The sequence below is a fragment of the Neobacillus drentensis NBRC 102427 genome (assembly GCF_001591445.1).
In the GTDB taxonomy this organism is placed as follows: domain Bacteria; phylum Bacillota; class Bacilli; order Bacillales; family Cytobacillaceae; genus Neobacillus; species Neobacillus drentensis.
The window spans coordinates 1-54,880 of record NZ_BCUX01000033.1 but is presented as its reverse complement, the minus strand read 5'-3'; the positions used below and the strand labels follow the sequence as shown (position 1 = coordinate 54,880).

Annotated in this window: 33 protein-coding genes; 26 read left to right on the top strand and 7 right to left on the bottom strand. The window is 36.3% G+C overall.

Features of this window, described 5'->3' with window-relative positions; all coding sequences use genetic code 11:
* Window positions 1-67: 67 nt before the first annotated feature.
* On the bottom strand, window positions 68-1,741 hold the full coding sequence (locus tag BDR01S_RS16445) for a vWA domain-containing protein (RefSeq protein WP_235846592.1): 1,674 nt from the start codon (window positions 1,739-1,741) through the stop codon (window positions 68-70).
* Window positions 1,742-2,258: 517 nt separating this feature from the next.
* On the opposite strand from BDR01S_RS16445, the gene BDR01S_RS16440 reads away from it, so the two are divergent.
* Window positions 2,259-3,185 carry a CPBP family intramembrane glutamic endopeptidase gene (locus tag BDR01S_RS16440; protein ID WP_066258954.1) on the top strand — a complete coding sequence of 309 codons (927 nt, stop codon included), beginning with the start codon at window positions 2,259-2,261 and terminating at the stop codon, window positions 3,183-3,185.
* 53 nt (window positions 3,186-3,238) lie between these two features.
* On the opposite strand, the gene BDR01S_RS16435 is transcribed toward BDR01S_RS16440, so the two are convergent.
* Entirely contained in the window at window positions 3,239-3,421 is a 183-nt protein-coding gene (locus BDR01S_RS16435; RefSeq protein WP_066258952.1) for a hypothetical protein, read from the bottom strand.
* 293 nt (window positions 3,422-3,714) lie between these two features.
* Here BDR01S_RS16435 and BDR01S_RS16430 point away from each other — a divergent pair, with 293 nt between their 5' ends.
* Complete coding sequence (locus BDR01S_RS16430; protein ID WP_066258950.1) at window positions 3,715-5,106, top strand: L,D-transpeptidase family protein; 1,392 nt, start codon at window positions 3,715-3,717, stop codon at window positions 5,104-5,106.
* Window positions 5,107-5,241: 135 nt separating this feature from the next.
* Here the strand turns inward: BDR01S_RS16430 and BDR01S_RS16425 are convergent, their stop codons facing one another.
* The gene (locus BDR01S_RS16425) at window positions 5,242-5,817 is read right to left on the bottom strand and encodes a 3D domain-containing protein (protein WP_066258948.1); all 576 of its coding nucleotides are present in this window, start codon (window positions 5,815-5,817) and stop codon (window positions 5,242-5,244) included.
* A 330-nt stretch (window positions 5,818-6,147) separates the two neighbouring features.
* Here BDR01S_RS16425 and BDR01S_RS16420 point away from each other — a divergent pair, with 330 nt between their 5' ends.
* Entirely contained in the window at window positions 6,148-9,168 is a 3,021-nt protein-coding gene (locus BDR01S_RS16420) for a S8 family serine peptidase (protein ID WP_066258946.1), read from the top strand.
* A 48-nt stretch (window positions 9,169-9,216) separates the two neighbouring features.
* Here the strand turns inward: BDR01S_RS16420 and tagU are convergent, their stop codons facing one another.
* Window positions 9,217-10,146, bottom strand: coding sequence for a polyisoprenyl-teichoic acid--peptidoglycan teichoic acid transferase TagU (tagU, locus tag BDR01S_RS16415; RefSeq protein ID WP_066258944.1), 930 nt, complete (start codon window positions 10,144-10,146; stop codon window positions 9,217-9,219).
* Between the two features lie 309 nt (window positions 10,147-10,455).
* Between tagU and BDR01S_RS16410 the strand changes: the two genes are divergently transcribed.
* The 3 genes from BDR01S_RS16410 to BDR01S_RS26295 all read left to right on the top strand — a co-directional run bounded on the left by BDR01S_RS16410 (window position 10,456) and on the right by BDR01S_RS26295 (window position 18,394).
* Window positions 10,456-15,636 (top strand): bifunctional 2',3'-cyclic-nucleotide 2'-phosphodiesterase/3'-nucleotidase, encoded by a 5,181-nt coding sequence (locus BDR01S_RS16410; protein ID WP_082797464.1) that lies wholly within the window; start codon window positions 10,456-10,458, stop codon window positions 15,634-15,636.
* Between the two features lie 164 nt (window positions 15,637-15,800).
* Entirely contained in the window at window positions 15,801-17,117 is a 1,317-nt protein-coding gene (locus BDR01S_RS16405) for a serine hydrolase (RefSeq protein ID WP_218007877.1), read from the top strand.
* A 104-nt stretch (window positions 17,118-17,221) separates the two neighbouring features.
* Complete coding sequence (locus tag BDR01S_RS26295) at window positions 17,222-18,394, top strand: C39 family peptidase (protein ID WP_235846591.1); 1,173 nt, start codon at window positions 17,222-17,224, stop codon at window positions 18,392-18,394.
* Window positions 18,395-18,474: 80 nt separating this feature from the next.
* On the opposite strand, the gene BDR01S_RS16395 is transcribed toward BDR01S_RS26295, so the two are convergent.
* Complete coding sequence (locus tag BDR01S_RS16395; protein WP_066258938.1) at window positions 18,475-19,590, bottom strand: acyltransferase family protein; 1,116 nt, start codon at window positions 19,588-19,590, stop codon at window positions 18,475-18,477.
* A 137-nt stretch (window positions 19,591-19,727) separates the two neighbouring features.
* On the opposite strand from BDR01S_RS16395, the gene BDR01S_RS16390 reads away from it, so the two are divergent.
* The 17 genes from BDR01S_RS16390 (at window position 19,728) to BDR01S_RS16310 (ending at window position 49,397) form a co-directional block, all read left to right on the top strand.
* Complete coding sequence (locus BDR01S_RS16390; RefSeq protein ID WP_066258936.1) at window positions 19,728-20,444, top strand: polysaccharide deacetylase family protein; 717 nt, start codon at window positions 19,728-19,730, stop codon at window positions 20,442-20,444.
* A gap of 225 nt (window positions 20,445-20,669) precedes the next feature.
* A complete protein-coding gene (locus BDR01S_RS16385) occupies window positions 20,670-21,704 on the top strand; it encodes an acyltransferase (protein WP_066258934.1) in 1,035 nt (344 codons plus the stop codon).
* A 34-nt stretch (window positions 21,705-21,738) separates the two neighbouring features.
* On the top strand, window positions 21,739-25,077 hold the full coding sequence (locus BDR01S_RS16380) for a CDP-glycerol glycerophosphotransferase family protein (protein WP_066258932.1): 3,339 nt from the start codon (window positions 21,739-21,741) through the stop codon (window positions 25,075-25,077).
* Between the two features lie 274 nt (window positions 25,078-25,351).
* Window positions 25,352-28,510, top strand: a complete 3,159-nt coding sequence (locus tag BDR01S_RS16375) for a CDP-glycerol glycerophosphotransferase family protein (protein WP_157413022.1) — start codon at window positions 25,352-25,354, stop codon at window positions 28,508-28,510.
* Window positions 28,511-28,539: 29 nt separating this feature from the next.
* Window positions 28,540-29,715, top strand: coding sequence for a glycosyltransferase family 4 protein (locus tag BDR01S_RS16370; RefSeq protein ID WP_066258928.1), 1,176 nt, complete (start codon window positions 28,540-28,542; stop codon window positions 29,713-29,715).
* A gap of 198 nt (window positions 29,716-29,913) precedes the next feature.
* The gene (locus tag BDR01S_RS16365) at window positions 29,914-33,510 is read left to right on the top strand and encodes a CDP-glycerol glycerophosphotransferase family protein (RefSeq protein WP_066258927.1); all 3,597 of its coding nucleotides are present in this window, start codon (window positions 29,914-29,916) and stop codon (window positions 33,508-33,510) included.
* 161 nt (window positions 33,511-33,671) lie between these two features.
* Window positions 33,672-36,791 (top strand): CDP-glycerol glycerophosphotransferase family protein, encoded by a 3,120-nt coding sequence (locus BDR01S_RS16360; protein WP_066258926.1) that lies wholly within the window; start codon window positions 33,672-33,674, stop codon window positions 36,789-36,791.
* Window positions 36,792-36,845: 54 nt separating this feature from the next.
* Window positions 36,846-37,730 carry a UTP--glucose-1-phosphate uridylyltransferase GalU gene (galU, locus tag BDR01S_RS16355; RefSeq protein WP_157406194.1) on the top strand — a complete coding sequence of 295 codons (885 nt, stop codon included), beginning with the start codon at window positions 36,846-36,848 and terminating at the stop codon, window positions 37,728-37,730.
* A gap of 24 nt (window positions 37,731-37,754) precedes the next feature.
* Window positions 37,755-38,942 carry a CDP-glycerol glycerophosphotransferase family protein gene (locus BDR01S_RS16350; protein WP_066258921.1) on the top strand — a complete coding sequence of 396 codons (1,188 nt, stop codon included), beginning with the start codon at window positions 37,755-37,757 and terminating at the stop codon, window positions 38,940-38,942.
* 289 nt (window positions 38,943-39,231) lie between these two features.
* A complete protein-coding gene (locus tag BDR01S_RS16345; protein ID WP_066363253.1) occupies window positions 39,232-41,625 on the top strand; it encodes an SH3 domain-containing protein in 2,394 nt (797 codons plus the stop codon).
* A 166-nt stretch (window positions 41,626-41,791) separates the two neighbouring features.
* Entirely contained in the window at window positions 41,792-43,777 is a 1,986-nt protein-coding gene (locus BDR01S_RS16340; protein ID WP_066258919.1) for an SH3 domain-containing protein, read from the top strand.
* Between the two features lie 249 nt (window positions 43,778-44,026).
* Entirely contained in the window at window positions 44,027-44,425 is a 399-nt protein-coding gene (gene tagD, locus BDR01S_RS16335) for a glycerol-3-phosphate cytidylyltransferase (RefSeq protein WP_066258917.1), read from the top strand.
* Window positions 44,406-45,614 (top strand): CDP-glycerol glycerophosphotransferase family protein, encoded by a 1,209-nt coding sequence (locus tag BDR01S_RS16330; protein WP_235846590.1) that lies wholly within the window; start codon window positions 44,406-44,408, stop codon window positions 45,612-45,614. The genes tagD and BDR01S_RS16330 overlap by 20 nt, the downstream gene beginning before the upstream one ends.
* 117 nt (window positions 45,615-45,731) lie before the next feature.
* Window positions 45,732-46,562, top strand: coding sequence for an ABC transporter permease (locus BDR01S_RS16325; RefSeq protein WP_066258915.1), 831 nt, complete (start codon window positions 45,732-45,734; stop codon window positions 46,560-46,562).
* Window positions 46,563-46,579: 17 nt separating this feature from the next.
* Window positions 46,580-47,386: a teichoic acids export ABC transporter ATP-binding subunit TagH gene (gene tagH, locus BDR01S_RS16320; RefSeq protein WP_066258913.1), complete on the top strand. Its 807-nt coding sequence runs from the start codon at window positions 46,580-46,582 to the stop codon at window positions 47,384-47,386.
* A 2-nt stretch (window positions 47,387-47,388) separates the two neighbouring features.
* Window positions 47,389-48,120, top strand: coding sequence for a WecB/TagA/CpsF family glycosyltransferase (locus BDR01S_RS16315; protein WP_066258911.1), 732 nt, complete (start codon window positions 47,389-47,391; stop codon window positions 48,118-48,120).
* Between the two features lie 227 nt (window positions 48,121-48,347).
* Complete coding sequence (locus BDR01S_RS16310; RefSeq protein WP_066258909.1) at window positions 48,348-49,397, top strand: glycosyltransferase family 4 protein; 1,050 nt, start codon at window positions 48,348-48,350, stop codon at window positions 49,395-49,397.
* 124 nt (window positions 49,398-49,521) lie between these two features.
* Here the strand turns inward: BDR01S_RS16310 and BDR01S_RS16305 are convergent, their stop codons facing one another.
* Together BDR01S_RS16305 and BDR01S_RS16300 are read right to left on the bottom strand one after the other, a co-directional pair.
* A complete protein-coding gene (locus tag BDR01S_RS16305) occupies window positions 49,522-50,502 on the bottom strand; it encodes an LCP family protein (RefSeq protein ID WP_066258907.1) in 981 nt (326 codons plus the stop codon).
* A 149-nt stretch (window positions 50,503-50,651) separates the two neighbouring features.
* On the bottom strand, window positions 50,652-51,284 hold the full coding sequence (locus tag BDR01S_RS16300) for a YigZ family protein (protein ID WP_066258900.1): 633 nt from the start codon (window positions 51,282-51,284) through the stop codon (window positions 50,652-50,654).
* A gap of 328 nt (window positions 51,285-51,612) precedes the next feature.
* Here BDR01S_RS16300 and BDR01S_RS16295 point away from each other — a divergent pair, with 328 nt between their 5' ends.
* The 3 genes from BDR01S_RS16295 (at window position 51,613) to BDR01S_RS16285 (ending at window position 54,474) form a co-directional block, all read left to right on the top strand.
* The gene (locus tag BDR01S_RS16295) at window positions 51,613-52,755 is read left to right on the top strand and encodes a sensor histidine kinase (RefSeq protein ID WP_066258899.1); all 1,143 of its coding nucleotides are present in this window, start codon (window positions 51,613-51,615) and stop codon (window positions 52,753-52,755) included.
* Between the two features lie 64 nt (window positions 52,756-52,819).
* Window positions 52,820-53,506 carry a response regulator gene (locus BDR01S_RS16290; protein ID WP_066258898.1) on the top strand — a complete coding sequence of 229 codons (687 nt, stop codon included), beginning with the start codon at window positions 52,820-52,822 and terminating at the stop codon, window positions 53,504-53,506.
* 119 nt (window positions 53,507-53,625) lie between these two features.
* Window positions 53,626-54,474, top strand: a complete 849-nt coding sequence (locus BDR01S_RS16285; RefSeq protein ID WP_066258896.1) for a DegV family protein — start codon at window positions 53,626-53,628, stop codon at window positions 54,472-54,474.
* Window positions 54,475-54,880 lie beyond the last annotated feature (406 nt).

Sequence of the window (54,880 nt, the reverse complement as noted above, 5' to 3'; positions counted from 1 at the left end):
TTGCCAGGCACGAAAAGGAACAGCGACTAAGCGCTGTTCTTTTTTGTGTCTATAACTGGTATTCTTCCTAACTAACATTTTTAATATAAATGCATTTATTTAACTCGTTTAACCTGATGCGCAGTTTATCGTTACGCCTTAGTCGATGTCCTGTCTCAGCATCAATCGCTTCTTCGCCCAATTCAATCGGATAGTTTGATTTATTTAAAACCAGTAATGTATTCTCAGTAATGGGAACAAACGTGATTTGGTCGGTTTCTTTGAACTCCGATTCAAGCGTAAACAATTGGTTGAGACAGAATTCTCCTTTAAATGCCTTCAATTTCTTAATTTGAGAGTCCATTTTAGCATGTGTATCCGCATCTTCAATTTCAATCACAATTTGACCGCTAAAGCCCCGGCTTTCCTTCCTTCTTTTTGCCATGAAAGTGATGATAGGTGTTAACAAAAGAATCGCACCTACCACAGTAATCACAATATAAAGCCATGGATACAGCTGCGATTGTTTAGAGGATGGCACATTCACATCTTCGGCACTAGGTACAGTAGTATTTCTCAGGATGGTGATTTTCTGCGGCTGTGTTTCACTAAGGAAACTGTTGCCTTCTGCTTTAACCATCACCTCATAGTTCGCTCCATCTCCTATTTTATACTCGCCTGTAAACCCATTATCTTGGGCATCTAATGGAACTTTCTCGGACTCTCCCGTGTCTAGATCCTTTACAAAAAGAGCAGCTTTCATTGTCTTGTAAATTTCCTTGTTTGTTATTCGCTTGCCGTTATCCTCAAAGAAGGCAGAAAATTTAATAGAATCACTTGCTTTTATTTTTTTAGAAAGAGGGGCAAGTCTCAGCTGTAAATCATTGTTAAAAACAAGATTAATTTCGATCATATCTTTAGGAAAGCCCTTTACCTTAAGCGTCCAATCTCCTTGGACAGGATCCAGTAATTTTAGAATGGAGTATTTCTTTGATTTTAATAAAAGGATTTTGTCAGACGGCAAGGTTTGTTCTTTGCCGGATGGATCAACTAGTTTCATTTCGACGGGCTTTTTGGAAACAAGGGAAATGTTTGCTTCTAGCACATTCTCATTTGGAATCTTGATGTTAATGTCCTGATATTCCTGTTTGGCAACGACATCTTTTATAGGAACTACTTTTAACTTTAAGTGATTGGCGAAAATCTCACTTAGAATTCCGGGTAAATCATTCGCATGACTTGTTTCGAAAAATTTACCGTTTGTGGTTGAAGCAATGTTTTTGAGGACTTCTTTATTTAACTTTCCATTAGCGTTTAAGCCAATTACATAAATCGGATACCCCTTTGCTTTAGCATCAGCCACTGTCTCTGCAAGGTCATCCTCGGCTTGTTTTATGGTTTTTCCTTTATTATCCAGCAAATCATTGTTACCATCTGCTAATAAAACGATGAGAGGGAGATAACCCTTTTCATGGCCTTTATTAAGGACGTTGACCGCCGCCTTTACTCCTACAGAGATATCAGTTGCAGGATATTTTTGGAGTGAATCAATAAAGGCTTTTAGCTCCTTTTTGTCTTGTTCTGAATGGATTGTTACGAGCTCTTTCTTGCTGCGAACCTCATCAGAGTAGGCAATGACTCCGATTTTATCACCCGTTAGTGATGCCATATCTATGAACATCTTCATGGCTTCATTACTAATCTTGTCTGGGTCGCTGGTTAGCATGGATTTACTGACATCTACAACTAGTACTCCTTCCATAGAGGAAGAGGGATCAGATGGCCCCTCAACGCCCTCTGCCACTACAGTTATAGAAAACACTAGGGTCAGCGCAGATATTAGTAAACTACAAATAATTTTCTTAAACATCAAATCTACACCTCCGGAGATTTTAATTAAATGGGTCATTTTATTAAGAATTTTATGTTCATTATATAATACCATTCTATCATTTTAGTGATAAATTACCTATGTAATACTAGGATAAAACGGGATAAGTATTTGTCGACAATTTTCGAGTTGTATCCTCGGTGTCAGGCACCAGTGGTGAATCTTTTTTTATATTAATGATTATTCTCTATGAATATGGTAAATTAATACTAATATATTTTTTTGAAAAAGAGGGATCATTTCGTGTCGAGAAAATGGAAGTGGACGATTGCTTGTTTCTTTTTCCTGCTTTTTTTAAATGCGTTCGGGGTCATTGCTGTAAAGATAATAGGCAGGTAAGGGGAACTGGCATTTCTCCGCTAAATTTTCCAAGTAGGGAATGATGAGTTTGACAACGAATTTAACCAAACCGATTTCAAGAAGCCTGCTTTTGGCAATAATCATTGTTACCATTGGGGCGGAAGTTCTACTCTATTTGACTCGTTATAGTTCTATGGCCAGCACCCTATATGATGCTGTCATGGTGTCTTCCTTTTTTATCGGTTGGAAGCTTTACCGAAGACTCAGAAGTCAGCAGGACCATCGGAAAAGTCCGCGCCAGATTATGCTTCAATTCACAGGCGCCTTTCTGATTTTCTTCCTAGGAAGTACGGTTGTAAATGTGTACTCTAACCTCACATTTGAAGATTTTAACAAAGATTATGATCAATACGTACAAGACTACACTGAGTCACAAGCCTTGGAAGTAAAAGGTGGAGCTGATAAGGAAATTATGGACCGACCAATTGGGTCTCTTTTTGAAAAAGTAGACACCATTGGATATGATTTATATAACGATATACTGGCCGGCTTGGAGGAGGTATGGCGGCTTTCGTACATGATTCTTCTGCTTGTGGTATTTAAAAAGGTTTTCCCGCGCCGCTGGGAGAGTGGCCGAAGAGATGGATTTCTGATAGCAGCGTTGTTTATCACCTCAATTCATTTTGGCATTGACCATACGCTCGATACGGAGCAGCCCTGGGCGATTCGAATTGGGGCAATTGTAACTTTTGCTAATATGGGATTCCTGTTTGGCCTCATCCTATTATGGACTCGTAATCTTTGGCTAACAGTTATTGTCCACGCCGTATACGATATCACCGCAACCCTATCATGGTACTATATCGATTACGCGGTCGAGTATTTCACCTTTGGTGTGTTAATTGTCCACGTGTGCCTCTTTATTTTAGAAAAAATTCACCAAAATCGATCCATGCAAAAGCTGGCGACAGTTCAGGATGGATCAATGGCAGAAGTGACGCAAAGCGTAGAGTAATAGAAAAGAGGTTGCCTCGTTAATAATACGGCAACCTCTTTGCCTTATATCCATTATCTCATTAATAATAGAGAACAAGTTACAATCGTTACTAGGATTAAGGTTGTTGTTAAAATCCATTTTTTACTAGATTTTTTTTTGCGTGGAAGAACAGGTTCACTGTTTTGATGGATTAGGGCATTAATCTTCAGTTCCTCAAGCTCCTGCTTTACTTTTTGTTGGGCGGTAGTCATCATCTTGCAGCCCTCCGAATTCATAGATTATATAAATATCCTACTACAAATAGTAACAATAAATCCATTTTTTATCCAATTTTCCATATAAAACTAGTAATTTGGTGCTATTTCCCGAGAAATGAAGAAGATTGTGTAATGGTGTCAGGAACCAATGAATAGAGATCTGGATATGCACTTGGGTAGTGTTGGAATTTGTAAGAAATTGCCGAAATTTATATTGTGTTTATTAGTTTCTATTAAAACACTAAATATGGTATGGTAGTAATAAATGGAAACAATAGGGGGTTCTTTTTGTGTTAAGACGTTTTCTGATAGGATTTATTATTTTATTTTTAGGGTTTTCAGTTCTTCCCCAGGCTCAAAAAGCTGAGGCTAGCACCATTACGAAAAAGCAATTAATTATTGTTAATAAAAAGATTAATAAGCTAGCATTTTACGAGAATGGTAAATTGGTAAAAACATACAGTGTTGCAACGGGAAGAACTTCAAAACTTACCCCGGAAGGGACTTTTTACATAAGAGAGAAGATTAAAAACAGACCTTACTATAAACACAATATTCCAGGCGGCGATCCTCGCAATCCATTAGGAAAACGCTGGATGGGTTTAAGTAAACAAGAGAATGGCGGTTATCCGTACGGTATTCACGGCAACGCAAATGAGAGTTCAATTGGGAAATACATTTCGGGCGGTTGCATCCGGATGCATAATAATGAAGTGATTGAATTATTTAGTAAGGTAAATATTGGCGCAAAAGTGGTTATTACTACTTCCAATAAGAGCTTTAATCAGTTAGCTGCACCTTATTTCAAAAATATCGATATCAAAGCACCAGCCCTTCCAGTAGTTAATACGGTTGGAGATAATGTTAAAAATGTATCAGGAAAAACTGAAAAAGGTGCAACGGTTACCGTTAAAATTGGCACCAAAAAGTACACTGCCAAACCAGCAAATTCAAAAGGTCTATTTTCAGTAACGATTCCAATGCAGAAGGCCGGTAATAAACTATATGTTTCTGCCAAGGATAAAGCAGGAAATGTTAGTAGTACAAGAACTGTAATTGTAAAGGATAAAACAGCACCAGTAGTAAGTGGAGTAAGTAATAATGGTAAATATAACAAGAATGTTACCATCTCCTTTAAAGAAGGAAAGGCGACACTCGATCAAAAATCAGTAAAAACAAAAATAGTGGTAAAAGCGGAAGGTAAACACACTTTCGTGCTAACTGATGCTGCAGGCAACAAGACAACAGTTGTGTTTACGATTGATAAAACAGCACCAGTAGTAAGCGGGGTAAGCAACAACGCCCTTTATAATAAGGATGTTACCGTCTCCTTTAATGAAGGAACAGCAACATTAGACGGAAAAGTAATTAAAACAAAAGCAATAGTTAAAGCAGAAGGAAAACACACAGTGGTGGTAAAAGATGCGTTAGGAAACAAGCGAACTGTCGTGTTTACAATTGATAAAACAGCACCAGTAGTAAGTGAGGTAAGCAATACCACATACGACAAAGATGTGACCATCACCTTTAATGAAGGAACAGCAACATTAAATGGAGCACCAGTTACATCAGGGAAAATTGTTTCCGAAAATGGAGATTATACCTTAGTGGTAACAGATGCAGCTGGAAACAAGACGACTGTTGTATTTACTATTAAAAAAGTGGTGCCAATGCCAGTTTAATATTTTAAGTGCCGAGAAATAAACGGTGTAGGAAATGAACAGCACTCGATCATTCGTGATTAGGGTGCTGTTATTTTATTGTAGATTAATATAAAAAGTCCCAAGTGAATGAACTCACTTGGGACTTAGATTTAATTATTTTAATATTTGAACTTTCACTGTTTTTCTTCCCCATTGAATAGCTTTCTTATAAGAAGGAACGAAGATATCAATCTTGTTTCCTCTCATTGCACCACCAGTGTCACCTGCAATAGCATAGCCATAACCTTCAACATAGACTTTCGTGCCAAGTCTAATTACTCTCGGATCTACAGAGATTACTTTTAGGTTTGGGTTTTTCTTTAGGTTTATCCCAGTAGCTGTAATGCCGGAGCATCGTTTACAATTTGCTGTATAAGCAGTAGCGCTAACCGTAATGGTCTTTACTACTTTTAATTTCGTTGACTTACTCGTAGTAGTTACAGCTTTCTTTGCAGCAGGTTTACTAACGGTTGGGCTAGTAATCTTTAAATTTTGATTCGGGTGAATTGTATCTGATTTAAGGTTATTCCATTTCTTTAAGGTGTTCACGGAAATCTTATATGTTTTAGCAATACGATAAAGCGAATCGCCACTTTTAACTTTATATGTATTGGATGCTGCTAATGCGCCGTTATTACTTCCAAATAATATCATACCTGCCAAACTGAACATGACTAGGAATTTCTTCATAACTGAAAACCCCTTCCTTCTGTTATATAAAACTTACCACAATAGTATTACAGTTATATTTCAATAGCTTACTAGTTTTGTGACAAAACCGTGATAATCCGGTGTCAGGCACCATTCGTGGACAAAGTCGCGTGTTTTGTCTGTGTGGGGTGGACGCTGAAAGTGGATGACATGAAACGGGGTATTAGAAATTAGGCTAGATGCTGGTACTGTTACCTTGGAATACCTTTTCCTAGTATTATTAAATAACGTACACTTTTTTACAGTTTTTAGTGATAAAATGTAAATAAATAGAATTAGATAATAATTGAATAATAATGGGGGAGAACGGTGAAATATTTCTGGTCAGCCATTTTCATGGTACTATGTTTATCAATTACGACTTCAGTCGCAAGTGCGGAAGAGGTTACCATCCAGCCAAAGGTATCAAAGTTTGATACGAAGGTGCTTTTTGATGAGAAAAAGGAGTTTAATGATCAGGAGTTAATTGTAAAATTTACTCCAAGCACATCTTTAGATCAAAGAAAGACTATTTTAAATCTAGTAAATGGTAAAGAAGTAGACCAATTAGAAACGGGAGACTTTTCATTCGTGAAAGTTCCCAATGGTTCAGATTTGGCTAGTATCTCAAAGGCTTTATTAAAAAATAAACAGGTGCTGTTTGTCGAACCGAATTACAAGGTGAAGAGTACCTACGTTCCCCAGGAACCGAGTTATAAAAAACAGTGGTATTTAAACAAAATTCAAATGCCAAAAGCATGGGACAAAACAAGAGGCTCATCTAATATTACAGTTGCTGTAATAGATGGCGGGGTTCAGAAGGATCATCCTGACCTTAAAGGGAAAATTGTCAGTCCCTATAATACGGTTACCGGAAATGCCAATTATACCCCTGATGAACATGCTACACATGTTGCAGGAATAATCGCGGCAAGCTTTAATAAGCGAGGAATTGCTGGAATTGCTCCAAATGTAAAAATTATGCCTATAAATGTATTCGACTCACAAGGAGCATCCATTTATAATGTAGCGCTTGCGCTAAAATACGCGGCCGATCACCATGCGGATGTCGTTAATATGAGTTTGGGCAGTGAAAGCTATAGTTATCTACTAGATTATTATGCTAGCTACGCAAGGTCAAAAGGAGTTGTGCTTGTGGCTGCTGCAGGTAATTCGGATACATATATCCCTATGTATCCTGCGGCATTAACTGGTGTTATTAGTGTGAGTGCTACAGATAGTAATGATCGAATAACTAGTTTTTCGAACTATGGTAGCTCTATTGATTTAGCTGCTCCAGGGTTATCGATTTATTCTACTATAAGCGGAAGTTCCTATCAATATATGAACGGGACCTCAATGGCAGCCCCTGTAGTGACTGGAGTGGCCGCGCTGGTCCGTTCAAAAAACCCATTTTTAACTCCTAGTCAAGTAGAAAATATTCTGATGAAGTCAACTGCTGACCTGGGGAACAGGGGGTGGGATTCATTTTATGGATATGGAAGAATTGACGCATACAAGGCTGTTTCCAATACACCGGCACCTATATCAAAATTAACAGCGCCAACAACTTACACCATGACTGGGACTAATAAGGCTGCCTTTTCGATTACCGCTACCAGCAGTACAATTGTTTCCTTATATCTGCAGACCTCTAGTGGAAAAACTGTACGAACAATCTTTAGTAATAAAGCCTCATCCGGAAGGGGAATTTCTGCCTCTTGGGATGGAAAAACAAGCAGTGGAACTTTTGTAACGTCAGGCACTTACAAGTTATTAGCGAAGGTATCGAATAGTAGGGGTACAATCTATAAAAGCTCCATGATTAAAGTAGTAAACAATGTTAGACCTGCAATAGTGGTGTCAAGCAATTATACCTTTTCACCGAAAGCAAGCGGGAAAATAACTATTCCTTATCAACTAACCCAAAAGGCGAAGGTCACTGCAGTTATAACTGATAATAAAGGCAAAACGATAAAGGAAATCCTTTCTAATAAATACTTATCAAGCGGTAAGAAATCGATCGTTTGGAATGGGAAAGATTCAAAAGGACATACAATAAATGATGGTACATACTACCTCATTATGTCCCCAACAGACAGCCGTAATAGAAAAGGTAAAACAAAAAAGGTACAGATAAAAGTGGATACCGTACGCCCATCAGCGAAGGTCACACTAGCATCTACCTTGTTTAAAATGAACGCTAATAATACAACCACAGCAAAATTAAGCCTGAATGAAACTTCGAATATTCTTGTAAATGTGGTTAATGATAGAGGAATCCTTATAAAAAAATTGATTTCTAAACAATCCGGCGCAGGAACACTCGTTATCAGCTGGAATGGGAAAGATGATAAAAATCAGTTGGCACCTGAAGGAAAATACCGATATAGTATTCAGTTAAAGGATTTGGCTGGGAATATTACAACGATGAATAACAGTACATTCTCCCTCCAGGACTGGCGAATTCCGTCCATCCAGTCAAGTAAAGATTATAATTTTATTACAAAAGGAACGAAGACGTTTACTTATACCCTAACGAAGCCGGGAAAAGTTTCTATTGATATTTATAAAGGGACTGCTCTGATTAAGACGATTCAGAAGGATGTCTATAAAGCGGCGGGAAAACAAACCTTTTTGTGGAATGGAACAGATGCCGCTATGAATCAAGCGGTAGATGGGGACTATCAGTTTAAAATAAAAGTGGTCGATAAGTATAATCTGTCGCAAACCTTCACAGGGAATATTCACGTTAGTCTTACTAAAATTGTAATTAGTTATCCTGCTGTAGTGAAGTTCACTACCTCTAGGGGCAGTGAGGTTTATTATAAACTATCACAGGCAGCAAATGTAACAATTGAGATATTCAATGCATGGGATGGGAAAGTTAAAACCATTTTGCAAAATGAACGAGTTAGTGCAGGGATACAATATTTTAGATGGGATGGAAATGATGACAATGGATATGATGAGTATGATGACAATTATTTTTATGTGATCACAGCTCAAAATGTATACGGACAGAAAGCATCTGTCAAAGGGCAAATGACCAAGAATGGAAACCCTTCATGGCTTGAATCCCATGCTGTTGAATTTCCAATGACATCTGAGCAGACTCATAGTGGCAAAATGCAGCTGACTATTCGAACGACCCAAGACGTTAAAGCCATTTTGCATGTCTATAACTATGAAGGTGGTACAGAATTAGATAAAAATGAGTATGCTATAAAATCAGGTGAAAATAATATCGTTTATACAAAACCTAATTCAGATTACTTGTATTATTTAGTAGAATATCTAGATTCATTAGGTAATGGATATTGGTATTATATTAACGAATATGATTTTTAAGCCAAAATAAAAGAAAACTCTGCCACATTTCAGGCAGAGTTTTTTTGATTATTTAGTTTCTAATTGTGTTTTCAACTCGGTTTGAATCCGTTGTTTTTCTTGATCTGGAACGATGTAGTAATAAATTCCACCTATTTTTGTTCCAGAGCCTTTGATCGTCATTTGATCGACGTTACCTGCAGCACTCCGGTAATTTTTTTGAATGGACTTCATTTGATCAAACGTAAGGTTTGTTCTAACGTTATTTCCAAGTGCTGCAAAAATACTTTGATATTTAGTAAGGGAAGAGAGACTTGCACCTTCTCTTAAGACACCTTGAATGATTTCACGTTGACGTAATTGACGTCCAAAATCTCCACGGGGGTCTTCATGTCTCATCCGGGTAAAGGCTAATGCCTTTTTACCATCCAAAGTCACCTGACCTTTTGGAAAATGATAACCCCCTTGAGAAAAGTCTAAATCATTGTTGACCGTAATGCCGCCAACCGCATCAACAATATCTTTAAAGCCTTCCATGTTGACCTTTACAAAATAATCAATAGGGATGTCCAAGAAGTTTTCGACCGTGTTCATCGCCATTTCTTCATTACCAAAAGCGTAGGCATGATTGATCTTATCCTCTGTACCTTTACCGACGATTTCAGTGCGTGTATCACGCGGGATACTTAACATCTTTACTGAATTAAGTTTTGGATTGACGGATAAGACAATCATTGTATCAGAACGGCCTTTATCCCCTTTACGCTGGTCGACACCTAATAGCAGAACGGAAAACGGCTGTTTATTTTGTAAGGATACTTCCTCGGAACGCTTATCTGATTTACGATCAACAGGATGATGCATGGTTTCGACTGCAGTTTGTAATGAATTATATACTGAATAGGCATAAACCCCAATTCCAATCAAAAGTAATAAAAAAATAATTCCAGACACGCGGAGCCATTTTCTCTTTTTCTTTGTATTTCTCTCAGCTCTCATCAATTTTTACCTCCAAACCATAATTAGAAGCCATATTATAGAATAGCAGGTTTTATCGAGATTTCATACATTTTTTTGAAAAATTTACATAAATTTTACTGGATTTTTTAAGAAAAACTTTTTCCGGGAATTTACTTATTAATAGCTGTCGAACACACACGGATTATCAAAATATATATTTCTTGTAAAAATATGATAAATTTCTTACAAAAGTCTATGAATCTTGTTGAAAAATTAGTAGAATAGTCTTGCAATACTAATATATTGTCGAAGGGCGGAAAAAGTGTGAAGAGACAAATAAAAAGAAGCATGAAAAGACGTATGCTCAATACTTCTCTAGCAACAATGTTAGCGCTTACAACTGTTCCATTGAATATTTTTCCACAGGCTGTAAAAGCAGAAGGAAATACTGAAAGCACAGTAAAACTTAGGTTTTTAGAAACAACTGACCTTCACTCCAATGTGATGGATTATGATTACTACCAAGATAAACCGACAATCGAGTTTGGTCTTGATAGAACAGCTAAATTGATCACTCAAGCAAGAACTGAAAAAATTAATCCAAATGTAGAAACAAGCCCTACATATGAGAAAAACTCAATGTTATTTGATGCAGGTGACTTACTACAAGGTAACCCTTTTGCAGACTATGTAGCAAAGGTGAAAAAACTTGGAGCAACTGAACAGCACCCGGTCTTCAAGGCTATGGATATCTTAAACTATGATGCTGGAATTGCCGGAAATCATGAGTTCAACTATGGATTAGATTTCTTAAACAATGCTTTGGAAGAAGTTCCATACAATTTCGTAAACGCAAACATTTATGATGCAACAACAGGCAAAAACTACTTCAACCCATACAAAATTATCGATAAAAAAGTCGTGGATGAAGCAGGTGTAGAACAAACTATTAGAGTAGGGGTCATCGGTTTTGCTCCACCTCAAATTATGCAATGGGATAAAGATAACTTACAAGGTAAAGTAACTGTAAAAGGTATTGTTGAAACTGCTAATGAGTTTATCCCTAAAATGAAAGCAGAGGGCGCGGATATTATTGTTGCCATTGCCCACTCCGGTTGTGACGTTGCAGCTCCTAATGCAGCAGATGCTGAAAATGCTGTTTATTCCTTGAGTCAAGTTCAAGGCATTGATGCACTTCTTTTTGGACATGCTCACGTAAATTTCCCTGGTGATGCTACATTTAATGGAAAAACAGGTATTGATAATACCAAAGGTCATATTAACAATGTTCCAGCAATGGAGGCAGGTTTCTGGGGTAACAATCTGGGAGTAATGGACCTCGACCTTCAAAAAGTTGACGGTAAGTGGCAAGTAACAAATTCACTAGCTGCGCTAAGATCCATTTTTAAGACAAATGCTGACAAAACAAAGACTTCACTTGTGGATGGACCAGATCAGCGTATTGTTGATGCAGTAAAAGAAACTCATGAAGGAACACTTGGTTACGTTCGCGGGAAAATCGGTGAAACTGAGGCACCTATGTTCAGTTACTTCTCACGTGTAATGGATGATCCAACTATTCAAATAGTAAACAATGCACAGACTGAATATGTAAAAAAATACATCAAGGCAAATAAGCCAGAATTGGAAAATGTCCCGATTATTTCTGCTGGTGCACCATTCAAGGCAGGCCGACAAGGCACAGGTGACTATACAAATATTACTAAAGGTGACCTTTCTATTAAGAGCGCTAATGACCTTTATTTGTATAACAATACATTAAAAGCTGTTGAATTAACAGGTGCAGAAGTTAAAGAATGGTTAGAAATGTCTGCATCTCAATTTAAGCGAATAGACCCTAATGACTCTAACGCTCAAGAATTGATTGACTATGGATTCCAACCATTTAACTTCGATGTCATCGATGGTCTTAAATATCAAATCGATGTTACTCAACCAGCTCGTTACGATTACAACACAGGTGATGTAATTAAAGAAGACGCCCACCGTATCATTACCTTTACTGATATGAATGGAAATGAGATTAATCCAGAACAGAAATTCATAGTTGTAACTAATAACTACCGTGCAAGCGGTGGAGGCAATTTCCCTGGAACCAAGGGTGGTCAAGCAAAATTAGTAGTTGATTCTCCTGACGAGAACCGTCAAGTTTTAATGGATTATATCTCTGAACATAAAATTGTAAATCCTACAGCGGATAACAACTGGAAAATTGCTCCGGTAGGTGGCGTAGCTAAAAATTTAGTATTCCGTTCATCACCAGATGCTATCCCATTTACTGCTCAAACACCAAACGTTAAATCAGTTGGTACAGAAAATGTTAATGGTGTAACATGGCAGCAATACCAGCTAGACCAAAACGTTCACGTTCAATTATTAGGAATCAATGACTTCCACGGACAATTAGATTATTCTACGACCGTTTCTAATCGTGCTGTCGGAGGAATTGAATATTTAGCAGCCTATTTAAAACAAAGAGAAGCAACAAACCCTGCCAATACTTTAATGTTACAGGCCGGAGACTTAGTAGGAGCAAGCCGTCCGGTATCTGCTCTATTACAAGATGAGCCGACGATTCGTTTCATGAACGAAATCGGTATGGATATTGGTACCATCGGTAACCATGAATTTGATGAAGGCGTCGCAGAAATGAAGCGTTTAATCTATGGTGGTGCCCATCCAAAAACCGAAGCAAAGTATGGTGCATTTGAAGGCGCCAATTTTGACTACATTGTAGCCAACGTAGAGGATGAAAAAACAGGTGAATTAATCTTACCTCCATATGCAATCAAAGAAGTAGATGGCGTTAAAATTGGCTTTATCGGTGTCGTTACAACTGAAACACCAACAATCGTTACTGCAAGCGGTGTGGCTGGAGTTAAATTCACTGATGAGGTAGAAGCAGTTAACAAATATACTGCTGTGTTAAAAGAAAAAGGGGTAAAATCGATTGTCGTTCTTGCCCATGATCCTGGTACATCCGCATCTAATGGAGATAATCCAACAGGTAAAGTGGTCGACATGGCTAAAGCCATTGATGATGAAGTTGACGTGATCTACGGTGCCCATGACCACAAGTATTTGAACTCAACAGTGGATGGTAAATTGTTAGTTCAATCTTATTCATATGGTACAGCATTCTCTGATGTTGATCTGACGATTGACCCAGTAACGAAAGATATCGTTACAAAAAAGGCTGAAGTTGCTTCAACCTTTAAAGACAGCATTACACCTGATGCAAAAATTAAAGCTGAGCTTGATAAATACCAAGCAGATATTGCTCCACAAACAAGCGAAGTAGTCGGAGTGACAACTGCACCAATTTCTCGTGCGCAAAATAAATCTGGGGAAGCTCCAATGGGTAACTTAATTGCAGACAGCATGCGTGCTAAAACTGGCACTCAGTTTGCATTCATGAATATTGGCGGCGTTCGTGATGAAATCAAAAAAGCAGGAGATGTTACTTGGGGAGATTTATTCGCGGTCCAGCCATTCGGTAATGATGTGGTTAGCTTAAAGATTACCGGCGACCAAGTAAGAACATTAATCAATCAGCAATTCCAAGCGGACAGATACCGTATCATGCAAATTTCAGGGTTAAGTTATACTTGGTCTGATAAGTTGCCTCTAGGACAAAAAGTTGTCGACATTTTCCTTCCAGACGGTTCGAAAATTGATCCGGTTGCAGAGTATAGTGTGTCAGTAAATAACTTTATGGCTGATGGCGGTGACGGATTTACCATCCTTAAAGAAGGTAAAGAACGTACAACTTGGACTACTGATTTAGAGGCTTTAGTTGACTACGTTAACACATTTAAAGGTCAAAGCCCAATAACTGCTGAAATTGAAGGAAGAATCAAGCAAGAAGAGGTAACGTTGACAGCACCTACTGTTGCTGAAGTAAATGATCAATCTAAAAAAGTTACAGGTACAGCTGTGGCTGGGACAAAAGTTAAAGTAAAAGCAAAGGGGACTGTTATTGGTTTAGGAACTGCTGCTGAAGACGGAAGCTATACAGTCGACATTCCTGTTCAAAAAGCTGGAACAGAACTAATTGTGACATCAATCGATGCCGCATTAAATGTAAGTTATGAAGCAAGAGTAAGAGTAATAGATGTCACAGCACCATTAGCTCCAGTAGTGAATGATGTAAATGACCAATCTAAAACAGTAACAGGTAAAGCAGAAGCTGGTGCTCTAGTTGAAGTGAAGGCTAATGGTACGCTCGTAGGTTCAGCAACTGCTTCAAATGATGGAGATTTTACAGTCGAGATTGAAGTCCAAAAAGCAGGAACAGAACTAGTTATCACAGCAACTGATGCTGCGAAAAATGTTAGTGCTTCAACAACAGTGAAAGTAATAGATATCACAGATCCAACAGCTCCTGCTTTTGATCCAATTACCAATATGTCTACTGAAATCAAAGGCCATGGTGCAGAACCAGGAACACATGTATATATTACAAATGGTTTCAATCTGAAGGTCCACTTAACAGCAGATGAAAATGGTAATTTCAGTGTTCCATTAATGGCGCCACTTAAAGAAGGGACCCAATTATTCGCATTCTCTGTTGATTTATCATTCAACTTAAGTCCAATTGGGTATACATTCGTTCTTGATGTGATTGCACCTGATAAAGCAGTCGTAAACGATGTAAGCAACAAAGATAAAGTAGTCACAGGAACAGCTGAAGTTGGTTCAACTGTCACTGTATCTAGCAACAAAACTCTTGGCACTGCAAAAACAGGTGCCGATGGTAAATTCTCTGTTTCATTACCAGCTGCTCAAGCTGCAAAAACTGTATTAACTATAGTTGTATCTGACCCATCTGGTAATAAGAGTGAAACAACTATTAAAGTTAGTGATAAAATCGCTCCAGTAGTAGGTGGAGTCGTTAATAATGGTATCTATAATAAAAATGTTACCGTTACATTTAATGAAGGAACTGCAACATTAGATGGTAAATCCTTTAAAGCTGGAATTGTTGCAACTGAAGGGGTCCACACATTAGTAGTAACTGACGAAGCAGGCAATAAAACAACTGTGAAATTCACTATTGATAAAAAAGCTCCAGTAGTAACAGGAGTTTCAAACAATGGGCTATACAAAAAAGATGTAATTATCTACTTTAATGAAGGAAAAGCTTTATTAAATGGAAATGCTGTTGCAACTAAAACAGTTGTCAAAATAGACGCAATCTACACATTAGTAGTAACTGACGCAGCAGGCAACAAAACAACTGTGAAATTTACAATCGATAAAAAGGCACCAAGCACACCTACTGTTGATAAGATAACTGTGAAGTCTACCAAAGTAACTGGTAAAGCAGAGGCTTATTCAACAGTAGTGGTCAAAGTTAGCGGCAAAGTGATTGGTTCTAGAACTGCTGATAAATATGGCAAATTCTCCATCACCATTGCTAAACAAAAAGCCGGCAAAGTTGTAGAAGTCGTAGCAATCGACAAAGCTGGTAATGTAAGCAAAACTGCCAAAGTAACTGTTAAGTAATAAATGAATAAGAAAAATACCTGAAGAAAAGTAAAAAGGGTGTCCAAGTTATTACGTTGGATACCCTTTTTTTTACTAGTTTCTAGCAAAACTGATGATCTTCCTATATTTGCTGGATTACATTCCTTTTAATAATTGAAACCTATATTAATATTTTACTACTTTTGTTAAAATTTAAGGGAGATAAAGTGAAAAGGATGGGGAAAGTGTTGAAGACGGGACGTTTTTTAAAGGGAATCTTTATGATGATGATTTTATTTGCGCTGGTCATTCCAGCAAAACCAGCTAGTGCGGCAGAATTAACAGCACAGCAAAATTTTTCAAAGAAAGTATCAGCAGAACTAAATAACTACATAAAAAAGGCTGGCGGTAAGGTTACCCTTCAATACCAGGACTTAGTGACAGGTGATACCTTTCAAATCAATGGAAAAACACCTAACCGAGCAGCCAGTACGATTAAATTGCCTCTCGTCCTCTATATTATGGAGCAGGCGGATAAAGGGAAAATCAACTTAAATCAAAAGCTGAAATACAAAAGCTATCATTATTATGGCGGCAGCGGTGTCATCCAAAAGGATAGGGTTGGGACGTCCTACACAATTAGGGACCTCGTCAAAAAAGCAATGATTTACAGTGATAATATCGCGTTTATTATGTTAAAAGAACGAGTCGGTCAGCGTAATTTTATTAACTATATGAAAAGTGTTGGCGGTCAGTATGCCTATCCAAATGGGCAAAATTTAACCTCTGCCAATGATTTATCGATATATGCAAAAAGACTCTATCAATTTTCCGAGAAAAGCGCGCGAGGCAAAGAGCTTGTCGGTTATTTGAAAAAGACAGTCTATAATACGACGATACCGCGTGGAATTAAGGGAACAGCTGTCGCCCACAAGGTAGGGATGATACCACAGGACAGGATTTATAATGATGCGGCGATTGTGTATGATAAAAACCCGTATGTGTTAGCGATTATGACCAAAGGAATTTCCTATGAAAAATCACAAAAGGTGATTGCGGGATTAGCAGCGATTGTTAATAAGCATCATCAGATTAAAGTATCAGCTAACTTTTTTAAGAGCAATGCGGATGTGACCATCTATCAAAGCAAGTCAAAAAATGCAGCGGTAGGGACATTAAAAAAATATCAAACGCTTAGAATTCTTTCGAATCAAGGGACTTGGTATCAAATCAAATTTGGAAAAGGATCCGGTTATATCCAAAAGAAATCAGTGACCGCCCTATTGAAGCCTGCCGTAGCCGGCTGGTCAGCTAATCAACCGCAAATAGGAATTATTAAGATGACGGCTATGGCTCCTATCGTTGATAAAATCACAGCAGGTACAGTAATCGGCTATATTAATAAAAATCAAGATTACTATTTTTTCAAAAAAGAAAATGACTTCTATGTTGTGGATATAGGCGGAAGAGTTGGATATGTAGCAAGTAACTATATAACTGAACTTAGCGTAAGCAAGTAAATTGACCGACTTAGCTAGGGCACGATATATAAAGTCCTTATATTGATATATTGGAATTTTTGATAGAAATTAAGAAGATAGAATGTAAAAGGGTGGGAAAAGAATTGAATGCAGGGTATATTTTCAAGAAAATTTTTATAGGTTTAATTTTATTCTCGATGGTAATTCCAGCTAAAAATGCGAGTGCAACAGAGTTAACGTCATATAAAAAGGAATCCATTGATATAAAAAGTGAAGTTCCTCCAAAGGAGATTGTCAAAGGGAATACAAAATACTACATTAACGGTCAGGGAGTAATTACCTTAGCAAAGGTATTTTCAGGTAGTAAAGTAAGTAAGATACTAAACTTTCATCCCAATAGCAATCTAGATAATGCACAAAAAAGTATAAAATATATTTTTTATTTGAACAGCGATGGATCGATTGGGAGAGCAGAACAACTTGATAAAAAGACCCAAAAGGTTACGAATCGATATGAATATTATCCGAAAACCTTCTATGGAAATCATGGGGACAAGATCAAATATATTTTTGATGTTAATTCCTCTGGTTATTTAACAAGGGCTGTTAAGAGAGAAAATGGAACCAACCAAATTATTTCAAGATATGAGTACTTTCCGAAAACAGTTTATGGCAAACATAGTAAAAATATCAAGTATATCTTTACCATTAATACTTCGGGATATGTGACAAAGGCTACTCAGAGAAAAAAAGGGACAATGAATATGATTTCAACGTATGAATTTTATCCAAAGACGGTTTATGGGAAACAATTTTCCCGTGTCAGCGGAATTAAATTAAATGTTCCATTGATCAATCAACGACCTGAATTACCAACAGGCTGTGAAATTACTGCAGTAACGATGATGTTGCAGTATAAAGGCGTACATGTTGATAAAGTGACGTTAGCAAATAAAATGCCAAAGCATTCGCAGAATCCAAACCTTGGTTATGTGGGAAATCCATATACTAAAAAAGGATGGACGATTTATCCATCCGCCTTAATGGGATTGGTCAAGAATTATGCTGGAAGTGCAAAAAATTTAACCGGCACAAGTAATGTGAATATAGAAAAACAATTAGTCAGTAACAAGTCAATTGTCGTCTGGGTTTCACGGATGCATGGTTTTTCCGTTCATGCTTTAGTCCTAACGGGATTTGATAAAAATTATTATTATTATAATGATTGCTGGACGGGAGAAAAGAATGCCAAGCTCAGCAAAAAGGAATTCAATCGACTATGGGCCAACCAAAGTAAGCGAGCAATATCATATTAAGCTACAGGGGTAATTTTCTATTCAAGCGGGGGCAATTGCCCCTGCAGTTAACTGATTAGTTCATACTAATGTAAGCCCTTTCATTCCGTTTTATTTTTTGGAAAAGGCAAATGTAACAGATTGATCAATATATTGATGCCGATAGAGACTAAAATCGTAATGACAAACACCCAAATGACGATCAAAACGGAATAGTATGGAGCATACATGATGTCCTGGAAATAGTAGTAAATAAAGAAAGTATGGGTAAGCCAAATAATCGTCGAATGTTTCCCTAATAAAAGAAAAAGCCGTTCAAGAATGGTGATATTTTGAATCAGTTTTACAAACGAGAAAATCGCGATAGGGGCGAGGATAAAATCAGCATAGTCGTATATCCCCTCAATTTCGGTACCTCTAGTATCAATAACAAACTTGAGCGCGTATTGTCTTATGTAGTAGCAGAGAACAAGTAGGGACAAAAAAATGAGTCTATAATTTAGATGTGCTTTTAAGAAAAAACGTTCCATACTTCCAAATAATGAATATTTAGCGAAGAAGATGCCTGTGACAAACATGACTTGCCAGATTAAGTCGATGCCTAAATGATTAATCAAAATTTGAATCAATTCATATTTTGAAAAAATATCATCTATGTGCAGAAAAAAACCAGAAAGAAACAGACCTATAAATGAGAGGTAACAAACAACAACGGGATTTTTTTCAACTAACCATATCAAGAGCGGGAACACAACTATTAACTCGATATATATCGGGATAAACCACCACTCACCATTGTAGGTATGGATGAGAGCAAATAAATTATAAATAAACTGCTTGGTATTCCATGTGTATCTTATCGTGTCATTAAAGAAAGTCAATCCAATTGGGATAAAGATGAAAAAAATAATCCAATAAAGCTTATAAAAGTTGAGTATTCGTTTTAGCCCTTGTTGAAAAGTGAAAATGCCTTTTGCTTCAAATGACTTATAAAGGCCAAAGCCACTTAAGAAAAGGAAAATAGCCACACAAAGTTTTCCGGAATCGGCAATCAGCTGGTCTAATGGAAGGTCATTGACAATCATGATGGGTTTGTAATCAACAGCAGAAATACGGTTTGGAAAAGTGAATAAATGATGATAGACCATTAAAAGGATGGCAAACCCTTTTGAGATCGCCGTCATACTTTTAGAAAAAACAAAAGACCTGTCTTCCATATTTTTTCACCTCCCAAACCTACCCATTATAGGTTGGATGGAATGATTCTAAATTATTCATGAAATAGGGAAAAGCGGTAAACGCATATCATAGAATGAAAGCTTTATAGGGGATAGTTTCTTAAGGGGGAGAGGGCATGTTTAGAAAAATATCAATGGTATTACTTGCCTCACTGTTTGTCATAAGTACTGGCTTCTTTTCAGCAAATACCACACAGGCAGCCGAGTCCAACACAAGTAAAGTTGTTTATTTGACCTTTGACGATGGACCCAATCGATACACTCCAAAAATTCTTGATATTTTGAAAAGGAAAAAGGCGCATGCGACCTTTTTTATGATTGAAGGCAATATTAAACGGAATCCCCAAACCGTCCAACGGATGATTAAAGAAGGAAACTATCCGGCGTTACATAGTGTTTCTCACGACGTGAGGAAACTCTATCGCGGTAGTTCAAATAATGTAGCAATTGAAATGGAGAAAACACGGCAAACTCTTTTAAGAGTTTCAAAGTTTAATAGTAAGCTGACACGTGCTCCCTATGGAAGCAAACCCTATATGAAAAAACCACTCCGAGATGCTTTAGCGAAAAAGGGTTATAAAATGTGGGACTGGGATGTTGATACACTGGATTGGAAGTATAACCGAACAAGTCCTAGTACCATCACTTCCAGAGTGAAATCCGGTATTCGAGGCAAAAAAGGGCCAATTGTGATCCTTTTTCATGATTCACGAGGTACGGCACAGCAGCTTCCAATCATTATTGATTACCTTCGTAGTAAGGGCTATAAAATAGAAGTTTATAATCCCAAAAAACATTTTGTAAAGAACTTTTGGAATGACAAGAGATTTTAGCTAGTTGGATGTTATTTGATGGATTGGCTAACCTATAAATTTGTGGGTGGCTTTTTTTTTTTTTTCAATTTCTTCAAATCTATACATATTAGCTATATATTGTTAAAATCTAAGAAGAAAATTGTCGAAATCTTAGGGAGTGTGGAAAAGATTAATTGATATGAAAACAATAAATGTGAAAAAACGTTATTTGCTATAAAGTATAATTAATAAGGAGTTTAAAGAATGAATAAAAATTTTTTTGGCATTGATCTTTTAAAGACGATTGCAATCATATCCGTCCCATGTGTTCACTTCTTATTAAATACCCACTTCTATAAGGTGCCATTAAACAGCATCCTCTTATTTATTCAAACCTATTACAGACAAGTTTTTATTGTCTGTGTGCCATTATTTATCATGGCAACTGGATTCTTACAATGGAAAAAAGAATGGAATAAAAAATATCTAAGAGGAATACTAAACATAGTCCTAATATATGTAATATACTCCGTTGTTGCAATATTCTTCAGGATTTATCAGTTTGGAGAAGCAAGGACAATTGGTGAATGGATATTAATGGTTTTTAAGTTCCAAGCCATAAGCTATTCATGGTATGTGAATATGTATTTAGGTCTGGCAATACTTATTCCATTTTTAAACATTCTATGGCAAGGATTTAAAACTAAGCGCCAATTTAAGGTTTTTTTACTGGTACTGCTTTTTGTTACGGGTATTCCAATGTTCTGGAATGGTTTACCTGCACTATTTGGAGAAAGCAAAATAGTGCTTTTCCCAAGCTTTTGGATGCCTATCTATCCATTATTTTATTATTTTTTAGGAGTCTATATTAGGGAATATAATATCACTATTGGTAAAGTAAAAAGTTTTAGTTTGTTCTTATTAATTACGATAATAGAGGGAAGTATTCTTATTGGATTTAATGAAGGAACAAAATTTATTAATTTTGTAGGTGGTTATGGCTCAGCCTTGATTATGCTGCAAACAACATTTTTATTTTTATTTTTATATCAAATCCAACCTCCTAAATATAAATTATTTAGCTGGATAAGTGTACCGATTCGTTCGATTTCAAGTCTAACCCTGGATATTTATTTAGTCTCTTTTCTGACCGATCAATGGGTATATCGGTATTTTATGTCTAACATTTTTGTTAAACAAGATACTGCAATTCTATATGCTCCTGTTGTGGTGATATCTAGTTTCTGCATGGCTTATGCGATTTCACTTATCAGACAAAGGTTTATAAGAATTAGATAAACAAAGTATTAAATATAGGGTGGTTTAATAAACAATGGTATTACAGAATATAAAAAAATTAATTAAACGTATTGCTAATTATAATAAAGGTAAATTTAAAAAGCGGTTAGAGATTCATCAAGAGAATAACATTTTAAGGATTAAAGGTGAATTGAAAGGAAAGTTTAAAGCAAAAGAAATTTGGCTATTTACACCTAATGAAGATATAAAGTTTAAAATTGCCGAATCCATTCCTACTTCAATATTTAATTTCGAGATAGATTTATCAAAGTATGAGGCGAATTTTCAAGGAAATGAGTATAAATTTTTTATGTTAATAGAAGCTCCTAAAAAAGAGCTGAGTGAAATTCAATATAATATGATTAAACCTTCAGCAAGCATATTGTCAGGTCATGATGATGAAATTATATTAGAATACTTTATTAGATTAGGGAAGTTTGAAGAAACCAACTACCGGGGATTAGAAGGTTTTTGCCTAGGGGAAAAATCAGGGCTAATTTATAGTACGATAAAGAATTTTATTACTTTGGCTTTTGATAAGGAAATTAACATAAAACCATTAACACGAATTGATAACATAACAGCCCAAGGAAGCAAATTTACCATTAGAGGGCAAGTAACAACTCGTAGCTTTAGGGTTAGTGAGGCATTTCTATTAATATCTGGACGTGAAACAGGAGTAAAGGTTGAAATTCCATTAAATATTGAATTTAACAATATTAAAACAATTCGTTCCTATGGAGATAATACCTATCAATATCAAATAGTTCTTAATTTAAATTCATTAGATTACGGTAAACCACTACAAGAGGATATATATGATTTCTATTTAAGTCTAAATTTAAATTATGGTTCTGAAAAGAAATTGGTCAGACTGGGAGCTCCAACCATTAAAGCAAAACGAAATACCAAACCTGCTTTTGCCAACGAGGGGGATGAGGCGTATATTGCCACACCCTATTTTACATTTAAATACTATAATCTTTCCCTTCAAGTTAATAGGTTTAAAAAGGATACCCTCGATTATTTAAAAGGAATGATGAAATGGGCCTGGATATTACAGCCTTTAAACAGATATCGAGACGTTTGGATAGTTGGAGAACGTCCTTATAAAGCACAAGATACTGGCTATCGTTTTTTCAAATACATGAGAAAAGAACATCCAGACCGCAATGTCTTTTATGTAATTGATGAGGATTCACCGGAATTAGAAAATGTGAAAGACCTTGGCAATATTTTGTTTTTTGGATCAAAAGAACATATTTGGCATACGATTGTGGCGAGCAGAGTCATCGGGTCGCATCATGCCGATTATTTATATCCGCTAAGGACAGAAAAGTTTAAAAAGATTGTTAAAGCTAAAAAGGTCTTTTTACAGCATGGGGTCATGGGGACGAAAAACATGGTCCACAACTACGGAGTCATTGCGCCTAATTTTGAAACGGACTTATTTATTGTAAGTTCTGATTATGAAAAAAGTTATATTGTTCAAGATTTTGGATATCAACCAGAAGATGTAGCTGTTACTGGATTATCAAGGTTTGACAGCCTGTTTCAAAAAGATGTTGAAACTAGAAGACAATTATTAATCATTCCAACATGGCGAGATTGGATTGTCACCGATGAAAAGTTCTTAGAGAGCGAGTATTTCGAATGCTACAATGATTTAGTTAATCATCCTGCATTGCATGAATTTTCGAGGACCTACAATTTTGAAATTGTTTTTTGTTTGCATCCTAATATGCAAAGATTTACTTCCTTTTTTGCGGATGCCCCGATTAGAATTGTTAGTCAGGGTGAGGTGGACGTTCAGTACCTATTAAAAGAAAGTGCAATGATGATTACTGACTATTCCAGCGTCGCATTTGATATGAGTTTTTTGGAAAAACCAATTATCTATTATCAATTTGATCGGGAAAGGTTTATTGGAAAATACCCATCACATCTTGATTTGGATAACGACCTTCCTGGTGATATTGTCTACCAACTGGAGGATATCTTACATCTTGTCGAAAAATACGCTGATGCTAATTTTGAAATGAAAGAGGAACATAAAAAAAGGGCCGCTAAATTCCTTAAATATAAAGATTTAAATTCAAGTAAACGTATATTTGAGGAAACACTTAAAATTCGAAGAAAATCACTTTATTCCTCGATCATGAAAAGTGAAATTCTAAAAGGCGGCTATCGAAGATATAGAAAAAGCAGGCTTTACTTTCCGAGCATGAGGTTTTTTTATAATGCAGCAAAAACGTTTCTTCCTATTGATAAAAGCCTCATCGTATTTGAAAGTGGTTTAGGTAAACAATATGGTGACAGTCCCCGCTATATATATGAAGAAGTTGTCCGTAGGAACCTTAAATATAAAAAAGTTTGGATATATAATACACAGAAGCGTTTTAAGGATCCCCACACGATTTATGTTGAAAGACTTAGTATTAAATACTATTATTATTTAGCGAAAGCAGGGTACTGGGTAAATAATCAAAACTTCCCAACCTATCTTAAAAAAAGACCTGGAACAACCTATGTTCAAACGTGGCATGGGACTCCATTAAAGAAAATGTTATTTGATATCGAAAATGTGCAAGGCAGGACTGATGATTATGTGCAACGTGTACACCAAGCAACAAAAAGTTGGGATTATCTAATTTCACCCAGCCCCTATGCTAGCAAAGCGTTTAGAAGTGCTTTTCAATACGAAGGTAATATATGTGAAATTGGTTATCCGCGAAATGATATTTTTTATCGAACAGAAAAGATAACAGTCGCTGTGAGTGTACGTAATAGCTTGAAATTACCTAAAAATAAAAAAGTTATTTTATATGCTCCCACTTTTAGGGATAATCAGACAAATGGAGCAAATAAATTTACTTTTGATATTCATTTAGACTTTGAAAAGATGAAAGAAAAACTGGGTGATGACTATATCTTATTATTGAGAATGCATGTGGTAATTAAGAATAAAGTTATCATTCCCGATGAATTCAAGGATTTTATTTTTAATGTATCTCATTATCCTGATATTCAAGAACTATATTTAATCACTGATATATTAATCACCGATTATTCATCAGTTATGTTTGACTATGCTAATACAAAGCGACCAATGCTATTTTTCACCTACGACCTGGAACTTTATCGGGATCAATTACGTGGATTTTATATGGACTTTGAAAATGAGGCTCCTGGTCCATTAATTAGGAATAGCCAAGAAATAATCGATGCAATAATAGATATAGACGATGTCCAAAGAAGATACAAAGATAAATATTTAGCCTTTTATAATAAATATTGTATATTAGAAGATGGTTTTGCAGCAGAGCGATTGGTGAATAAGGTATTCGATATGAAGGAAGACAATAAAGCTTAAGAATAATATCTATAATCGTAGGGCTGTTGAATATACTCGGCAGCCTTATGAATCGAAAGTATTAAAATTAGATAATTAGCAAAAATTATACCTATACATAAATTTCCTAAATGATATATATATATATCAATATTTGTTGAACGTAGTAGTTAATATTGGTTGGTGTAACACTTTTGAATAATGAAAGAAATGTGAGTTGAGTTAATTGTATAACAAAGTAATTTTGGAGAGAATTTATCGATTAAAAGGCAGACGGATAAAACTGGTATTAAATATGGAATCAAGTGAAACTATTGATGATATATGTACCGTGTTTAGTTCCAATTCAAAAAGCGATGTTGATAAAATCGGTATGAAAACCACTTTTAATATAACTGAAAATATCCTTGAAATTATAATTCCGTATAAAGAACTGAGTCAGATTCCAGATGGAAGCATTTTAGGATTGATGATTAATTCTAAACATGGTGCAATGTACATAGATGTAGAAAATAACCTAAAAAAAAGGTTTTCCGTTTCATTTAGTGGTGAATCCTATTATATTAGCGAGAAAGATGCTCAGTTAAAGGTAAGAAGAAAGCCTTCTGAAAAAACCACATTAGAAGGAGAAAAAATCCTCTCCTTTAAAGGCAAGAGATTTGAGATAATTGGTACCCTGTATAAGGGAAAAAAAAGTCATGAACTAATAGTAAAAAGCTTTTATTTAGAGAATGAGGATACGAAGGAAAAGATATTTTTCAAAGACTTTAAAGTAAATGACCATAAGGGAAAATTTAATATTGTTATCAACCTAAGTGAACAGCCGTTATATGAAGGTGAGTGGAATTTATTTAGCCTAGTTAATGTAATGGATCATGATGAAATCATTGAAGTTATTTTTGGTAATGAACAACCTATTCTTCAAGGGGACTACTTGGAATATAATAACTCTCTTTATTATTATGAAATTTTCGAAAGTAAAAGGGCTCAAGTAACTCTTCATATCAAGAAAAATAAGCAAAGCTTCGTCTCATGGGATATTAGAAAGGCTGATATTAGTGGGAATTCATTAACAATACAAGGATTTTTTCAATATTTAATCCTCTCAAGTAGTGAAGATAAGATCAGTAATTTTGTATTAATGAATAGGGTATCTATGGAAAAAATAGAGGTACCCATTTCTTTACAAAATAACGGTAGCTTTTTTATTGAAGTCCCTTTACATAAACAAGATAACTTTTTTAAGATAAACGGGATTTGGGATGCTTTTGTATCCATTCAAATTAGCGGTATAAGTGAATTGATAAGGTTGAATTTGAGTAATATTCAAAAGGATGAAGATTTCCTTTCTTTGTCAAAACCAATATATCAAAGTGAATCTGGTATTATAAAGAATGTACGATCTTATCTTACTTTACATGAAAATCTTGCTTTTAATGTAACAGATCAAATTTTAATATCTGACATTTCAAGAGTCGATTTAGAGTTAGGTAAGACAATTCTAAATGGATTTATGATAAATGAATACCTTGACTTCATTCCTAAAGAAATTTTTCTTCAAAGTATAAAGGGCGAGGAACAGATTAAATGCATTAATGATTTTAGAAAAGAAAATGATTTGTTTTATTTTAGAACTGAGATTGATTGGTCAATACTTAATCCTAATGAAATTCAAGAAAACGGCTATCAATTCATGATCACAATCATTGTAAAGGGAAAGGAATACCTCATAGAATTAGTTTCCAATTTTGACGATATAGAAAACAAATCCAAGATACTTATTTATCCGCCTTTAAGGATAGATATGAACGGGCTGCCTCTTAATGTAAGACATTTTTATAATCGAAGGAATGCATTATTTGTATCTTTAGAAAATGCCTTTAGTCCATATTGTACTGAAATAAAAAAGAAACAAAATGAAAGAATCCTTGAAATTTCTATTGCATTGGAACAAATGCCAGTTCATTCCCAAAGGGTAGAGTTGGTTTTAAAAAGTAGGGCTTCAGATAAAACCATAAGGATTAAACAGGGAAATAATACTGATAACGATCATTATACTTTTAGAATAAAGGACCTCTTTTTCAATGAGGAAGATATTTTTTCTGGAACCTTTGATGTTTTTTGTGATATCTATGCAAACGGCCAATTAGTAACAGCAAGAGTCAAAGGTGATAATTCAAAATTATTAGAAGCAAATTCAATTTTTAAGAACAATGCAATAAGAATGAGCAAAGATTTATTTTTCTCAATATACTTTGATCAAAAAACTTCAAATTTAAACCTTGAATTAAGAGAATTGAGAGCTATTGAGAAAAAGGGTGAAAGGATTAAATTTTTCATAGCGAAAATTCTTGCCAAATTCTCAAGGAATTTTGTAAAAAAACCAGTTTGGTTAATTGGTGAGAACTTAGGGGAAATTGCCCAGGATAATGGCTTTGCATTTTTTCAATACTGCATAGAAAATAAAAGTGGTGAAACATATTATTATGTAAGTAAGAAAGACAATAAGAATATGGGGAATTTAATACCCTACAAAGATAATGTACTTGAGTATGATAGTTTTAAACATTATTATCTTTATTGGTTATGTCAATTTTTAATTGTTAGTCATGGTATACGTGATGTAATACCAAGCATTGTGCATAACAAAATGAATAATAATCCAAAAAGAATGATCTATTTACAGCATGGAATTATTGCAATGAAAAAATTAAAGTTCAATAAAGATTCATATAATGGTAAAATCAGGAAGTTTGTTGTGTCCTCTGTACATGAGAAAAACATCTTAATTAAGAAAATGAATTTTAAACCAAAGCAAATAATGGTAACAGGTTTATCAAGGTTTGATACGTTAATTGATAAGAGTAAAGGTAAAGAAATAAAAGAAATTCTCCTTATTCCAACTTGGAGAGAATGGCTGATTACATCAGAAACTGAATTTCTTAATTCTGATTTTTATCTTCAGTATATAGCGTTATTACGTGATCCAAACTTACATGAATTATTAGAAAGGCACAATCTGATACTGAAATTTTTCCCACATATAGAAATCCAAAGAAAGTATCTAGATCACTTTTCTTCCTTAAATGAACGGATAAAGGTGATAAAAATAGAAGATAAAACAGTAAAGGACCTTATACAAGAAAGTTCATTACTAATAACAGATTACTCAAGTGTGGTATTTGATTTCAATTATTTAAGAAAACCAGTTCTATTTTTTCATTTTGATTTACATGACTATTTGAGGCATAGAGGTTCTTATGTTGATTTGGGAACGGAATTAATAGGTGACATAGCAGAGACAGAAAAAGAGTTATTAGATTTCATCAAGGAATATATAGATACTGATTTTGAATATAAACCACTCTATGGTATTAAATCCAAGAAGTATTATGCCTATCGAGACAAAAATAACTCTAAAAGAATTTATACTGAAATTAAGAAATTAAACTGATTCACAAAAGAGCGGGAGCGACTGATGATTTGAAAATTACATTTTTAGTTTATAATATTTACGGAATGGGCGGTACAGTAAGAACAGTTGCAAATACAGCGAATTATTTTGCATCAAAAAACTATACCGTCGAAATTATTAGTATAAGAAGAACCAGTGAAAAACCCTTATTTAAACTAAATCCGAAAATAAAACTCACCCCATTATTTGATGCAAGAAAAGGAAAACTATTCGGGAAAAATACACCAGGATATAAAAGATTTATTAAACAAATGCTTTTAAATATACCAAGCTTTCTAATTGATAAAAATGAAGATCTATATAAAATGTTTAATTTATTTCTTGACCTAAAGTTAATCAAAACGATTAAAAAAGTAAAGAAAGGGGTTTTTATAACAACAATTCCTTCATTTAATGTATTGTCGACAAAGTATTCCAACAATGATGTTATTAAAGTGGGACAAGAGCATAAGTTTTTTGATGCTCATGCAAATAGCCTTCAAAGAAAAATAAAAAAACATTATAAAAATTTGGATGCTATAACCTGTTTAACAGAGGCTGATAAGGCAGATTATGAAAATGTCCTTGGTGGAGGGAGCGTTAAATTATATAAGATTGAAAATGCGACTCATATACCCGAAGAATCTGCTAAATTAGAAAATAAACAGGTCATTGCAGCAGGACGGTTTTCACACGAAAAAGGATATGATTTGCTCATACAGGCTTTTTCTAAGGTCATGAAACAATATCCGGACTGGAAGCTTAAAATATTTGGTACTGGTGAAGAATTGGGTGACTTGCGAAGTTTAATCTTTGAAGAGAAGGCGTATAATAATATTTATTTAATGCCAAAAACTGATAATATTATTAAAGAAATGGCTAATTCTTCGATTTATGCTCTTAGCTCAAGGCGAGAATCTTTCGGGATGGTTATCATTGAGGCAATGTCAGTAGGTGTACCTTGTGTAAGTTTTGCTTGTACAGGCCCGAGAGAAGTAATCTCTGATTACGAGGATGGTATTCTTGTCGAAGAGGGGAATGTAGAAGAACTTGCAAAAGGATTATTAACTTTAATTGAATCTGAATCACTCAGAAAAAAACTCGGAAAAAAAGCAAAAGAAAATGTAGAGAGATATACATTTAACGTAGTAGGAGAAAAATGGGAGAGCTTAATCCAGGATCAGATTGCTCAAAAGTCCTTTTGAAATCATATTGATTAATACTTAGGGTGTTCAAGACATTGATTTTTTGAACACCCTTTTTGTGTTTTAATGTCAATATTAATTTCATACAGATGAAGTTAATTTTATGTTCATTGCTAGAAACGGTCAATTTATGATATAAGGGAGTATATATTTCTTTTTGCAAGAGTAGAAGGTAAGGTTAAGGAGCTGTAACAGTGAATGATTAAGGTATTAAAGAGAAGAGTAAAATTTATTATAGATCCGATATACAATTTTTTTGCAAAGGCAAACCATCGTATCAATTATCAATATACAAGGTATTACAAAGATTTAGCAATTATTGATAAAACAATTTTATATGAGAGCAGAGATGGGAGAAGTTTGACAGATAGTCCCTATGCCATCTTTAAATACCTTCTGTCTAATCCTGCTTATAAAGACTATCAACATATTTGGTCAGTGAGCAGCTTTGAAGATTTAGACGTTGTGATTGCTCAATATAAGGATTTTGCTAATGTCACCTTTGTGAAACGAAATTCGAAAGAGTATCTTAAAGCTTTAGCAACTAGTAAATACTTAATCAACAACTCTACCTTTCAATCATTTTTTATTCGTAAAAGCGAGCAAATATATATTAATACATGGCATGGGACTCCGTTAAAAAGTATGGGCTTTGATATCCCTGGGAACCCATCCTTGTCCCAAAATGTGGTGCGTAATTTTCTTAGTGCTGATTTTCTTATCAGCCCTAATGAACATACAACCAACATGTTTCTCGATAGTTATAAACTAAAAGGGATATATACTGGTGAGATTATTGAAGAAGGGTATCCAAGAATCGATCTTACCTTTCATACGGTAAAGGATACGTTAAATAATTACCTAGGCAAAATAGGGGTCAAAGTCGATAAACATAAAAAAACGATTCTTTATGCGCCTACCTGGAAAGGAACCAACGTCTCGAGAGCTAAGAATGACATGTATCAAATCATTGCAGACATGAACTATTTAAAAAGTCAGGTCGGTGCAGACTATAATCTGTTTATTAAGGTTCATCCCTTTCTATATGCTGCAGCCAGAAAATTTGATGAAGTAAAAGACATCTTAATACCAGACTTTGTTGACACGAATGAATTATTAAGTAGTGTCGATCTTCTAATTACTGACTACTCGAGTATCTTTTTTGATTATCTCGTTACGGATCGGCCCATTCTTTTCTATGTCTGGGATTACGACGATTATAATGAATCAAGGGGCCGTAACCTGTCAGATGAGGAATTGCCTGGTCCTACGCTCTTTACTATTAAAGAAGTGGCAGACGCTATTAAAAAGATTTCACAAGTTCGTGCGGATTTTAAACAAGTATATAATCAAGCAAAGATGAGGTTTGCGTGTCATGATGATGGGAATGTAACAAAAAGAACCATTGAATATATTTTTAAAAGGAATAAGTCTGATTTAAATGTAATTAAACCCGTCGACACAGAGAAAGAGAAGATTCTTATTTATCCGGGTGGGATGATGAATAATGGCATCACCTCTTCGTTCATCAATTTAATGGATAACATTGATCATAATAAATATGATGTGAGTATTTTTATGAAAACACCTACATCAAAAGAAGCATTGAATAATATTGGCAAAGTAAATAAACAGGCAAGGTTCCTTTTTCGAAATGGGCTTTCTGTCTATAGTATATTAGAAGTTTATCGAGATAAATTAGTTCATAATAGAGGGGCACATAGTGAATTAACCAAAAGGATTTATCCAGAGAAGGGCTACAAGCGAGAATTCAAGCGATTCTTTGGGAAATCACATTTTGATTATGTCATCGATTTTAGTGGCTACAGTTTATTTTGGGCAAAATATCTCCTTGCTGCGGATGCGAAGAAAAAGATCTGTTATATGCATAATGATTTACTTTCTGATAGTGAAAGAACAATCAATGGTCGCAAGCCGCACCGAATTAACTTGCGAGGACTTTTTTCCGTCTATAATAGATTTGATAAACTGGTAAGTGTTTCAATTGGGACGATGGAGCTAAATAAAAAGAACTTATCTGTCTATGCAGATGAATCAAAATTTGATTACGTTATGAACTCGATTAATACCGAAAAAATCTTAACCTTAAGTAATGAAGGTGCGAGTCAGCAGCAAGCTGAAACTGAAATCAATGATTCGAATAACGGTCAACTAATGAGTAATATCTCATTTAAATCACGAGCAGTTATTAATAATCCTCAAGATTATCTTATCTGGAATCGGCCCGTTGGATTAGCCGGGGCAACAAAAGTGGCCCCTGCTACACGTCTTATCAATCAAGAGGTTACTATATTACAGGAAGCACGTACTGAAACAAATGTATCCTTTAAGTTCAGTTTGGGTGAACGGATTATTGGCTGGCTCGACCAAGAATGTTTTGAGCTGCTACCAGACAGCATCCTATTTGAAAAACAGGTAACAAAATCAGCTGTTCTTCGCAATGTTAACGGCAATGATATCTGGAATAAGCCTTATAAAACAGAAGATATTCAAAAAGTTTCATCTAGTAAGGATTATAAAGGGATCTTAGTGGACGTCGACCGTGAAGCGAGAACACAGCATGGTATCTATAGCAGGTTTTCAATCAATGGGACTCTAATTGGCTGGATTGATTCCGGGGCATTGTCAAATATTAGCGATAAGGCTTCCAAGCAATCTCTTAAACAGGCCATCTTTAAAAGGGTTAATAAACAAAGGTTTAAGCATATTATTAATCAGCTGGACAACCGCACACTAGAGGAAAACAATTTATACGAGTTAGCAACCATTGCCAACCCAGAGAATTTTGTGGTGTGGACGAAGCCGTACCCGAACCCAGGTTGTAACAAAATCATGGATGCCAGTGAATTATTAAATGCCGAAGTGATAGTTACGAAATGCAATAAGACTCGGAAAGGAACCTTTCATTTGTTTTTTCTCAATGGAAAACAAATGGGTTGGATAGATCAACGTGCCTTATCGATTATTGAAGAAGCAGTGATTATCTCAGAAAAAGCAGTCAAAAGGGTAGCAGAGGTTAAATTATCTGATGAAGATGTGTTCTGGGAAGTGATTGCTGGTCCGGAAGGTGCGAAGGAATTGATGAATTCCCAAGCCTACAATGGAAAAACAGTCCTTATTGATAAAGAAGCCAGAACGATAGATGGTGTATTCTGTCATTTTGTCTATGAAAATGAAGCAGTGGGCTGGTTAAATAAACGGGCACTTCAGGTGGTTGAGGTTTTAGGAATCGAAACAGGAAAAGCGTTTGTTCCCGAGCCATCAAGGGACCAATATAATTTCGTCAACATGGGCAGATTATCACCGGAAAAAGGCCAAGATAATTTAATTAAAGCCTTTGCTGAGTTTCATAAAGGCTTCCCAGAGTCCAAACTATATATTTTAGGAGAAGGTTTATTACGGAAGGATTTAGAAAGTCTTATTGTAGAACTTCAACTTGAGGAGTCTGTCTATCTTGTGGGTCAAGTAGAAAATCCATTTAAACTAATGAAAAAATGTGATTGCTTTGTCCTTTCTTCTCATTACGAAGGCCAGCCGATGGTTTTATTAGAGGCGATGACTCTTGGAATGAAGATCCTCGCAACAGACATTGTTGCCAACCGAACAGTGTTGGAGCAGGGACGGTATGGACTATTAGTAGAAAATAGCATTGAGGGCCTTGAAAAGGGGCTGACTCAACTTGCTAAAAATGAGCTTGACAACAAGCCTGATGAATTTATTGCAGATGAATATAATAAAAAAGCGATGGGAACCTTTTATAAGGTTTTAGAATGATATGTATAAAAAGCAAATTGATGACAAGAGAACCTTGTTTGATCGATTTGCTTTTTTTGTTCAGGAAAAGTAGACCGTCATGACATATTACTCTCTACTGATGGCAAGAATAGCTAACAAAAAGCATATGAATGTGAATTGGTAAGGGAGTTGCAGTTTTAATGAATAAAAAGGTTTTAAAAAGAAGGATTAATTTTATCATTGGGCCAGTTTATAATTATTTGCGGAGGGCAAACCATCGCAGAAGTTATCAGTACCGAAAATATTATGAAAAATTAAATGTGGTAGATAATACGATTCTTTATGAAAGCAGGGACGGAAAAAGTGTAACAGATAGTCCCTATGCTATTTTTAAATACCTGTTACATAACCCTGAATATAAGGATTTCAAACATATTTGGTCGGTAAGTAATCCTAATGAATTAGAAAGTGTACTAGTCAATTACAAAAGGTTAAGTAATGTGAGATTTGTGAAACGGAATTCAAAGGAATATCTCAAATGTTTAGCCACTAGTAAGTATCTCATTAATAACTCGACATTTCAGTCTTTTTTTATCCCTAAAGCTGAACAAATATATATTAATACTTGGCATGGAACACCGCTTAAAAGCATGGGATTTGATATCCCTGGAAATCCATCCCATTCGCAGAATGTGGTTAGGAATTTTCTTAGTGCGGACTATCTACTAAGTCCAAATGAGCATACAACCAAAATGTTTCTTAATAGTTATAAACTAAATGGTCTTTATAATGGAGAAATTATTCAAGAGGGCTATCCAAGAATCGATCTTACCTATCAAACCGATTCGGAAGAATTCAATACCTTTTTAGCAGGATTAGGGCTGCCTATTGATAAAAACAAGCAGACCCTTCTTTATGCTCCAACATGGAAAGGGACTAATGTTTCCCAGGCTAAAAATGATATGTTTCAAATTATCAGTGAAATGGCCTATTTGAGGAATAAGATCGGTACTGACTATAATCTATTAATCAAAGTTCATCCATTTTTATATGACCAGGCTAAAAAATTTACTGAAATTAGTGATATGTTAATCCCTGACTTTGTAGATACGAATGAGTTGTTAAGCGTTGTAGATCTGTTAATCACTGACTACTCGAGTATCTTTTTTGATTATCTAGTTACGAATAAGCCGATTTTATTCTATATTTGTGATTATGATGATTATCTTGAAGAGAGGGGTATGTATTTATCCGATGACGAATTACCCGGGCCCACGCTCTTTACCATCGAAGAAGTAGCATCGGCTGTTCATAATATCTCGACCATAAGTGAAAACTTTCGTCCCGTCTACCAAGCTGCAAAAAATAAATTCGCCAATCATGATGATGGAAATGTAACCGCGAGAATCGTCCAATATGTTTTTAAGCAGGAAAAGTTGCCCATCAATGTCATCAATCAATTAGATAAGGATAAAAAGAAAATTCTCATCTATCCTGGCGGTTTGTTGAACAATGGGATTACATCATCGTTTATCAATCTTGTCGATAACATCGATTATTCGAAGTATGATGTAAGTATTTTCATGAAATCACCAAAGTCAAAAGAAGCATTAAATAATATCGCAAAGGTGAATAAGAATGCCAGGTTTTTGTTTCGAAATGGTTTAGAAGTACGCAGTCTTTTGGAAGTTTATCGGGATAAATTTGTACATAATCGAGGGGCACATAGTAAAGTGACGAAAAAACTTTACCCCGAGAATGCCTATAAGCGGGAATATAAAAGAATATCAGGCCGGTCACAATTTGATTATGCCATCGATTTTAGTGGTTACAGCCTGTATTGGGCCAAATATTTACTTGCTTCCGATGCCAAGAAAAAAATCTGTTATATGCATAATGATATCCGTACAGATAGTGAAAAAGTCATCAACGGACGTCGGCCGCATCGAATTAATTTACGAGGACTGTTTTCAGTCTATAATAAGTTTGACAAGCTTGTAAGCGTATCCCCGGCAACCATGGAGTTAAATAAAAGTAATTTAGCAGAATTTGCCGAGGAGTTTAAATTTGATTTCGTTATGAACTCGATTAATCCTGAAAAAATATTAAAGTTAGGTAATGAAGAGTCTGCACAAACTGTAACCGAAGCGTTAATGAATAAGGCTGGAGCAGAAGAGCAAATCATTAGTAATGTTGCCTTTAAAGGGCGGGCAATAATCGCTCATCCCAAAAACCATCGGATCTGGAATCGACCTCCTGTCGTAAAAGGAGCATCAGATATTGCACAAGCGATGAGCTATTTAAATGAAGAGGTCGCTATTTTACGTGAGGTACAAACCCTATCAAATAACAATTATTTCAAATTTAGCATAAAAGACAGGATTGTTGGCTGGCTTGACCAGGATTGCTTTGAAATGCTTACCGATAGTATCTTATTTCAGACACCAGTGAAGAAATTAGCAGTTATTTCACATCGATATGATCTTTGGAGTATGCCGTATAATCTAGAAGGAGCTGAGAAAGTTGCCTCCGGTAAGGATTATAAAGGTTTAATGGTGGATGTGGATACTGAAGCAAGAACGCAACAAGGGCTCTATAGTCGGCTTTCTATTAAAGGAACTTTCATTGGCTGGATTGATTCTGCAGCGCTGTCGATAATCCGGGAATATGAGTTAAATAATACTTTCCATGAAAAAATAAATACGTCGTTGTATAAACTGCTGAATTCGAAGAGGTACAAAGTGATTGTTCCCAATATAACGGAAGAGAAACTGGAAACGGTTGAAGAAACAATCATACCTGAACCCATTAAAGAAAATTACAATTTCATCACGATGGGAAGATTGTCACCAGAGAAGGGTCAGGATAACTTGATTACAGCCTTTGGTCAATTTCAACAAAACTTCCCAAATTCAAAGCTATATATTTTAGGTGAAGGTCCGTTAAGGAGAGATTTAGAGAATTTAATAGCCGAGTTGAGGCTTGATGAGTCTGTCTATCTTACGGGGCAGCTCGAAAATCCGTTTGCACTTATGAAAAAATGTGATTGTTTTGTGCTTTCCTCTCATTATGAGGGGCAGCCGATGGTGTTATTAGAAGCGATGACCCATGGAATGAACATCATAGCGACTGATATTGTTGCCAATCGAAATGTATTGGAAGATGGAAGATATGGTTTATTAGTAGAAAATAGCATTGAAGGTCTTGAAAAAGGTCTCACTCAACTAGCTAAGAATGAGTTGAATAATAAACTTGATGAATTTATTCCAGAAGAATACAATAAAAAGGCAATGGCATCATTTTATCAAGTATTAGAGTGATGCACGAATTTAGATATGACAATGATTAGAATTAATTATAAGGAGGCATAAATGATGAGTAAAGTCAAAAAGGCGATTATCCCTGCAGCAGGCTTAGGTACAAGGTTTTTACCTGCTACGAAGGCGATGCCGAAGGAAATGCTCCCAATCGTTGATAAACCAACCATTCAATACATAGTCGAAGAAGCAATTGAATCTGGAATTGAGGATATTATCATCGTAACAGGAAAGGGCAAACGAGCGATTGAAGATCATTTTGATAGCGCATTTGAACTGGAGGAAAACTTAGCTCGGAAAGAGAAGTTTGAGCTCCTCGAGGAAGTTCGTAAGCCGGGAAATGTGGATATTCATTATATCCGACAAAAGGAACCGAGAGGCCTTGGGCATGCAATCTGGTGTGCCAGAAAATTCATTGGGAATGAACCATTTGCGGTGTTATTAGGGGATGATATTGTCCAAGCAAAAGTTCCTTCTTTAAAACAATTAATGAACATGTACGATAAGGTAGGTTCGTCGGTGATAGGTGTTCAGCCGGTCCCAATGGAAGAAACCAATCGCTACGGGATTATTGATCCGAGCCGGCAAGATGGCCGCATGTATGAGGTGAGAAACTTTGTTGAAAAGCCGCCAGTTGAGTTAGCGCCATCGAATCTTGCTATTCTGGGCAGATATATTTTAACACCTGAGATTTTTGATCTTCTTGAAAATCAAGAAACAGGATCAGGCGGCGAAATTCAGTTGACGGATGCGATTCAACGCCTGAATAGTTTCCAAAATGTGTTTGCTTATGACTTTGAAGGAATCCGCTACGATGTTGGCGAAAAGTTTGGTTTTATTAAAACAACGATAGAAATGGCTCTAAGCAGAGAGGACCTTAGAGACGACTTGCTCGAATATTTAGTAAAGCTTGTCAATCAAAGGGTTGAAGTGAATAAATAAGGATAGGGTTAGGAGAGCGGTTCATTGTTATCATCGTTAAAAAAATTGCATATAGCCCAACTGGCTTACAAATGGTTATTTTTATTTGTTTCATTTTTACCGACAAATAAAAACTTAATTATTTTTGAAAGCTTTCTTGGTAAGCAATACAGCTGTAATCCTCGGGCGATATACGAATACCTGCAGAGAAACCATTCTGAATATGAACTTATTTGGAGTGTCGACCCTCGTTTTGAAAAAGGATTCATCGACAAGGGAATTCCGTACGCAAGGCGGTTTTCGGTGAAGTGGCTTCTTTTGATGGCGCGTGCTAGATTTTGGGTGACAAACAGCAGAATGCCATTGTGGATACCGAAACCCAAGAATACGATTTATCTGCAAACATGGCATGGGACGCCGTTAAAGAAACTAGCTGGTGATATGAAGGAAGTATTAATGCCAGGAACAACAACTGAGCAATATAAAGAGAACTTTTTTCGTGAAACAAGAAACTGGGATTACTTAATTTCTCCCAATCATTATTCAACAGAAATATTTAAGCGAGCTTTTCAGTTTGATAAAAAAATGATTGAATCGGGCTATCCAAGAAATGATATTTTTTACAGGCCAGACCGCACAATGATTTCGGAGGAATTTAAGAAGCAACATAAATTACCTGATGATAAAAAGATTATTCTTTATGCGCCAACTTGGAGAGATAATCAGTTCTATCAAATAGGGAAATATAAATTAGATTTACATTTGGATTTAGAAAAGCTTAGAAATGAGCTCGGCGATGAATATATTATCATTCTCCGGATGCACTATTTAGTGGCTGAAAACTTTAACTTGGAGGCGTATCAAGGCTTTGCTTGGGATTTTTCCAAGCATGAGGACATTCAAGAGCTGTACCTAATCAGTGATATCTTGATAACTGATTATTCCTCTGTGTTTTTCGATTATGCCAATCTAAAACGGCCGATGATATTTTTTACCTACGATCTGGAAGAATATAAGGATGATATCCGGGGCTTTTATTTTGATTTTGAGGAAAAAGCACCGGGGCCGCTCGTCGAAACAACAGAAAAAGTGATTGCTGCCATTAAAGGTATTGGAGAGGCGGCTCTTTCGAAAGATCGCATGAATGAATTTTATCAGCGGTTTTGTTATTTAGAAGATGGACATGCAGCGGAACGAGTCGTCAAAGAAGTGATTTTGAAGAATCGAAAATAAGTGTATTAACAACACCCAGGTTCTAAATTTGGGTGTTTTTGTCATTTTACCCCTCGATTGCATCGCGATTTGTGACAAACTCCCCGAAGAAACCTCAATTAAATATAAGGATTTTTTCCTATTTTTCTCTATTGCAACAAGTATTTACTGGAATCTATTTAAAATCTTGGGTTAATAAGAGATAATGATGATAGATTTCATCGTTTTTTCGGCATAATATGATTTTTTTTGAAGGAATTGTAGAAATTTGCTACTTATATCTTATAAAGAGACTTAGGGAGGTGTTTCATTGAAAAACATCGGTAAAGTTGTCCTCATATCTACTAGTTTATTTTTAGGAGAGATTGCAGCACCTATCGTTCCGAATGGTTTACATCAGGTACAAGCGGCCAGCACGGTAAAATTAGCTAATGTCAGCTATCAAACAACCGCAAATGTTAATTTACGAATGGGTCCAAGTACAAACAACAAAACAATCACCCAAATTCCCAAAGCTAAAACGATTACTGCAATGGAGCAAAAAGGCAGCTGGTTTAAGGTTTCGTACCAATTTACCCTGACGGGAAAAACGGTAACAAAAGTTGGCTGGGTTACTGCCTCGTATATAAAGAAAATTTCACTTGCTCCAAAGACCGTTCAATTTCAAAAAACAACGTATCAAACCGCCGATCATGTCAATATTCGTTCGGGAGCAAGTACAAAGAATAAAACTTTACTAACGATTCCGAAGGGTAAAACCCTGATAAGCTCGGAGAAATTAACTGACTGGTATAAGGTGAGCTATACCTATTCTTCTAGTGGGAAGAACATAACAACCACTGGTTGGGTAAAGGGGACTTATTTAAAGGAATACTATAAATATACTACGATTACGGGTGCTTATTATTTTCCGAAAAAGTCAGTGAAGCTGTATTCTAGTCCTGATACAAAGAAAAGCGCAGTTTATAACTTGGCTAGCGGCAACGGACTTTATTCCGCTGATCAGGCAGTAAATAGTGTCGGACAAACTTGGTATAAAGTATCATACAATGGGAAAAGTCTTTACGTTTATAGCGGAGATGTAAATAAATATACGTTAACTTCCTTTGCGGCAACTGATTATCAGGCAAATCTTGATACATATTTGTACTTATCCTATGGTAATGTCTATACAAAACTAGTGAAAATTCCGAAACTATCAGTTATCACTGTAAAGCAGAGAATTGGAGATTGGTATAAAGTTTCCTATAACGGCAAATCAGGGTATGTCTACAGCGGCGACTTTGCAAAATACAATAGGCCTGTCGAGAAACCTGGAACGGGAGAATCAGACAATGGCGAAATAAAGAAACCTGGAACAGGAGAACCAGACAATGGCGAGATAAAGAAACCTGGAACGGGAGAATCAGACAATGGCGAGGTAAACAATCCTCCAGTCGATGTTATCACGGAGCAAGACTTGGCTAGAGCTACCTACTTGGTTACCGATCAATTAAATTTAAGACAAGCTGCAGGTACGACAGCTAGTATTCAAGCGGTGATTCCCAGTGGTGCTATCGTTATTCCGAGCCGAAAGACGTCTAATGGCTGGTATAAAGTCAACTACGCTGGGAAAAGCGGTTATGTCTTTGGCGAGTATCTTCAACAGGTAGTCACAGGTGACCCGTTGGGCAACAAAGCTAGCTATCAGTTCATTGACTTACGGACACAATCCACAGTTACCGCAAGTCAAATTGATAAATATATTGCCGCCTATGTTAATGCGAATAATAAGAAGAGTATTCTAACTGGAAAAGGACAGGTTTTCATTGACGCTGGTAAAAAGTATGGGGTAAATCCACTTTACTTAACTGCGCACGCTATCCACGAAAGTGCCTATGGAACATCAGCAATTTCCATTGCAAAGAATAATTTATTTGGATTTGGTGCCTATGATGCGGCCCCATTTATTGGTGCCTACCGTTTTCCAAGTGTGGATTTGTGTATTGACTTTATTGCGCGTGAAATGAAAACTACTTATTTAAATCCATCTAATTGGAAGTATCAAGGAGCTTATCTAGGTTTCAGTACGAAAACATTAACCAACGATAGAATTAATTCAAATAGTGAAGGTATGAACTTTTATTATGCAAGCGATCCAAATTGGGGTAAGGCGATTAGCCAGCATATGCAAAAAATACTCCCATATGATCCTAGTTTTTATACCAATGCTAGTATTAATGACAAAATTCCAACCAGACCTGCTGTTCCTGAAGGAAGTGACGTGTTTCCTGCAAATATCTTAGCAACTGCTGCGGACAAACAAATGGTCCTTCATAGTAAAAAAGGTGGATTCGATGCAGTAAAGAAAATTAGTAAAGGTGCCTCATTTAACCTTTTAGAAAAAACAAATGATTTTTGGCTAAGAGTGAAAATCGATAATAAGGAATACTGGACCAAGGACGTTGACTTTAGTAACTATTCAAAATATATATCTGTGAAGAACTTAGGTAGAGTGACTGTTTCAGAATTAAATGTCCGAAAGGGCCCGTCGACCTCAAATGCATCCATTGGAACCTTATCATTGAATGAGTTTGTGTCGATCGATATCAAAGCGGATGGGTCATTAATGATGGACTCGTCAAAATCATGGTACCAGTTGAAACTTGCAAATGGTACGACTGGCTGGGTCAGTGCTGCTTACATAGCAAAGGATTTTAAATAGATTCGTAATTTTGTTTTTTACTATTTTTTAACAGAAATAGTCTCATAGAGAAAATAAAATGGGGTGATGCGATAGTCCCTAATACGAACGTTCATTTCTGATGAAGAAGCTTGAGTCGTTACGATGACGGAAAATCAAAAAGTAGAGAGAGAAGGATGTAGAGTCAATGAAAACCATGGGGAAAGTTTTTGTTTTATCCACCGGATTATTAATCGGTGGTTTGAGCAGCGGGATGACAATTCCGCTAGCACCAATCAGTATTGAGCATGCGGAAGCTGCTAGTGTTGTCCGTATAAGTAAAACAACACTTCAAACAACAGCAAACCTAAGATTGCGGGCGGGGGCAAGTACTAAATCCAAAACAATTCTCACGATTCCAAAGGGAAAAATGATTTATGCAACAGAGAAATACGGCAGCTATTACAAGGTAACCTATTCGTATAATTCCAAAGGTAAAACCTATAAGAAATCAGGCTGGGTCAGCGGCAGTTATGTGAAGGAATACTATCAATATACAAAAACAAGTGGAACTTATTATTTTACGAATAAAACTGTCAGCCTATATTCAACACCAGATACAAAGAAAAAGGCTGTGGGGAGTCTTCCTAGTGGAAATGGGTTGTACTCGACACAAAAGGTAGTTAATAGCATAGGAAAAACATGGTACCGGATTACATACAAAGGAAAAAATCTGTATATTTATAGCGGTGATGTTTATAAATCCTCTAGTAAAACACTTTCGAAAAAGGATTATCAAATCAGTCAGGATACATATGTTTATTCATCTTATGGGACAGCCTATACAAAATTGATAAAGATTCCTAAAGGGACCGTCATTTCGTCGGTAAAGATGGTTGGCAATTGGTATGAGGTAAGTTACAAAGGGATAAAAGGGTATGTTTATAATTCTTATATGCCATTGGTACCTACAAAAATATCTGTAAATTCTCCTGTGAATCCTCCAGTAAATACAAGCAATGGAATGTACTATGTGGTTTTGGACGATTTAAATATGCGGCAATCGGGTGAAGGCTCATCTGTTTTAGCCGTTATTCCAAATGGTACGAGCGTTAAATCAACTGGAAAAATACTCAATGACTGGTACGAGGTCATTTACAATGGGAAAACAGGTTATGTTTATAAAAGCTATGTTAAGGAATATAAGCTAACGGATTATCGGTTTATTGATTTACGGACCCAATCTACCGTTACTGCTAAGCAAATCAATAATTACATCTCAGCAAATGTTAAAGGCAAGCCAAGTGTGTTATTAAACAAAGGACAAGCCTTTATCGATGCTGGCAAAAAGTACGGGTTAAATGCTCTTTACTTAGCGGCACATGCCATCCATGAGAGCGGCTTTGGTACATCCAATATATCATTAGGTAAAAATAATTTATTTGGATATGGTGCTTATGATGCCACACCTTTTGTAGGGGCGTACCGTTTTTCAACCGTGGAGCAATGTATTAATTATGTTGCCCAAAAAATGAAAGCTGATTACCTCAATCCAAAAGGCGCCCATTTTGAAGGAGCACTGCTCGGCTATCGGACCAATGATTCGAAAGGAACGAGAGTGCCAAGCAAAAGTATCGGCATGAACTACTGGTATGCAAGTGACCCGAACTGGGGCAATGGGATTGCCCGCCATATGCAAAACATCTTGCCTTTTGACCAAACATATTATGATAAAGCGTCCATCAATAAAACGGTTCCTGCCTTACCGGGAATACCGGCTGGAAAAGATATGTTCCCAGCTGGAATACAAGCTAAAGCAGAGAAGGACTTATCAAGCACCATTAAGAAGGATACAACTTTTATCCTAGTTGAGAAATCCAATGATTATAATCTAAAGGTCAATGTTAATAAAGTGGATACAACTATTAAAGTTCCCTTCTCAACCTACGATGATTATTTCACCGTTCTTAATCTAGGAAGAGTTGTTGGTACTGATAACTTAAATGTACGACCAGATGCGTCAACCAACAAGGCTGAAATTGCCCACCTTTATTTAAATGATTATGTGCAATTGGTCTTGGATAGCAAAGGAAACATCGTTATGGATATAGATAAAAAGTGGTACAATATCAGGTTATCTAATGGCAAGACAGGCTGGGTAAGTAAGGGTTATATTGTAAGGGAATTAAAATGATTGCTAACTGACTTGGAATTCAAGTCAGTTTTTTAATGTGGATAGCATATGCCACTAAACAGGTGTATAACTTTTAGGTACATTTCTCCATTTGTGGGATTCAGGTGGAAATCGAGTAATTACACATTGAATTTTAAAGGTGTTAGTCTTATAATGGTTTGGTGAACTATGTCGTATACTGAAATTAATTTTGTTATGAATAAATTCTTAATACTTTTCTTAATACTAAAAGCAGGAGGAATCACTCTAATGAAAAAGATCCTAACCTATGGAACATTTGATTTGTTACATTTTGGACATATAAATTTACTTAGCCGTGCCAAAGACTTAGGCGATTATTTGGTTGTTGGTCTTTCCACTGACGAATTTAATAAAGGGAAGAACAAACAGGCGTACCACAGTTTTGAAAATAGAAAACTAATTTTAGAATCAATTCGTTTTGTAGATGAAGTGATTCCTGAAAATACGTGGGATCAGAAAATTCAAGATGTCATCAAACATGATATTGATGTATTTGTAATGGGTGATGATTGGAAGGGTAAATTTGATTTTCTAAAGGAATACTGTGAAGTTGTTTACCTGCCAAGAACGATCGGGATTTCTACTTCCCAAATCAAAGATGACTTAAATGCTGTCACAAATGGTTAGGGAACTAGCCATTTGTTTTTATTTATGGATTTTTAAGTGTTTTTTTTCGATATTTTCTCTGGTACCTCTTAAGAACAAAACCACTTTTGTTGTCAGTTTTGGTGATAACAGCCAGTATGTATATGAAGAAATTCGCCGGCAAAACCTACCAGTGGAAGTGGTCTTCCTGTGCGAAAAAAAGGCATTTCATAAATTTAAGGGTGATTGTGAAGGAACGGCTCTTCTTTTTGATGTTCGAAAGTTTATCCATTGGGTAAGAGGGGTTTTCCATTTAGCTACTTCCCGGTATCTTTTCGTTGATAATTATTTTGGCTTTTTAGCAGCAGTAAAATTTAAGAAAGAGGTTCAATGTATTCAGTTATGGCATGCATCGGGAGCCATGAAAAAATTTGGACTTGAAGATGAATCAGTAAAAACTAGATCCGAAAAAGCAAAACAGCGATTCTTACAGGTTTATAGTAAATTTGATCAAGTGGTCGTTGGCTCTGACGTAATGGCAGAAATTTTTATGAAATCCTTTCAACTTAAAAAGGAAAATATCCTGACGTCAGGGATTCCTAGAACTGATTTTTATTTTAATAAAGAAGCGAAGAAAAAGGCAACAGCATCCTTAATACATAAGCATCCCATATTGAAAGAGAAAAAAGTGATCCTTTACGCTCCGACTTATAGAGATTATCAATTAGATCATTTCAATTTGGTGCTTGAGATAGAAAAAATGGCTCGGGAACTTAGGGCGGAATATATTTTAATTTTACGTTTACATCCTGCGATTAAGAATAAAGGAGATTATTCCACACGCTACCCAGATTTTGTAGTTGACCTGTCCTCCGATCAGTATGAAATTACTGATTTGCTTGTCGCAGCGGATTATTTAATTACAGACTATTCTTCCATACCATACGAGTTTTCACTTTTACGTAAACCGATGATCTTCTTTACCTATGATCTAGAAGAATATAAAAGGGATCGCGGCGTTATGGGAGGGTTTGAAGAACACCTGCCCGGACCGATGGTAAAGGATACGGAATCTATTATCGATATTATAAAGAACAACCGCTTTGACCTGAATATAATCGAGTATTATTGCGAAAAGTGGAATCAATACTCGAAAGGTCGTTCCAGTCAAAACCTTGTTGAACACATATTTGCTAAAGATAACCTTAAAACCACAGATAAAGGGTATTAAAAAATTGTGACAAGCTTCGATTATTTAAGGTCGAAGCTTTGTTTTTTATTATGTCCCTTTGGAGAAATTAATGTATAATGAACAAGGTTATTATTAGCGATAGGAAGGACAATTTTAATGAAATCAATGATTACAATTGTAAAGGAACAAATTAGTTCCTTTTACCTTATCCTGAGATTATCTGCCTTTGAATTGAAAAGTGCAAATACGAATAATTATCTCGGGAGAGTGTGGGAAGTTTTAAATCCCTCCATTCAGCTTGCGATTTATTGGTTTGTATTTGGCTTAGGAGTACGCGGCGGCCAAGAGATAATAATGGATGATGGAACCCAAGTCCCTTTCTTCACTTGGATGTTAACTGGCATGATTGTCTGGTTCTTTGTGAATCCAGCAATATCCGCATCATCAAGGTCGATTTACTCGAGAATTCAATTAATATCAAAAATGAGTTTTCCGATGAGTGCGATCCCATCATTTGTAATCATGGCGAATTTTTATACTCATTTAATGTTAGTTGCTGTTGTTCTCGTTTACTTGCAATTCACTGACTTTAAACTTAGTGTGTATTTCCTCCAGCTGCCATACTTTATGCTGGCTACGATATTGTTTTTATTAGCTCTCGCACTTATAACATCTACACTTTCGACGATTGTCAGAGATGTTCAACAGATTGTCCAATCTGTTTTAAAAATGTTACTATATTTAACACCACTCTTGTGGCATACGGATCATTTAATGATACATGGTAAGGACTATGCCTTTATATTAAAATTAAACCCTTTGTATTACATTGTTGAAGGGTACAGAGCGGCACTGCTAGGAACAACCTGGTATCCAGCGAAATACCCGCAATTAACTTTGTATTTTTGGATTACTGTCTTCGTACTGTTTCTAATCGGTTCAGTCCTTCATTTAAAATTTAGAAACCGTTTTGTTGATTATTTGTAAATTGGAGTTGATTTCTTATGAGTGAAACGGTGATAGTAAAGAACGTCTATAAAAAGTATAAAATGCATCGATCACCAAAAGAGAAGCTGCTTGATGTGGTCTTACCTGGTGGGTATGGCGAAGATTTTTATGCCCTTCAAGATATTTCATTTACGGCCAATCAAGGAGATGTTATTGGTCTAGTCGGTGTGAATGGTTCGGGAAAATCAACGCTGTCTAACATTATTGCAGGTGTAATTCCACCAACTTCAGGTGAAGTGACCTCCCTTGGGACAACCTCGATTATTGCCATCTCATCTGGTCTTAATAATCAATTAACCGGCCGAGAAAATATCGAATTAAAATGTTTAATGCTTGGTTTTAAAAAGAAAGAAATTAAAGAGATGGAACCTGAAATCATTGAGTTTGCTGATATTGGGAAATTTATTGACCAACCAGTAAAGAAATACTCAAGTGGGATGAAATCCCGTCTCGGTTTTGCCATCTCGGTTACCGTAAATCCCGATATTCTGATTGTCGATGAAGCGTTATCCGTAGGTGATCAGGTTTTTGCTCAAAAATCAAAAAACAAGATGTTTGAGTTTAAAGAAAAAGGAAAAACCATATTCTTTGTCAGCCATTCTATGGGGCAAATAAAGGAGTTCTGTGAAAAGGCAATCTGGCTTGAATACGGAGAAATCAAGCAATTTGGGACTGTTCAAGAGATCATTCCTGAATATGAAAAATTCTTAAAAAAATATAAATCAATGTCTAATGAAGAGCAGAAGAAGTTCCGCGAAGAGGTTATGCAAAAACAAAAAGGCTTAGCAGTCAAAGGAATCTAACGATGAAAACGAATTTGGTGCCCGTATTAGATATAAATTTTGTGAATAAGCGTTTCAATCAAGTGGTTGAAATGCTTTTCTTAGATATAAGAAGTAATCGAAAATCATTTATTGTTACAGCTAACCCGGAAATTGTCATGTATGCTCATGAACATCCAGATTATAAAAAAATCATCCAATCGGCAGACATGGTTGTCCCTGATGGTTTTGGGATCATTCTTGCTTCGAAAATATTAAACACCCCGATTATTGAAAGAGTGGCCGGTTATGATTTAATGGTCCGTCTGCTGGAGCTTGGGAACGATAATCAATTGAAAATTTATCTATTGGGCGGACGCGAGGAGACCAATCAAAAAGCAGTTGCTACTATTAGCAGACAATATCCAAACGTTCAAATAGTGGGTAGTCATCATGGATTTTTTGATTGGGAGAAAAATAAGATCACTGCTGATATAAAGGCAGCCAGTCCAGATATCATTTTTGTGGCATTGGGGTTTCCTAAACAGGAACAATGGATTGCCAGGAATCTTGATCAGTTTTCCAAAGGACTTTTTATGGGCGTTGGGGGCAGTATTGATGTGCTCGCCGGTGAGGTCCAGCGTGCACCACGATTCTGGCAAAAAATGAACCTGGAATGGTTTTATCGTTTAATTTCGCAGCCGTCGAGGTGGAGAAGAATGTTAGCCATCCCCCGATTTTTATTGCAAATCTTCAAAATAAAGCTTGATAAATAATTTATCGTAAAATAATTGTAACTTTTTGTGGTAATCTATCGTCTTACTAGGTAAGATATTATTAGTAAATTCAGATTAGTAATTTATTTAGGCTGAATTTTCCGACAATTCATCAATTTATAACAAAATATAAAATCTGTGCTATAATAGATTCGTTGTGTACTTAGCAATATGTGCCTGTTTCTAAAATTTATTAATGGGGCATTATATTCATAGGGAGGGTCTTTATGTTATATCTGACCTTAATATTATGTTTTTTATGCTCCATTTTAATCACTCCAATCGTAAAAAAATTGGCTTTTAAATTAGGAGCAACGGACAGTCCTAATCAGCGTAAAGTCCATGTTAAGATTATGCCTCGTTTAGGCGGACTAGCGATTTATATTAGTTTTCTTTTAGGTCTTTTAATTCTGCAACCAAGCAGTCCATACCACGCAGCAATTGTGGTGGGTGGAATAATTATTCTAGCTACTGGTATGTTAGATGATATCTATGACCTATCAGCAAAAATAAAATTTCTGTTACAAATCATTGCTGCTCTAATCGTTGTTATGTGGGGCGGCGTTGAAGTTGAGTTTATTAATTTACCGTTTAATGGAGTTTTAGAATTTGGTATCTTTAGTATTCCAATTACCGTCATCTGGATTGTCGGTGTCACCAATGCAATCAATTTAATTGATGGACTGGATGGCCTGGCGGCTGGCGTATCCTCTATAGCGTTTATCACGATTTCCGGGATGGCGATTGTGATGGGAAATGCTTATGTAGTTGCGATGGGGACAATTCTCCTTGCCAGTACGTTAGGATTTTTGATCTTTAATTTTCATCCAGCGAAAATCTTTATGGGTGATTCCGGAGCGCTCTTCCTAGGTTATATGATTTCGGTCCTATCGTTACTCGGTTTTAAAAATGTAGCCTTAATCTCGTTTGTTGTTCCAATCATTATTTTAGGTGTACCGATTTCAGATACTTTTTTTGCTATCATCCGTCGAATTTACAATAAAAAGTCATTATCAGCACCAGATAAGTCTCATTTACACCATTGCTTACTAGAACTAGGGTTTACACATCGAGAAACCGTTCTGTTAATTTATGCAATGAGTGCCATGTTTGGACTGGCTGCCTTCATTTTTACCATTACAACCGTTTGGGGTTCGATCTTAATCATCACCATTATTGTGCTAGCCATTGAACTTTTTGTCGAAACGATTGGTTTAATCAATAAAAACTATCGGCCGCTTCTCAGGATTATCGGGATTTTGAATAAAAACAGATAAATCTAATAGAATAATTACTTTACTTAAAGGGTAATTCTCAATTGCGGATTACCCTTTTATTGTTTTCTTTTACTCCATATTTATGCAAAGAAAGAAACCCGGATATTACATCCGGGCTTCTTTTTTATTTACTATCTGTTCTATTAAGGTGTGCCTTTAGAATTGATTTTGTTTCCTCTAGGGCCGTTTCATCCAGTTGATAATAATAAATGCGATTGATATAGGAATCAGAACCCTTTAATGATAAAGATTCAACATTGATTCCTTTACCAGCTTGGATATAACTAATGAACGACTTCATCTGGTCAAACGTTAAATCTGTTGACATGTTTTTTCCGACAGCTTCCATTACATCAGTGTAATTAGTGATGGATTTTATGGAAGAACCTTTGGCAATGATGGCTTTAACGATCTGCTGCTGACGCATTCCTCTTTGGATATCACTATCAATTTTCCTTGTTCTCGCAAACGCTAGAGCCTGCTCACCATCAAGTTCCTGTATACCTTTTTGCAAGGTAATAGCTTTTGCATGGTCCTTGGAATCTTGTTCGGAAAATGTGAACGGAACGTCAACTTTTACACCATCTAACGCATTAATCACGTCAATAAAGGCGTTGAAATTCATTTTTACATAATAATCAACCGGAACATCTAGTAATTCTTCAACGGTTTCAAGGGTAAGTTTCACGCCGCCGTAGGCATGGGCATGCGTAATTTTGGTATAAATATCTTTTTCAGGTATATGAACATATGAATCACGCGGGATACTTAATAGTTTAATAGATTTATCATTCTTATTAAAGGTAGCGAGCATCAGGGCATCCGAACGCGAACTGCCGTTATTCTTTCTTTTTTCACTATCATCCACACCAATAAATAATATTGATGTATTTTCAAGCTTAACATTCGTTTTCTTAGAATCACGATCAATGGGCTTATAGGATTTGTTCATCACTGATTCAGCCTTATTGTATAAAAAACCACCGTAAGCTGTTGCGCCTATTATCAATAATAGGATGGGCATTAGCACCCAAAGCAGAATTCGTTTTCGTTTTTTCTTCACTCTTTTTTTGTTATTATTATACACTTGTCTATTGATAGACATCGATTGCCTCCTAAGTAGTAAAAGTAGAAAAATGTCAGTATTTGTGGAAAATCTACTCTATTTTATAATATTTATTGAGATAGGTAAAATGAATTTTTTATTAAAATAAAATTACCTATTTTACAGTTAACTTAAGGGAATGAAATTACCTACATATCTGACTCAAGATAGGTCACTTCACCTGCTGTAATCTCGGCTTGTCCATTTGTCAATTCTATCATCCATTCAGTGAACACCTGTTGCATCTCTTCCTCGACAAATACTTCAATTTCGACATTCTCCTGGTACTGAATACTTTTAAGGATATAGATGGAAGACCGTAATTCATTTTCAATCTTTCCTAGCCATGAGTAGTCTATTTTAACATGGCAGACCCTCATCAGTCTTCTTTCAACTATTCCCACCGCATCTAGGCCCTCTGACGCTGCTTTGCCATAGGCACGGATTAAACCGCCTGCACCTAATTTTATTCCGCCAAAATAGCGGGTCACTACTACGACGGTATCCTTAAGCTTTCTCTTTTTCAGAACTTCAAGGATCGGAACGCCAGCAGTACCACTTGGTTCGCCGTCATCATTAGCTTTCTGAATTTGGTCGTGTTCACCAATTAGATAGGCGGAACAATTATGTGAGGCATCCCAATATTTTTTTTTCAACGTTTGAATGAACTCTTGGGCTTCCCCTTCCGATTCGGCTCTTTTGATGTGAGCGATAAAGCGTGATTTTTGAATAATAATTTCATGTTCTCCAGTTTTTTTTACAGTATGGTAACGAGGCAACATTATGCGCACTCCTTCCTTAATTTCATCAGGGTGTAATATAACTTTAATATGGCAGTAAAGTTTCCGTGTTATAATAAAATAGATTAAAGTAGTGAAAACCTACTTTTATAGACAGATAAAGATACTACCATTATACTACTTTTTACTGAGAATGAAGGGTAACGCATTGGTTTAGATTCGCAAATTAGTAAAATTAAAGGTAAAATATGTTAAAAGATAGTATGAAAGAACTGTGATATCCAAAATAATGAACTATCATTCACTGAAATAAGATTATTGTTTAGTAGTAGAGTCTAGAAGCCATTGCTTTTCATATGGGGGAATATGTATGAAATTAAAACAGATCAATATGAAATCAATTGATGTAATTAGAGAAGAGATGATTGAAACCGTTACTTGTAGTAAATCTGACATCTTCCAGATCGGTGAGCAATGCCGTCAAGATTATGAAAAAATGATCAATGAATTAGACAATATTAAGCAAATGATGGTCAAACTCATAAATGAAGGCGATCAACTCGAGAAACAAGTCGTTGAGGCACGGAGCATGTTGTCAGAAGTCAGCACGAATTTTAAAAATTACTCCGAGGAAGAGGTCCGTGATGCCTACGAAAAAGCGCATCAGCTGCAAATGGATCTTTCGATTAATTGGCAATACAAAAAGCAGCTTTTGGATAAAAGAGCGGACCTCGAAAATCGTCTCCTTAGCTTAGATGAAACAATTGATCGCGCTGACCAGCTTATTTCGCAAATTTCCGTCGTCATGAATTACTTGACGAGTGATTTAAAGCAAGTGGGGAAGGTACTCGAACATGCAAAAGCAAAACAAGATTTTGGCCTGAAGATTATTGAAGCACAGGAAGAAGAGCGCAAGCGGCTTTCAAGGGAGATCCACGATGGACCTGCCCAAATGCTTGCCAATGTCATCATGCGTTCCGATTTAATCGAGCGTGTCTATAGGGAAAAGGGTGCGGATGAGGCTTTTGCTGAGGTTAATAGCTTTAAAAAAATGGTCCGATCGGCACTATATGAGGTCCGGCGAATTATATATGACCTTCGTCCAATGGCATTAGATGATTTAGGTCTTGTCCCTACCCTCAGAAAATACTTGCGAACCATCGAAGAATATCATAACCATTCAAAAATAGAATTTGTGAATATTGGCCTAGAACGCCGGCTTCCTACTAAGTATGAAGTTGCACTCTTCCGAATGATTCAGGAATCAGTACAAAATGCACTGAAGCATGCCAATGCCTGTGAAATCAAAGTCCGCTTAGAAATAACCAATTCCTCGGTTACCGTCCTAATTAGGGACAATGGGGTTGGTTTTGATATCACAGAAAAGAAACCTGAGTCATTTGGCATGATCGGGATGCGCGAGCGGGTTGACCTGCTTGAAGGCGAAATAACGTTTGATTCAAAAAAAGGCAAGGGAACCGCAGTACTGATTCGAGTTCCACTAATTAACTAAGACTAATGAACCTACCGCCAATGGAGAAAAATTTCGAAATTAGAAGGATTAGGGGGCTTACCATTTGACTACGAAAATTGTAATTATAGACGATCACCAACTATTTAGAGAAGGCGTAAAAAGAATACTAGAGTTCGAAAAAACTTTTCAAGTTGTTGCAGAAGGCGATGACGGCTGCGAAGCACTAAGATTAGTAGAGGAATTCCAACCTAATGTGGTCATCATGGATATTAACATGCCACAAAAGAACGGGATTGAAGCAACCCGTGAGTTGGTTGAAAAATACCCTGATACAAAAATTATTATCCTATCGATTCACGATGATGAAAACTATGTGACTCATGCCTTACAAACGGGTGCACAAGGTTATCTCTTAAAAGAAATGGATGCCGATGCCTTGATTGATGCTGTCCGTGTGGTTGCCGAAGGCGGCTCCTATTTACATCCAAAGGTTACCCATAATTTAGTGAACGAGTATCGCAAGCTTGCAGCGGGTGTAGCCCGTAGCGGCGGAGGCTATATGCCAACGATGGAAATTCGCCGTCCATTGCACTTATTAACACGTCGTGAGTGTGAAGTGCTCCAAATGCTTGCCGATGGAAAAAGCAACCGCGGCATTGGCGAAGCATTATTCATCAGCGAAAAAACAGTCAAAAATCACGTGTCAAACATTTTACAAAAAATGAATGTAAACGACCGTACCCAAGCAGTAGTAGTCGCGATTAAAAATGGCTGGGTAGAGGTAAAGTAAACAGTAATAAGGAGCATACTGAATAGTATGCTCTTTTTGTTTGGCCAATTAATGCAATTTATCGCTACTTCATATAAAATACCATATAGTAGGTAAATAGATAAGGATGGTATTTGGTTATGAGGACAGCCGTCGTCACGGATAGTACTGCCTATATCCCAAAGGATATACGCGATAAATGGAATATACACATGATCCCGTTACATGTCATCTTCGGCAACGAGGTGTACCATGAAGAGATTGATATAACTTGGAGCCAGTTTTATGAAGAGGTGAAAACGAAAGATCTGCCGACTACCTCCCAGCCGCCCATCGGCCAATTTGTCGAGCTGTTTGAAAAGCTCTCCAAGGACTACGATGCGGTCATCTGTGTTCACCTCTCAAGTGGAATCAGCGGTACATTCCAGGGTGCGAACACAGCGAGTACAATGGTAGAAGGCATTGCCGTCTATCCATTTGATTCGGAAATCAGCTGCATGGTTCAAGGTTTTTATGCGATTGAGGCGGCAAAGCTGGCCTCCCAGGGTGTGGATGCTGACACCATTATGGCTCGGTTAGATGAACTAAAGCAAACCACCCGTGCCTATTTCATGGTAGATGATTTAATGCACCTACAGCGAGGCGGCCGCCTTTCAAGTGCCCAGGCGTTTATCGGCAGCCTTCTAAAGGTTAAACCACTGCTTCATTTTGAAAATAAGGTAATTGTCCCATTTGAAAAAATACGGACCCGGAAAAAAGCGATGAATCGGATCGCAGACTTGCTCGGTTCGGATGCCTCAAGCGGCGGGGAATATCAAGCTGTTGTCATTCACGCCAATCGCGAGGAAGAAGCTAAGGAGTGGCGTAATGAACTAGCTGCCAGGTATCCAAACGTCGAATTCACGATAGGTTACTTTGGGGCCGTAATCGGCACCCATCTCGGTGAAGGATCAATGGGCATGTGCTGGATGAAAAAATTAGATAAGTAAGTAAGTGAGTTACCATTCCGGCCTTTCGGCTTGAATGGTTTTTTGAGTTTTGAGCGGGGGTGGATTGGGGTTTAGCGGAATCATCTAGGGATTCGGCGGAATAAGTTTCGATATTGGCGGAATCCATCCTCAGTTTGGCGGAATAAATTTCAAAGTTGGCGGAATCCCGGGCAAAATTGGCGGAATCCATCGAGTGATTCCCAGCTACTAAGTGAGCAGAGAAAAGTTACATATTTTATAAAAAAGGTAATTAAAAGGGGTTAGGCGGAATCATCTAGGAATTCGGCGGAATAAGTTCCGAAGTCGGCGGAATCTATACGCAGTTTGGCGGAATAAATTTTAAAGTTGGCGGAATCCTGGCCCAAGTTGGCGGAATCGATCGATCAAGCGGCAGCTATTTTGCGAG

Bases quoted from the DNA above. Each gene is read 5' to 3' on its own strand.
- BDR01S_RS16310 (WP_066258909.1), top strand. From the start codon at position 48,348: ATGTTATATCTGACCTTAATATTATGTTTTTTATGCTCCATTTTAATC.
- BDR01S_RS16330 (WP_235846590.1), top strand. From the start codon at position 44,406: ATGCTGTCACAAATGGTTAGGGAACTAGCCATTTGTTTTTATTTATGG.
- tagD (WP_066258917.1), top strand. From the start codon at position 44,027: ATGAAAAAGATCCTAACCTATGGAACATTTGATTTGTTACATTTTGGA.
- BDR01S_RS16445 (WP_235846592.1), bottom strand. From the start codon at position 1,741: ATGGAAGGAGTACTAGTTGTAGATGTCAGTAAATCCATGCTAACCAGC.
- BDR01S_RS16380 (WP_066258932.1), top strand. From the start codon at position 21,739: ATGGTATTACAGAATATAAAAAAATTAATTAAACGTATTGCTAATTAT.
- BDR01S_RS16390 (WP_066258936.1), top strand. From the start codon at position 19,728: ATGTTTAGAAAAATATCAATGGTATTACTTGCCTCACTGTTTGTCATA.
- BDR01S_RS16435 (WP_066258952.1), bottom strand. From the start codon at position 3,421: ATGATGACTACCGCCCAACAAAAAGTAAAGCAGGAGCTTGAGGAACTG.
- BDR01S_RS16300 (WP_066258900.1), bottom strand. From the start codon at position 51,284: ATGTTGCCTCGTTACCATACTGTAAAAAAAACTGGAGAACATGAAATT.
- BDR01S_RS16360 (WP_066258926.1), top strand. From the start codon at position 33,672: ATGAATAAAAAGGTTTTAAAAAGAAGGATTAATTTTATCATTGGGCCA.
- BDR01S_RS16295 (WP_066258899.1), top strand. From the start codon at position 51,613: ATGAAATTAAAACAGATCAATATGAAATCAATTGATGTAATTAGAGAA.
- BDR01S_RS16375 (WP_157413022.1), top strand. From the start codon at position 25,352: ATGGAATCAAGTGAAACTATTGATGATATATGTACCGTGTTTAGTTCC.
- BDR01S_RS16325 (WP_066258915.1), top strand. From the start codon at position 45,732: ATGAAATCAATGATTACAATTGTAAAGGAACAAATTAGTTCCTTTTAC.
- tagU (WP_066258944.1), bottom strand. From the start codon at position 10,146: ATGAGAGCTGAGAGAAATACAAAGAAAAAGAGAAAATGGCTCCGCGTG.
- BDR01S_RS16305 (WP_066258907.1), bottom strand. From the start codon at position 50,502: ATGTCTATCAATAGACAAGTGTATAATAATAACAAAAAAAGAGTGAAG.
- BDR01S_RS16315 (WP_066258911.1), top strand. From the start codon at position 47,389: ATGAAAACGAATTTGGTGCCCGTATTAGATATAAATTTTGTGAATAAG.
- BDR01S_RS16385 (WP_066258934.1), top strand. From the start codon at position 20,670: ATGAATAAAAATTTTTTTGGCATTGATCTTTTAAAGACGATTGCAATC.
- BDR01S_RS16395 (WP_066258938.1), bottom strand. From the start codon at position 19,590: ATGGAAGACAGGTCTTTTGTTTTTTCTAAAAGTATGACGGCGATCTCA.
- galU (WP_157406194.1), top strand. From the start codon at position 36,846: ATGAGTAAAGTCAAAAAGGCGATTATCCCTGCAGCAGGCTTAGGTACA.
- BDR01S_RS16285 (WP_066258896.1), top strand. From the start codon at position 53,626: ATGAGGACAGCCGTCGTCACGGATAGTACTGCCTATATCCCAAAGGAT.
- BDR01S_RS16365 (WP_066258927.1), top strand. From the start codon at position 29,914: ATGATTAAGGTATTAAAGAGAAGAGTAAAATTTATTATAGATCCGATA.
- BDR01S_RS16340 (WP_066258919.1), top strand. From the start codon at position 41,792: ATGAAAACCATGGGGAAAGTTTTTGTTTTATCCACCGGATTATTAATC.
- BDR01S_RS16425 (WP_066258948.1), bottom strand. From the start codon at position 5,817: ATGAAGAAATTCCTAGTCATGTTCAGTTTGGCAGGTATGATATTATTT.
- tagH (WP_066258913.1), top strand. From the start codon at position 46,580: ATGAGTGAAACGGTGATAGTAAAGAACGTCTATAAAAAGTATAAAATG.
- BDR01S_RS16410 (WP_082797464.1), top strand. From the start codon at position 10,456: ATGAAAAGACGTATGCTCAATACTTCTCTAGCAACAATGTTAGCGCTT.